The following is a 54,711-nucleotide window of genomic DNA, read 5'->3' on the forward strand; positions in this document are numbered from 1 at the left end:
ATCTGTCGCCGGAAATCTACGAGACGGACCTTGCCATCCCGAAGCTGCCAACCAAACGCGACGGCTATATCGCGTTCCATTTCCTGCCCGACAGCAAGATCGAAGCCCAATGGGTCGAATACCCGACCGGTCCGCGCAACCCGAATACCACGAGCAACGCGTCGTCCACGACGAACTGAATGACAGGAACATCGACATGCTGAATTTTCTTCGCCGTCTCATTCGCAACCCGATCGCGATCGCCATGATGCTGCTCGGTGGTGCGTGGTGGGTGCATGCGCAAACCACAGATTTCGGCCCGTACCGCGTCATCGGTTATAACTTCACCGATCGCAGTATCTACAGTTTCAAGATCGACGAATTTGGCGCAGGTAACGTGCGTGCGCACAAGCCAGGCGGTGGCGGTGGAACCGTATGCTGTATGGATGTACCTCGGGGCAAGAAAACCTGGCGCATCAAACTCAAGTACGAGCTGACTCAAGAACAATACAAAAACAACCTTCCCAGCGACATCTTCGAGACGGACATTGCTATTCCGCCGCTTCCTGACAAGCACGGCGGATACATCGAATTCTATTTCTTGCCGAAACAGAAAATTGAAGCGCGATGGGCCGAACTGCCGACTGACCCTCACAATCCGAACTTGCAGTAACCGGGAGGAAAGCATGCCTAACGACACAATCCCCGATCTGTCGCCGGAAATCTACGAGACGGACATTGCCGTCCCGAAGCTGCCAACCAAACGCGACGGCTATATCGCGTTCCATTTCCTGCCCGACCGCAAGATCGAAGCCCAATGGGTCGAATACCCGACCGGTCCGCGCAACCCGAATACCACGAGTAACGCGTCGTCCACGACGAACTGAATGACAGGAACATCGACATGCTGAATTTTCTTCGCCGTCTCATTCGCAACCCGATCGTCGTCGCGGTGCTCCTGCTCGGCGGGGCGTGGTGGGTGCATGCGCAGACAGGAGGATACGGACCGTATCGGGTCATTAGCTATAACCACACGGATCGAAGCATCTACAGCTTTCAGATCGACGATTTCGGCGCAGGGGGATCATATGCGCACGAATCCCAAGGAGGCGGTGGCATCGTATGCTGCATGGATGTCCCTCGAGGGAAAAAGACCTGGCATATAAAGATCATCTATGACTTGACCAAAGAGCAGGCTCAAAAGAATGTGCCGAATGAGGTTTACGAAACCGACATTCCCGTTCCCCCTCTGCCAAACAAGCATGGCGGGTATATCGCATTTCATTTTCTGCCCGATCGAAAGATTGAGGCGCAGTGGGTCGAACGTCGAATCAAGGCAAACATCCCGAACGCAAACTAAGATAGCGAGCGCAGCATGTCGAACGAAACCAGTCCTGCCCAAAGCGCCAACTCAAGCCAATCCGATTCCGCCTCCGGTGCCTCCCGTGCATCGCGCGCAGCGAGCGTCAGCGCGCAGCTTCCCCCCGAACCGCCAAGCCCTTGCTTTCGCTGCCATCAGGAAATCTACCAATCCTTCTTTTTTGATGGATTTGCGCAAGGGCTAAAGGATGTCGATCACCCGTCGAATATCCTTCGACTGTTCAATGCACACGAAGAAACAAACGATGAGCGCGGCATCTACAAGATGTACTACGACGGGATGGGCCGCGACCTTGCCAACCAGACGGTCGGCACCGGCAAGAAGGTGGCAAGCGACATCGCGTCCACCGCCGAGAAGATGGCGAGCGACAAGTTTCTGAAAGGGCCTGCCAAGGCCGTCGCCGACGATATCCGAAAACGGGCAATGAACGACGCCGGCGACAAAGGTCTACTGACCCGAGCCAGATCCGCGATTCTCGAAGGTACCGCTGGCGCTGGCACTACAGCGAAAAACAATATAAAAGACTCGTTTTCTCTGAAAAAACTGGGACCCGAACTGGTCTCGTCTGGTGTAAGCATCGCCGCGGACTCTTATCAGCCTGTCCGCGACAGCGAGTTCAGTGCCGGATATATGGGAACCGGCTTCGACATCCGTGTAAAGCAGGCGGTTGCTGACTTCAAGCAAAACGTACTGGATGCACGCGATTCCGATCCTCGTAAAATTCTGCGGATCCGCGTAGCGATCTTCGGCTACGATCGCGGTGGCACCATAGCCCGAAAATTTGCAAACGAACTGATCGGAAAGGTATGCAAGCAAGGGAACGGCCAGGTGACGTATGACGGGATTCCCGTGGAATTTGATTTCATGGGCCTCTTTGATTGCGTGTCGACGTCTTTCGCAGATTCGGTTTTTACCAAGGTAGTTTCCCCGGTGCTTGGCGTCATTCCAGGCGAAGGCAAAGCCGTCAGCTTCAGTATCAAGGGGCTTAGCATGTTCATTGGCTTGGCCAAACAGTCGCTCGGCGAGTACGACATACAGAAGGAATTCAAGTCGATCGTTCATCACGTCGCGGCGACAGAACTGCGCTTCTACAAGAATCTCGATTCGCCGAGAAAATCGTCCGATCACGCAAACCTGCTTGAAATCGTCTATCCCGGCAGTCAATCCGACGTTGGCGGAGGATTTCGCGAGGGAGAGGATAACAAGTCCGCCGAGTTGGCGCGTGTGTCGGCACGCAACATGCTCGATCGTGCGTGGGCGGCCGGCGTACCGTTTCTCCCGCTTTCACAGATGCGCGACAAACGCCCTACCGCGGCAAAGGAATTCGATTTCCAGAAAACCGTCAACGTCAACGGCAAGAATCTCACGGTTAATGACCTCTTCGCGGCCTACACCGCGATGCTGCCGAAATCGAGCGGCCCGCTCGAAACACATTTTCTCGAGCACCAGAAGCTGTTCGTGTCATGGGCACGTTACGTCCACGATCGCACCGCGCACGAAAGCACCGGCAACAGCCTGTTCATCAACACCGTGGACGCCGACGTCTACAACGCGGTCTTCCCGCACGGCGGCGGCTTGCCAAACTATGAGGGCCGGGACTGGTACTACAAGAGCCAGGATCCGAATTCCAAAGTCCCGCAGTTCACCTTCGGCGAACGCCGGACAGTCGACGACATCTCGGACAAGACCGTGCGCGCATTGGCCACCGCATGGGTGCACCCGCCAAAACTGTCACCGGAAGTCATCGCGTTCTTCGACAACTTCGTACACAACACGATCACGCCATTCAACAACGTGTCGCTCGGCGACGGGGTATTCATGCAACTGCGCGAAATCGAGGAGAAAGGCTGGGTCGCACGCCAGACCGACGCCGCGAAGGACTACGTGAAAAAAGTCCTCGGCAACGTATCGAAGAACATCAAGGATGCGCAGGACGAATACGTCAGGCAGGTCACGTCCGGCCAGATTCCGCACGGCGCGTCGATCGGCGACCTCTCCGGCGACTGAGCAGTACACACCACGCCAATCAGCAAGCCCGCCCGGCCGCACACGCGACCGGGTGCCAACCGCATCCGGCCCCGCGTCAGTTGTACCCGAGAATCGCCACCGCCGCGACGTCCGGCCGGTCGAGCGTATTCCCGACGAGCGACGTCATCGGCTCCTGCAGCACGGCCTGATACGAGGTCACGCGCGGCGCTTCCGGCGCGCCCGGCTCATCCGGTGCCGGTTCGTCGAACGCGGCATCGAAATCGCTGTAAAACCCCGGTTGCTTCTGCGAAAAAGTCATCTCCACTCCTTTACCTGTTTTATCTGTTTATGTTTTCGATGTTCTAACCAACTTGCTTCAATGCCGCCGCCTGCACCGGCATGCCGTCGTGCGCCGCCTCCGATCGCGCCAGCTGCGCGCGCGTGCGCCGCGTGATGTGAATCACCGCGAACACGACCGGCGCGATCAGCAGGCCTTCCGCCAGTTCGGGATCGACCGGCAGGTTCATCACATGCAGCGCCTTGAACGCCGCCGTCGCGAGCGACAGCACGTAGTACGAAATGGCCGCCACCGACAGCCCTTCGACCGCGTGCTGCAAGTGAAGCTGATTGCGCGCGGTGCGCTCCATGCCCGCCAGCAGGCGCGTCACGTCCTTTTCCTGAGCAAGATTCACGCGCGTGCGCAGCAGGTCGACCGCTCGCGCGATCCGCGCGGCGATCTGCTCGTGGCGCGCCCACACGCTGCGGCAGGTTTCCATCGCCGGCGCGAAGCGCCGCTCCATGAACTCGGCGATCGTCGGCATCCCTTCGATGCGCTCCTCGCGCAGCTCGTGAATGCGGGCCAGCACGAGCTTTTCGTACGCACGCGACGCGCTGAAACGTGCGCCCGATCCCGACAGCGATTCGACCCGCACCGCGAGATGCGTGAGCTTGACGAGCAGCGCCGTGTCGTCGCCGTCTGCGCCGCTCGCGTCCATCCGCTGCATCAATGCATGCAGCGCCGCGTGGATCTCGTCGAGCTCGCGGCTCATCCGCCGCGCGACCGGCAACGCGAGCAGCGCCATCATCCGGTACGTCTCGATTTCATACAGGCGCTGCAGCAGCCGGCCGCCCTGCTCCTCGCGAAAATCCTCGTCAACGACGAGAAAGCGCATGAAGCCGTCGTCACGCACATGCCAGTCGCAAAACACCTTGCCGCCGCCCAGCACGTTGCTGCCGACAAGCGCGGGCCCGTCGATCCAGCGGCGCATGTCACCGCACACGAGCCGCGCGGCGTCGCCCGTCAGCAGTTCCATGCGCACCGCGACGAAGCGGATGCCGGCGAGCCGCGCGAACCACGCGGCAGGAATCCCTTCGATCGCGAGATCGTCGAAATAGCCGGTGTCGCGACGCGGCGCGACGAACGTGAACGTCGAGAATTCGGTGTGCCGCTCCCACTTCAGATGCCAGCCGCACGGCGACTGCACCGCAAGGTGGGTCGCGCCGTCCTGCGGCACGGCAATGCCGGTGTCACGGCACAGTGCGTGCAGCAGCGTTTCGTGGATATCGGGCTGGCCGTCCGCGTAGATCGCGTAATGCGTGAGCGACACGGCTTCGGCGAGCCGCAGGAACGGCCGGGCATGCAATTCCGCGGCCAGCGCGGCGCGCAACGGATGATCCATCATTGGTACACCACTCTTCCTGTTCAACGCTGCGTGCCGGGCTCGCCGGCGTGTTGGCCGCACCGCATCGAACGATACGGCAGGCTCGATGCCACTATGGCAGACACATAGCAACAATAAAAACGCATAATGCTGATCGTTACGTTCAGTTTTCCTGATACCCATGAAGATGCTCGATCACGACGTGCTGGCCACCGTCGTCGCCGTCGCGGAAACCGGCAACATGACCCGCGCCGCCGAAGCGGTGAACCGCTCGCAGTCGGCCGTGAGCATGCAGATCAAGAGCCTGGAAGACGCGATCGGCCGGCCGCTGTTCGTGCGCAAGCCGCGCAGCATCGTGCTGACGCGCGAAGGCGAGGTGCTGCTGGGATTCGCCAGACGAATGCTGGCGCTGCGCGACGAGGCGTGGGCGGCCGTGGTGCGGCCGGAAGTGACCGGCAAGGTCGTGATCGGCGTGCCGGACGACTATGCGTCGTCGCTGCTGCCGTCGGTCCTGAAGAAATTCTCGGCGACCTACCCGAAGGTCGAGATCCAGGTGATGGGGCTGCCGAGCAGCGCGCTCGCGCCGCTGATCAAGGAAGGCACCGTCGATCTCGTGTGCGGCACGCGCATCAAGGGGCTGACCGGCGACTTCATCCGCCACGAGCCGATGGCATGGGCCGCGATGACGAACGGGCCGCGCGTGTGGGAAGAACGGCCGCTGCCGATCGCGGTGTTCATGCCGGGCAGCGTTGCGCGCGAGAACGCGATCCGCAGCCTCGAACGCGCGAAGGTGCCGTACCGCACCTCCTATGAAAGCCCGAGCCTGCTCGGGCTGCTCAGCATGGTCGAGGCGGGGCTCGCGGTCGCGCCGCTCGCGCGCTGCGCGATCCCCGCGCAGCTGTCGATGCTCGGCCGCTCACACGGGCTGCCCGATCTGCCGCCGCTCGAGCTGATCCTCGCGCGCAGCACGAATTCGAAGCGCCCGCCGTGCGACTTTCTCGCGGAGCAGTTGATGGAAGACCTTCAGCGGCAAACCGGCCAGACCGCCGACGCCTGAACCGCGGTCGGGCGCGCGCCGCCTGCGCCGTCACGAACCGCAGGGCCGTGGATGGCCGGCCGCGAGCAGCGCCGCGTTGACGATGCCCGCCACCGTGTCGACGAGCGCTTCCAGCGTGTCGCCATGCACATGCCGCCCGGCAGGCGGAATGCATTCGATACGCCGGCCGCCCCATTGCGACCCGGCCGTCACCGACAGCGTCGCCCCGAACCGGTTGCCGTGCCGCCGGCCGAAGATGCCGACGCGCTGCTCGCCCAGGTACGCCTGCTCCGGAAGAAACAGTCGAATGTCGACCGCAACCTGGTCGGGATCGCCGGCGCGCGTGTTCGCATCGGCCGACGGCGCGAACGTCTTCGCGATGCGCAGCGTCACGTGCGAATCCCAGGCGGCCAGCGGTCCGCCGGCCGCGTCGACACGTTCGAGGTCGACCGACCACTGATGGCGATCCGGCAGCCGGATCGCCTGACGCAGCAGCACCTCCGCCGCGCGCACGGTCACCCGCAGCTGCATGGCAAGCTGCGTGCCCGACGGCAACGCCGCCACGCGCACGCGGCCGCTTGCCGGACGCGTAGTCTGCACTTCTTCCATGAGGTGCATGGATCCTCCCTGTCGAGGGCCGGCGCCGCGTGCGACGCGGCGCACAAACGCTCGCCGCGACCGGCCCGCGGACAGCACGACGGACGGCGAATCGGCGGCAAACCGTAACGTACGAGCAATCAGCGTTCCCCGGCCTGACGATCCTGCGTCGCCACGCGCAGACGGCGGGCAACGGGACCGATCACGGCATCGACCTGCTGCGCGATCAGCATGTGCAGCGTGAAGTCGAGATCCTCCGGCGCGATGTCGAATTCCACATGGATCACGTCGCGCACGGTACGCGCGCTGACCACATACACGCCGAGCGGGGAATGCAGCAGCGCCGCGAGCCGGGCGTGCGCGAGCGCGCCGGTGTCGGCCGTCAGCGTGACGGGCAACCGCAGGCGCGGGCGCGGCGGCGGGAGCGGGACGACGGTAGTGCGCGCGCCGGCACGCGGCTGGCGGCTGACGATGTCGCACCCGGGTACGGGATGGATGAAGGTCATGGTGCGGACGGAGGGCGTCCTGGCTGTTGGACACATCCCGAGCTTAGAAGGCGCCGCATAAATACCGTGCAAAAAAACGGCTTTGCAGTGCAAAAAACGGCATGCCGGAAGAGCAGCTCATACCGGTCGGGTTGCGCGGCGTGCGCCCCGTCAACGCTGACAGGACAATCGCCAACGATCCACCGATACACTTGTGCCACCGTGACGTCCGGCGTCCTCGATGCCGGACGTCGCTTTAATTGCACGCACGCTCCACCGCTTCCGGTTGGCCAGCCTGCATCGCACATGTCGCCCCGATCCCGATCCGATGGAGTCCTGCTTGAACCCCTGGCGCCCCACGCTGCCCGACGCCCAATCCGACACCGTGCGGCATTCACGCGACACGTTCCCGGCCGCGCGGCCGGCTCGCGCGCAACCGGGCCGGCCGCAATGAGCGCCGGGCCGCGCAATGCCCGGATCGACGTGCTGCGCGGCGTGTCGATCCTGCTCGTCCTGCTGCATCACTTCAACATCCCGTATTCGCTGCGCGACACGTCCGTCGCGCGCATGTTCGGCTGGGACGCGGTGCACGCGGTGGTCCGCAACGGCAACTATGGCGTGACGATGTTCTTCGTGATCTCCGGCTACCTGATCACGTCGAATGCGCGCCGCCGCTGGGGCAGCCTCGGCGCGGTGGACGTGCGCGCGTTCTACGTGTCGCGCATCGCGCGCATCGTCCCGTGCCTGCTCCTGCTGCTCGCGCTTGTCAACGGGCTGGCGGCGACCGGCGTGCCGATCTTCGCGAACCACGCGCCGCAGGGTGTCGCCGTGTCGTTCTGGCTCGTCAATCTCGCATCGCTGACGTTCTGGATGAACGTGTTGATCGGCACGTATGGATGGGTCAATTACGCGCTCGGCGTGCTGTGGTCGCTGTCGGTCGAAGAGATGTTCTACCTGTCGTTTCCGCTGCTGTGCATCGCCCTGCGCCGCGACGCGCGACTGTTCGCGTTCTGGCTGGCGGTCGTCGCGATCGGGCCCGTGTACCGCTTCACGCATGCGAGCGACGAAGGCGGGTTTCTGTATGCGTATTTCGCGTGCTTCGACGGAATCGCGATCGGCTGCTGCACCGCGGTGCTGGCCGGACGCGCCGGCTGGCAGCGGCTCGCGGCCGCGCCCGTGCAATGGCTGACCGCGATCGCGATGACCGTGCTCTATCTCGCGTGGCCGATCGCCCAGAGCCATGTGATCGGCGTATCCGCGATGGCGCTCGGCACAGCCGTGCTGCTGATCGGCGCGCATGCCCGCGGCGAGCGAGCAACGGGCCGCGCGCTCGCGCCGCTGCGCTGGAGCGGCCGGCTCAGCTACGAGTTGTACCTGTTTCACCTGATCGCGCTCGGCGCGCTGCGCACGGTGTGGCCGCCCGCCACCATGCACGGCAACGGCAAGCTCGTGCTGCTCGTCGCGTATCTGGTGTTGTCGGCCGGATTGAGCGCGTCCGTCGCGCGCGGCTACGCGACGCCGCTCGACCGCATCATCCGGCGGGCCGCGTCGCGGCCTGCGGCGCGCGTGCCGGACGCCGCGACATGAGCCGCGACCGACGGCATCCGCAGGGTCGACGAAAGGAAGCGCGGCACGATGTGGGCATCACGCCGCCTGTCCGATCGCGGCCCGGCGCATCGTGACGATGCGCGCGGGCGGAATATTTGCCCACACGATCCGGCTGGCGTCGGCAACAAATGCCGGATCGCGCAGCGGGTGACGCTCGGGCACGCGCAAATCGTAGGTGAACTGGATCATCACGCCGTCGACTGACAGCACGCGCTCGCACTGCCCGACGATCGCCGTCACGTCCTGGCGCGGCAGCGTGCGCAGCGGCAAGCAGGACACGATCGCATCGACCGCCGCGTCGGACGGCAGCAGCCGCTCGAGCTGTCGCGCGTCGCCCGACACGATCGAGATACCGGGGAAGCGGCGTCGCAGGTGCTGCACGAACGCCGGCGACCGCTCGACCACCACGAGGCGCCGTGGCGCGACGCCGCGTTCGAGCAACGCGGCGGTGATCGCGCCGGTGCCACCGCCGAGCTCGACGACGAGCCCGTCGCCGTCCGGCACGGCATCGGCCATCTCGCGCGCCAGATGCCGCGAACTCGGGCACAACGCGCCCACCGCGGCCGGGCGGCCGACCCACTCGCGCACGAACAGTGCCGAGACACGCAACGCGTTCGGCCAGATCATCGGCCAACCTTGCGCGGTTGCGCTTTCAGCTTCGACGTGCCAATGACTGCATGCAACAGGGCTACGACGACACGGGGCTCTTTCACGTGCATCCTCCTGAACAAATCGGTCCGCCGCGCTCGCGCGGCGATCAATCGATTCTAGGAAATGCAAACTTAAGGCGACGTGAAGATTGTCCCTGATTGCGTCATCGATGCGGGCCGTGCAACCGACGGCTGCCCGATCAGCGGTCGACGCGCTGCTGAAGCTGCGCGGGATACCGCTCGCCGACGATCGTGATCTGGCGCAGCGCCGTCTCGATCGCCGACAGTTCGTCGGTCGTCAGCACCACCGCGGCCGCGCGCACGTTTTCGTCGAGCCGATGCAGCTTCGTCGTGCCCGGAATCGGCACGATCCACGGCTTGCGGGCCAGCAGCCACGCGAGCGCGATCTGCGCGCGCGTCACGCCCTTGTCGGCCGCGATCCGGCCGAGCAGGTCGACGAGGCCCGCGTTGGCCCTGCGGTTTTCTTCCGAGAAGCGCGGCACGATATTGCGGAAGTCGGTCACATCGAACGTCGTGCTCGCATCGATCGCCCCCGTCAGGAAACCCTTGCCGAGCGGGCTGAACGCCACGAAGCCGATGCCGAGCTCCTCGAGCGTCGGCAGGATGCGCTCCTCCGGCTCGCGCCACCACAGCGAATATTCGCTTTGCAGCGCCGCGACGGGCTGCACCGCGTGCGCGCGGCGAATCGTCTGCTCACCGGCTTCCGACAGCCCGAAGTGCGCGACCTTGCCTTCGCCGATCAGATCCTTGACGGTGCCCGCGACGTCCTCGATCGGCACGTTCGGATCGACGCGATGCTGATAGAACAGATCGATGCGGTCGACCTTCAGCCGCTTGAGCGCTGCGTCGGCCACCGCGCGGATCTGCGACGGCCGGCTGTCGACGCCCTTCATCGGCTCGCCATTCTCGAAACCGAACTTGGTGGCGATCACGACCTGATCGCGAAACGGCGCCACCGCCTCGCCCACCAGTTCCTCGTTGACGAACGGGCCGTACGCTTCGGCCGTATCGAAGAAGGTCACGCCACGTTCGAACGCCGCGCGAATCAGCGCGACGCCGCTCGCCTTGTCGGTGGCCGGACCGTAGCCGTAACTCAATCCCATGCAGCCGAGCCCGATTGCCGAGACTTCGAGGCCGCTCTTTCCAAGCATGCGCTTTTGCATGACTTTCTCCTGCTGAAAGGTGAAGACGATTGACGGGATGCCCGAGGAAGCGAGTGTAGGTTGATGGATACGTCTCAACAATCGGCGTACCATTTCATGCATTATTGAACGAATTTCATCAATGCTACGCACCGGCCTCGGCGAACTCACGACCTTCATCACGATCGCGGAACAGCGCAGCTTCAGCGGCGCGGCCCGCATCCTCGGCGTGTCGCCGTCGGCGCTGAGCCATGCGATCCGTCATCTCGAGGCGCGGCTCGGCGTGCGCCTGTTCAACCGCACGACCCGCTCCGTCGCGCTGACCGAAGCCGGCGAACAGTTGCTGCTGCGCGTGCGGCCCGCCGTCGCCGATCTCGAGGACGCGATGAACGACGCCGCGACCGCCCGCAACCGGCCGTCCGGCCAGATCCGGATCAGCGCGTCGGAATCCGCGTCGCGCCCGCTGATCCGGCATGTGCTGCCCGGCTTCGTCGCGCGCTATCCGGACATCCACGTGGAGTTCGTCGTCGATTCGCGGCTGATCGACATCGTCGAACACGGCTTCGACGCCGGCATCCGCGTGCGGGAGGACGTGCCGCGCGACATGATCGCCGTGCGGTTCGGCGACGCTGTCCGCTTCGTCGCGGTGGCGTCGCCCGACTACCTGGCGCGGCACCCCGCGCCGGACATGCCGCAGGACCTCACGCGCCACCGGTGCATCCGGTTCCGCTTCGAAAGCGGCGCGCTCTATCGATGGGACCTGATGCGCGACGGGAAGCGCGTGAGCGTCGACGTCGACGGGCCGATGACGCTCGGCAACCTGGGCCTGATGGTCGACGCGGCGCTCGCCGGCATCGGCATTGCATGGGTCACGCACGCGCGGGTCGCCGAGCATCTGGCCGACGGCCGGCTCGTGCGCGTGTTGCCCGAATGGGCGCAGACGTTCGACAGCCTGTGCCTCTACTATCCGGCGAACCGGCATCCGCCGGCCGCCCTGCGGCTGTTCGTCGAAGCCGTGCGCGAATGGACGGCTGCCGGAGGTAACGCGTCGGACAACTGACGGTTCGCCCCGCTCCGCCACTTCACCGCAGGTTGGTCCTCGCCAGCTCGACGATCTCGTCGCCGCGCCCGCTCAGGATCGCGCGCAGCATGAACAGGCTGAAGCCCTTCGCATGCGCGAGCTCGATCTTCGGCGGCATCGCGAGTTCGTATTTCGACGTGACGACGTCGACGACCGCCGGCCCGTCATGCGCGAACGCCGTGCGCAATGCCTGCTCGACGTTCTCCGAATGTTCGACGCGCACGCTGAAGATGCCCGCGCCCTTCGCGATCGCCGCGAAGTCGGTCGGGCTCAGGTCGACGTTGGTGTCGAGATAGCCGGCCGCCTTCAGCTCCATCGACACGAAGCCGAGCAGGCTGTTGTTGTAGACGACGATCTTGATCGGCAGGTTGAGCTGGCGCGCGGTCAGCAGATCGCCGAGCAGCATCGACAGCCCGCCGTCGCCCGACAGCGACACGACCTGCCGCCCCGGATGCGCGCCCTGCGCGCCGAGCGCCTGCGGCATCGCGTTCGCCATCGAGCCGTGGTTGAAGGAGCCGTGCAGCTGGCGCTTGCCGTTCATCGTCAGGTAGCGCGCGGCCCACAGCGTCGGCGTGCCGACGTCGGCCGTGAAGATCGCGTCGTCGGCCGCGACGTCGTCGACGATCTTCGTCAGGTATTGCGGATGAATCGCGCGGCCCGGCGGCTCGGCCACCGCGAGATCGTCGAGCCCCTTGCGCGCGGCCGCGTAGTGCTTCAGCGCGTTCTCGAGGAAGCGCCGCTGCGTCTTGCGCGTGAGGCGCGGCAGCAGCGCAGCGATCGTTTCCTTCACCGTGCCGACGAGCCCCAACGCAAGCGGCGCGCGATGCCCGAGCTGCGAGCCTTTGCAGTCGATCTGCGCGATCTTCGCGTTGGTCGGGTAGAACGGCCGGTAAGGGAAGTCCGTGCCGAGCATCAGCAGCGTGTCGCACGATTCCATCGCGTGATAGCCCGAGCTGAAGCCGATCAACCCCGTCATCCCGACGTCGAACGGGTTGTCCCATTCGACGAACTGCTTGCCGCGCAGCGCATGCACGACCGGCGCGCCGAGCGTGTCGGCCAGCGCGACCACTTCGTCGTGCGCGCCCTGCGTGCCGCTGCCGCACAGCAGCGTGACCGCGTCCGACGCGTCGAGCAGCGCCGCGAGCCGGTCGAGATCGGCGTCGGCCGGCAGGATCGACGGCGGCGCCGAGCCGCTCCACGCGGGCGCCTCTTCCGGGCCGTCGCCGAGCGCGATGTCGCCCGGCAGCACGATCACCGCGACGCCGCGCTCCTCGATCGCGGTGCGCATCGCGCGCGCGAGCACGCGCGGGAACTGCGATGCGTTGGTCACGAGCTCCGCGAAATGACTGCACTCGCGGAACAGCTCCTGCGGATGGGTTTCCTGGAAGTAGCCGAGGCCGATCTCGGTCGACGGGATGTGCGCGGCGATCGCCAGCACCGGCTGGTGATTGCGATGGCAGTCGTAGAGACCGTTGATCAGGTGCAGGTTGCCGGGGCCGCAGCTGCCCGCGCACACCGCCAGCCGGCCGGTCGACGCGGCATCGGCGCCGGCCGCGAACGCGGCGCTTTCCTCGTGCCGCGTATGCATCCAGCGGATCGAGCCGATCTGGCTCAGGCTGAACGACAGCCCGTTCAGGCTGTCGCCCGTCACACCCCAGATGCGCTCGACGCCCGCTGCCGCCAGCGTCTTCGCCAGGTATTCCGCCATCGTCTGTCTAGCCATCATGCCCTCGCTCATTGATCGGTCGTTACACGATTGATCCGGCTACGGCAGCCGCCGTCGCCGCTGACGGGACGAGCATACGCGATCGTGCCGCGCGGCGTCGTGACGATGCGAGCGTCACGCGCGGCAACGCGGCGACGCGGCGGCGGACGGGCGCGGCGACGCGGCAACGCGGCACCGTGGCAACGCAGAGCGCGGCACGCCAGTCGTTTTCTCGACGGAGCTGCCCTGCGGGGCGGCGCGCTCCCCGGCCCGCATGCCGTCAACGCAGCCTGCGCGGCTGACCCCATCGCGATGCGCTACACCGGCAGCGCATGCGTGGACAGAATCTCCTTGAGCACCATGAACGATCGCACCTGCCGCACGCCGGGCAGGTACAGCAGTTGTTCCGCGTGCAAGCGGTTGAAGCTCTCGTTGTCGCGCGTGCGGACCAGCATGAAGTAGTCGAATTCGCCGGTTACCACGTGACATTCGACACACCCCGACACCTTCTGCGCGGCCTTCTCGAATTCGGCGAACGCCTCGGGCGTCGAACGATCGAGTACGAAGCCGATCACGACCAGCATCCCGGCACCCAGCGGCTTCGGGTCGAGCAGCGCGACGATACCGCGAATCAGCCCCATCTCCTTCAACCGTTCGACGCGCCGCAGGCACGCCGGTGCGCTCAGCTTCACCTTCGCGGCAAGGCTCACGTTCGAGATCGACGCGTCCTGCTGCAACTGCCGCAGGATCGCGCGGTCGATGCGGTCGAGCACCGGCGCGGCGGCGGCCGGCAAGGCATTGCCGTGATCTAATTTCATTGCGTTTCCTGTACTTTTTACGAACGAAAATTATCCATCTGATCCGCATCTCATCGACAACGTAGGCCCTCGTTATTAATTTCGCAAGCTCATTTCGCGCCGTCCTGCCTATCATTTTTCCATTGGGACACGGCGTGCCGGCCGCCCCCGTCCGATGCGAATTCCCGCCCACAGCCTTTCGGAGCTTGTCGATGAACCTGCAACGTTTCCCCCGCTATCCGCTCACGTTCGGCCCGACGCCGATCCAGCCGCTCAGGCGTCTGAGCGCGCACCTCGGCGGCAAGGTCGAGCTGTATGCGAAGCGCGAGGACTGCAACAGCGGCCTCGCTTTCGGCGGCAACAAGACGCGCAAGCTCGAATACCTCGTCCCCGACGCGCTCGCGCAAGGCGCCGACACGCTCGTGTCGATCGGCGGCATTCAATCGAACCAGACACGCCAGGTCGCGGCCGTCGCCGCGCATCTCGGGATGAAGTGCGTGCTCGTGCAGGAGCACTGGGTCAACTACGAGGATCCGGTGTACGACCGCGTCGGAAACATCCAGCTGTCACGAATGATGGGCGCCGACGTGCGGCTCGTTGCCGACGGTTTCGACATCGGCATTCGCCGCAGCTGGGAAGAAGCGATGGAGAGCGTGCGGCAGGCGGGCGGCAAGCCGTATCCGATTCCGGCCGGGTGTTCCGAGCACCCGCTCGGCGGACTCGGGTTCGTCGGCTTCGCGGAAGAAGTGCGCGAGCAGGAAGCACAACTTGGCTTCAAGTTCGATTACATCGTGGTCTGCTCGGTCACGGGCAGCACGCAGGCGGGGATGGTCGTCGGCTTCGCGGCCGACGGACGCGCGGACCGCGTGATCGGCATCGACGCGTCGGCAACGCCCGAGCGCACGCATGAACAGATCACGCGCATCGCTCGGCACACGGCCGAGCTGGTCGGGCTGGGGCGCGATATCGAGGAGAAGGACGTGGTGCTCGATACGCGCTATGCCGGGCCGGAATACGGACTGCCGAACGATGGCACGCTGGAGGCGATTCGTCTGTGTGCGCGGCTGGAAGGCATGCTGACCGATCCCGTCTATGAAGGGAAATCGATGCACGGGATGATCGACCACGTGCGGCGCGGGGAATTCGAGCCGGGGTCGAAGGTGCTGTATGCGCACCTTGGCGGGGTGCCGGCGTTGAGTGCATATAGCGGGATTTTTCGGGAAGGTTGATCGCGCGATGCGGCACGCCGACGTCGCGCATGCCTCGCCGGTCTGCCGCCTCTTGCCGATTCCCGGTGGACGGCCGCTTCGATCCGATCAGGCCGTCGTTCTCACGCGCGTGCCGCATAGACTGGCACGCACGCCGCGATGCACCGGATGCACCCAGTTCGACTAGTGCTGCACGTCAGGACATGCAGCGCCGGCCCGGAACGTCAGTTGACCTGCAATTGACCACCGCGGCCAAGGCCGCCCTTGACGTCCTGCGCCTTGTAGCTGCGCAGCGCGACGACCATCTTGTTCCACGCGTCGATAAACGCGACGACCGTCGCCTTGCCTTCCGGCGTCGTCGAGAAGCCGGCGAGACCGCCGCCCACGCCACCGCCCAGGCCGCCCAGCGCCGCGCCGTAGTTGGTCGCCGTCGAGCTGCCTTCCGACGCCGCGATCTGCACGGCCGAGCGCACGTCGAACAGCGTCAGCGTCACGACCGACGCCTTCGTCTGCAGATGCCCGGCCACCGCCGCGACCGCGCTGTTGCCGATCAGCCCGCCGATCATGCTGCCGATGCCGCCGATCGGCGAATCGTTGATCACGATCTGCGGCTCCATATAGTAGTCGGCCGCGACGCGCTGGCCCTTCTGCTGCTTCGAACCCGCACGGTATTCGCCCGAGTTGCGCTGCAGCTGCGTGATGCGCGACAGGCGCGCATCGCTCTTCTGGTTGCCGATCGACGTGATCACGAAGCAGTTCGACTGCTGGACGGCCAGGCGCAACAGCGGGTCGATGCTCGTCACCTTGGTCGCGCTGCCGAACGGGCCCCACCAGTCGGCATTGCGGCCGTCGTCGACCGCGATCGTACCGAGCGGCGACGCGCAGCGCTGCAGTTGCGAATCCGCACCGGCGCTCGCGCCGCCCGCGGCAGCGCCCGTGACGCCGGCGTTCTGGCCGCCGGGCGTCACCATGCCGCCGCAGCCGGCGACGGACGCGCAAAGCGCTGCAACCAGCGCACCTTGAGTGAGACGTTGGGAAAGGATGGTCTTCATGTCGTTGTCGATCGATAGAGTCGTTGTTCGGCTTATGTGTTCGTGCGAACTTTGATAAGCCCCCCGGCGTGGCGCGCGATGGTGGTCTCCCCGCAGCCGCCTCCGTTGCTTTCGGCCCGGTCAGTAGTACCAGTACGTCTGATGCCAGACGCCGTAGTACGGATAGCCCGAGTACCAGTAGCCGTAATAGACGTCACGCCATTGCGTGCGCCATTTCCAGTCGTCCTCGTCTTCTTTCTTCGCCTTGCGGGCGAGCTCGAGCAGCTTTTTCGACTCCTTGTCGCCGCGGCCCGCGGCGATCGACAGCCACTTGTCCGCTTCGCGCGGATCGGAGCCCATCTCCTCGAGGCCGAACAGGTAGAAACTGCCGAGCGCCTTCTGCGCGTTCAGGTCGCCGCGCTCGGCGGCATCGCGCATCCACTTGAGTGCCTGGTAGCTGTCCTGGCGCACGCCATCGCCGCGGAAATAACGCAGGCCGAGGTCATAGGCGGCCTTCGGCTGCGTCTTCGCGGCCTGCTTCAACGAAACGATGCGCGGATCCTCGCGATCGTCGGAATCGTCCCTTTTTTGATAGGAGACCTGATCTTTTGGGCGATCGGAACACCCGGTGTCATCGCAGATCCGCACCGTGTTGCTGGTGGCGGACGGATCCTGCGCGCACGCGGCCAACAACAACAGCAGCCCCGGTGCCAGAAAACGGCGAACCATTTTTACTTTTCCCTCGATTTATTTGCGCCGCACTGCTTCGCGCTATTTCACCCCCGCGAGCGCGTACCCGGCTCGCGCGCGGCGGGGCGAATACAATTCACCCACGCCGACACGCGGTCCAAGGCTCTCTCAGGCTCTCTTCGTATCGTTCAGTCACGCGCTGGCTGCCGCTTTTCGCTGGGCCGACCGTTGTCGACACCGGCGCCTCAACCTGACGCGGCAAACAATAGTGACGTGGTGAGCAATAATAATGGAGAAAAATGGCATGTCAAGGTGATTCGTGATTTCAAAGTTTGCGTATCGCGTCACTTTTGAATATGCTCTTCGTCGCTAAAACCAGGAGACCCCGTCGAGATGTCCAATAGCGAGCAGGCCAATGCCGATCTCATTACCGCAACCAAGGTACGCGATCTGCTGACGCGCAACGGAATTCCGCCGCGCAGTCACAACACGACGATCGCGAACGTGCTGGGCCTCAGTTTCTCGGTCGTCACGCGCAAGATGAAAGGCCTGATCCCGTGGAACCTGTCGCAGTTGCAGGACATCGCGACGCACTTCGGCGTGCCGCCCGCGATCCTGCTCGACGACAAGGGCACACAGCCGGCCGCCGCCGAGATGATCGACGCGACGCTCGTGATCGAGTCGCGCCGTTTCCGCTGCCGCGCGGCGATCTCGGCGAAGGCCAGCAGCCAGGCCGAAACGGATTTCGTCGCGTTGCAGTGGCAGGGCGAATGGATCGTCACCGAACGCCAGCACGCGCGCGAAGGCCGCCTCTATCCGGTCGACGTCATCGAACTGCGCTCGAGCCAGCCGACCGTGTACGCGGCGCGGATCGCGGTGGTCGACGATTCGCGGGACGTCGCCGAGACCGTGTGCGAATACTTCATCGAAAAAGGCGTGAACGCGATTCCGTACCATGACGGCGCGTCGTTCCGCAAGGCGCTGGAAGTCGAGGATTTCGACGGCTACATCCTCGACTGGATGCTCGGCGACCAGACGGCCGCCGAACTCGTGCGCGGCATCCGCTCGAGCGAGAACGGCGGCGCGCCGATCTTCCTGCTGACCGGCAAGATCTCCACCGGCGAAGCGAGCGAGGACGAGATCGCGCACATCGTGTCGCACTACAACGCGCGCTGCGAGGAAAAGCCGGTGCGCCTGCCGATCCTGTTCGCCGAAGTCGCGCGCGAACTGAAGATCACGCAGCCGGTGGCCACGGCCGCCGCCGCGAGCTGAGACCACGACGAGAACCGGCCACCACACGAACACGAAAAAGGGAAACACATGCGAATTTCGACCCTCTGGATCAAGACCCTGATCACGGCCGGCCTGCTCGGCATGGCCGCCGCGAGCTGGGCCGCGTCGTTCACGTTCACCGTCGACGGCAAGATCGGCCGCAGCAACCAGCCCGGCAAGACGACGTTCGTCTTTACCGAGCAGGCGCTGATGGCACTGCCGCAGCACACGATCGTCACGTCGACGAGCTGGACACCGAAAGCGACCTTCACCGGCCCGCGCCTGTCCGACGTGCTGAAGACCGTCGACGCGCACGGCACGCAGATCGAGTTCCGCTGCATCGACGAATACACGTTCACGATCCCCGTGTCGGACGCCGACAAGTACGGCGTGATCCTCGCACGCACGATGAACGGCAAGGTGCTCGGCAACGACAACTACGGCCCGCTGTGGATCATGTATCCGCGCGACCAGTATCCCGACGAGCTGAAGACGCCGCTCGGCGAAGCCAAGTTCGCATGGCAGATCATCGGCCTGACCGTGAAGTAAACGCGCGACATGATGCGCGGGCGGTGGAAGAACAGAAAGATCATCCTCATCCTGGGATCGTTGTGGATCCTGGGATTCGCCGCATGGGCATTCCTGCTGTGGGACCTGCTCGCGACCTCGGTCAACGAGGGCGTGCTGGAAGGACCGCGCGAAGGCGTGTTCTGGACGGCCGCGCAATACCGGAACGCCTACACGCGCTTCGACCGCCAGCTGATCCTCTACTCGACGCACGTGGACAACGACTTCGACCACGTGCAGATGCAGCTCGACAGCCTGTCGGTGTCGTTCGGGTTCCTGCAGCGGCCGTCTGAAGTGTCCGAATACTGGCTGCGCATCCCGCGCGCGCGCGCGGAAATCGCGGTGCTCGGCGCATTCATGGCGCGCCTGAAGCACGACGTGCCGCTGCTGCGCGACGCACCGAACGATGCGCCGCACGTGATCGACGACGTCAACGCGTACTGGCCGAAGGTCAACGGCCTTGCGAACTACTTCCGCGCGATCGAGATGGCGCAGCGCGATTTCACGTTCCATCAGCTGAAGGAAAAGCAGCGGGCGATCGTGTCGCTCGGCATCATCCTCGGCGTGATCCTGTGCGCGCTGTTCCTGCTGCTGTTCTATACGATGCGCACGCGCGACGACCTGCTCGAACGACAGGACGCCGCGCTCGATGCGGAGCGCAAGGCATCCGATCGCGCGTTCGAGATGATCGAGGCGAAGAACGCGTTCCTCGGAATGGTCAGCCATGAACTGCGCACGCCGCTGCAGGCGATCTGCGGTTCGATCGAGATCCTGCTCGCGCGGCCGCAGTCCGACGCCAACCTGAAGACGATCCGGCGGCTGCAGAATTCCGCGTCGTCGCTCGAAGCGCTGGTCAAGGACCTCACCGATTACATCAAGCTGCGCTCGACCAAGCGCCTCGCCGAAACCGAAACGGTCGGCATGGCATCGCTGCTCGCCGAGGTGCTCGATCCGCTGCGCGCGAAGATCGCGACCAAGCGGATCGCCGTCGCGCAGCGCGTCGAGCCGCACGACCTCGCGATCCGCTCCGATCGCAAGCTGTTGCGTCAGGTGCTGTCGAACCTGATCGAGAATTCGGTGAAATACACCGTCGACGGATCGATCGACGTATCGATCATGCTCGTCGACGCGCCGGCCGGCCGGCAACTGAAACTCGCCGTGCGGGACACGGGCGCCGGTATCGCGAAGCAGCATCTGTCGAAGATCTTCGAGCCGTTCTACCGCGCGAACGACGCGGTCGGCCTGCATGTGGACGGAATCGGGATGGGGCTCGCGGTCGTGCGCGAGATCGTGACGACGCTGCGCGGCCACGTGGACGTGTGCAGCGTCGTCGGCGAAGGCAGCGAGTTCGTCGTGACGCTGCCGGCCGAGGTGCCGGATGCCGGCGAAACGACCGGCGACGCACCCGCGTGGCCGGCCGCCGCCGCGCATCGCAACCGCCGCGCGCTCGTGGTCGACGACAACGACAACGCGCGCGAAACGCTCGGCGCGATGCTCTCGGCGCTCGGCCTCGACGTCGACCTGTGCGGCACCGGGCAGGAAGGCATCGCCCGTTTCGGCGATATGCATTACGACCTCGTCGTGCTCGATCTCGAACTGCCGGACGTGAGTGGCTTCGAAGTCGCGCGCCGCATCCGGATGGCCGCGCAACCGGACGACGACGGAAAGTTTCCGTCCATTCTCGGTGTCAGCGCATACGAATCGGCCGCGCTGCGCGAGAACCAGCAGGTGTTCGACGCATTCCTGCCGAAGCCCGTTCACCTGCGCGAACTTGGCGCACTCCTCGAGAAGCTGCTCGGCTGAGCGTGGCCGCGGTGCGTGACGGGCAGGCCTTCCAGCCGCCCGTTGCGCGTTTCCCGCTTACTCGCCGATCAAATGCAGCACGATGTCACGCCGATGCGCGGCGCGACGATGCTCGAACAGATAGATGCCCTGCCACGTGCCGAGCACCATGCGTCCGTGCTCGACCGGGATCGACAGCTGCACTTGCGTAAGCGCCGTGCGCAGATGGGCGGGCATGTCGTCGGGGCCTTCCGTGTCGTGCTCGTAGCGCGTGTCGTCTTCGGGTGCGAGCGTCGCGAAGTAACGTTCGAGATCGCGCTGCACGGACGGATCCGCATTCTCCTGGATCAGCAGCGACGCGGACGTATGGCGGCAGAACACGGTCAGCAGCCCGGTGCGGATGGCCTGCTGATCGACGAATGCGCGCACTTGCGGCGTGAACTCGACGAGGCCGCTGCCGCGCGCGTCGACACCGATATGCGTGATGGCCTGTTGCATGACGACGACCTCAGGCGAGCGCGGCGAAGCCGTCGGCCTCGATCTGCCTGGCATCGGCGGGGCGCACGACGCGCGCGACTTCGACCCCGTCGCGCAGGAATACCAGCGTCGGCCACAGCTTCACGCCGAACGAACGGCCGAGCGGCCGACCCGGACCATCCTCGATCTTCAGGTGCCGCACGGCCGGATGCGCGGAAAACGACGCGACGATCGCAGGCTGCGCGCCCGCGCAGATTCCGCACCAGTTCGTGCCGAATTCGATGACGGTCGCACCGGCCAGTGCGTCGACTTCCGCGCGCGTCGGCGCGTTGGCGGTGTAGCGTTGCTCGATGTCCATCGGGCCCTCGTGTGCAATTGCGGAACGTGGCCGCGGCGTGCCGGCGTGGGCGGCACATGCGACCTTCGATTTCCTACTCTAGCGGAAAAGCACGCGCGATGCCGAGGGCGCCCGCGCCGTGCGAATGACATGACAAGAATCGGAGCGCCGCGCGGCGGCGACGCGATCAGCATGCGAACTGATCCCGTCAACGAAGGACCGACCATGAACGCTGCGCATCGCATCACTGAACCGAACATCCTCTATTTCGGCACGCCAGTCGTGCTGATCAGCACGCTGAATCCGGACGGCACGGCCAATCTTGCGCCGATGTCGTCCGCGTTCTGGCTCGGCTGGCGCTGCATGCTCGGGCTCGCCGCCAGCTCGCAGACCACGCACAACCTGATGCGCACCGGCGAATGCGTGCTGAACCTGCCGTCGGCGGCGCAGGCGCAGGCCGTCGACCGCATCGCGCGCACGACGGGCACGCATCCGGTGCCCGAGTCGAAGCAGGCACGCGGCTACGTGTACGAACCGGACAAGTTCGGCACCGCCGGGCTCACCGAAACGGCCTCGCAGACCATCGCACCGCCGCGCGCGCTCGAATGTCCGGTGCATCTGGAAGCGGTGGTCGCCGCCACGCACGGCATCGGCGATGAAGCGCCCGACCTGCGCGGCCGCATCCGCGTGTTCGAGGTGCGCATCCAGCGCGTGCACGTCCATCCCGACCTGCTGATGGACGGTCATCCGGACCGCATCGATCCGGACAAATGGTCGCCGCTGATCATGAGTTTTCAGAAGTTCTATGGCCTCGCGCCGCATCAGGTGCATGCGTCACGGCTCGCCGAGATTCCGGAGCGCGCCTATCGCAGCCCCGACATCGACCGCGCGCGCGAAGCGGGCATGTCGATCGGATAAGATACTGGCCGATTGACCCATGACCGAACCGACGGAGTGTTTCAGTGATTCAACCGACCCAAGTATTCAAGGACAACCTCGCGCAACTGCCGGCCATCGAAGGTGTCGCGCGCATCGATCTCGTCGGCGCGAACGGCGACGTGGTCGCCAGCATCGAGAATCAGCCGGGCAAGCAGGGCTCGCTCGCGGTGTACAACTACCTGAAGCAGGCATTCGGCACGCTCGACGCGAAGGCCGCCGAGCACGGCCTCGCCGTGTTCGCGGAGCACACCGCCGACGCGCGTAACCGCCCGGGCGCACATCCGAACGTCGATCGTCTGCTGGCGATCGTCGACGGCGGCGAGGCGCTGCGGATCGACGTGGTCGCGAAGGCTTGAATGCCCGGCGACGGGCACGCACGCAAACGGTCGATGCCCGTTCTTTCCCGAAGACCCTCCACATGCGTCGCATGACTGTCCAGCCGATTGCCCGTCGCGTCGCATCGATCGCCGCCCTCGCGTGTGTCGCGCTCGGCGGCGCGGCGTCCGCCGAGACGCTGCGCACGGCTTCCGATATCGCCGGCGCGTCGCTGGTTCCGCTCGGCGCGCTGCCGCACTCGCCGGAGAACGGCACGCTCGACGCGTTCTGTGCGCAATATCGTGCGAAGACCGCAACCGCGGCCGGCCGCGACGTAGCGAAGCTCGGCTGGATCGTGACGTCGGAAGCGCCGCTCGGCCGCTACACGGTCGTCACGTTCGCGAGCGGTTTCAAGCCGGGCACGAGCGCGATCTGTTACGCGCGCAACGCAAACGTCGGCGTCTTCGACGGCACGACGCTCGTCGCGCTCGGCTATACGGCTCGCTCGGCCGGCTGGCAGCTCGGCTCGGTCGAGTTGCTGGAAAGCGGCGCGCTGCTCGTCTGGGGTGGCGATGGCCCGTCGGCGCCCGTCGGCGAGTTGCGCGAAGCGCATGGCGGCTTGCGGCTGACCGCGGTCGCCGCCGAACGCACGTACTGCCACGGCCGTGCAGCCGTGCCCAACGTGTACGGCAAGCCACTCGACGCGGCCCGCAAAATCCTGATCTCGCGTGGCTGGCAGCCGCTGCGTCCGCGCGAGAAGCCGGACCCGCTGGACGGCGCGGCCACGCTCGCGAAGCACGGGATCATCGAAGCCGAAGCGTGCTCGGGCACCGGCATGGGGTATTGCGCGCTGCGGTATCGGAGCGCGGCCGGCGTGCTCGGTGTGACGACGGCCGGCGGCGAGCCGGACACGCCGTCGGCGAATACCGTGATCGATTATCAGGTGGCTTGCAGGAAACAGTGATCGGCGCGGTGGCGTTCGCTTGATTCATCGCTCCCGGCCGCCCGTCGCTCGGGCGGCCCGCGCGTCACCACCGTTGTTCAAAACCCGGACGATGCCGCGTCGGCAATCGTCAGCGATTCGCGCCGAGCGCCACGCGCAGCCGCTCCATCAGCCGCGTGTAGTGCCGCACCACATCGGCCTTGTCCGTCACGTTCGCGGTCGAGAACCGCTCGGACCATGCGGCCTTCCACTCATACGTGCCGTGCACGCTGCGGTCGCCGTCCGGCGACTGGATCAGCGAGCGAATCCGCGCGTCGCGCCCCGGCCCCGTATGCATCTCGAACAACGCGTGGATGAACGTGTGATACGCGTCGTACACGTCGTCGTCGAACAGGTAGCGGTAGATGTGAAACGTGCGGTCGAGTTCGCGCTTCGCGCGGATCACGTCGTCCGGCGAGATGTCTTTCCAGTAGCCGATCCACGTATAGAAGCACAGCAGCGCATTGAGCTGCGGCGCGACCGTGTCGTACAGCGTGAGCCGCTTCTCGATCAGCCGCTGGTTGGTCCACTGCACGAGCTCGAGCCGCTTCAGCCGGCGCGCGACGAGCCAGCCGAGACACGCGACCGACAACGGCGTCAGCACGCCGAGCACGAGCTTGACGATTTCCAGCGAATTCCACGGATTGTTGAATGGCTGCATGAATGGCCCGACAAGAAGGACGCACCGCCCGGCGGATCGCATCGCGCTGCGCGCGTATTCGTCGATCCCTTCGCGGTTGACCGTTAGTTGCTTGCGCATCGAAGTCGCACCTTGATGCAGCCGGCGCGCGGCGAGGCGGCTCGTCCCCCAGTGTATCGGCCAAATGTCACCGGCCGGTGACGATTCGCCGAATCGTCGTCAAGCGCCCGTGCCGCGTCACGTCGGCAGCGCCGACGTGAGCTTGACCTTCTGCATCGGAATGTCGGTCTTCACGCTCAGCACGCCCGGGATGCGCGTCAGGTATTCCATCTGGAAGCGCCGGTAGTCGTCGATGTCGGCCGCCACCACGCGCAGCAGGAAATCGCAGTCGCCGGCCATCAGGTGGCATTCGACCACTTCCGGCATCTGCTGGACGGCCTCCGCGAAGCGGTTCACGGATTCGGCGTCCTGTCCCTTCAGCCACACGCGCGTGAAGATCGTCAGCCCCTTGCCGACCTTCGCCGGGTTCAGCACGGCCACGTATTTCTCGATCACGCCCGCTTCCTCGAGCAGCCGCACGCGCCGCAGGCACGGCGACGGCGACAGCCCGACCTCGTGCGCGAGTTCCACGTTCTGCATGCGGCCGTCGCGTTGCAGCGCGCTCAGGATCCGCCGGTCGATAGCGTCAAGCTTCATTGGCATCAAATTCCAAAAAAATCGCAAATCACTCGCTCAATGCCAAATTCTCAAGAATATCGATCCGCAACGCAACCCGATTCGAGTCAAAAAAGCAGACAATCCTCCTCCCCGTAGGAGGAGTAATGAGCAGTAGCGTTTCAACGTCGTCCGGGCTTCGCGACAAGCCCGCCTATGTCGCCGAGATGGGCCGCGGATTGCGCGCGGCGTTGCCCGTCATGCTGGGTTTCGTGCCGTTCGCGCTGGTGCTCGGCGCGCAGGCCGCGCAAAAAGGGCTGAGCCTGTTCGAGGTCCCGATGATGACGGGCCTGAATTTCGGCGGCGGCTCCGAATTCGCGGCGATCCATCTGTGGACGTCGCCGCCGCACATTGCGCTGATCGTCGCGATGTCGTTCCTCGTGAATTCGCGCCACATCCTGATGGGCGCGGCGTTCGCGCCGTACATCCGGCGCCTGCCGCGCCGCCGCGCGTTCGCCGCGCTGTTCTTCATGTGCGACGAAAGCTGGGCGATGTCGCTCGCCGACGCGCGTTCGCGCTCCGCCACGCACATCAGCGTTCCCTATTACGCGGGCGTGTGCGCCGGGCTGTACCTGACGTGGATCTCGATGACGACGCTCGGCGCGGCGGTCGGCCCGACGATCGGCAACGTCGAGCAGTACGGCTTCGACATGGCGTTCACGGCCGTGTTTCTGGTGCTGCTGCGCGGGATGTGGAAAGGCATGCGCGCGAGCCGTCCGTGGTTCGTGAGCCTCGTCGTCGCGGCCGCCACGCACCTGGCCGTGCCCGGCGCATGGTACGTCCCGGCCGGCGCGTGCGCAGGGCTGATCGCCGCGCTGCTGTGGGAGCCGCGCGATGCTGCCTGATTTCGCGACGGTCGCGACCATCGTGCTGATGGCGTCGACGACCTACCTGTCGCGCGTGCTCGGCTACGTGCTGCTGCGCAACCGCACGCTGAGCCCGAGGATGGCGTCGGTGATGGAGAACGTGCCCGGTTGCGTGCTGATCTCGGTGATCGCGCCGGCCTTCGTGTCGACGCGCCCGGCCGATCTGCTCGCACTCGCCGTCACGCTGATCGCGGCGACCCGCCTGTCGATCCTGCCGACCGTCATCATCGGGGTCGTATCGGCCGGCCTGCTGCGGCATCTGCTCGGGTAATCGGCCAACGCGGTTCCGAGCGCCGCGCGGGCGGCACCTCGAACCGGAAAACGGGCGCGCCATGCGCCCGTTTTCGCATCCGCGCGCCGGCCACGGCGCTGCCTGACACGGCACGCGTCACGACGGGATGCTAGCCTTGCGGCTGTACCCGCGATGCCTTCCCCCTCATTGCCTGCCTGCGAGGATCATCCCGATGCAAGAAACCCGCCCGCTGTTCGACCGCGTCCTGCTCACCAACGACGACGGAATCGACGCCCCCGGCCTTGAAGTGCTCGAACAGGTCGCCACGCAACTGGCACGCGAAGTCTGGATCGTCGCCCCGGCGGAAGACCAGAGCGGCACGTCGCATTCGTTGAGCCTGCACGAACCGCTGCGCGTGCATCGCAAGGGCGAGCGCCGCTTCGCCGTGCGCGGCACGCCGGGCGATTGCGTCGCGATCGCGGTCAGCCACCTGATGAAGGACGCGCGGCCCGACGTCGTGCTGTCCGGCGTGAATCGCGGCGCGAACCTCGGCACCGAAACGGTGTTCTCGGGCACCGTCGGCGCCGCGATGACGAGCATGCTGGTCGGCGTGCCGGCGATCGCGCTGAGCCAGGCCTTCCGCGACCGCAACGCGGTGCCGTGGCATACGGCGCTCACGCATGCGCCGGACGTGATTCGCCGGCTGGTCGCGGCCGGCTGGGACAGCGACGCGTGCCTCAACGTGAATTTCCCGGCGCGGCCGGCCGATGACGTGCGCGGCTTGAAGGTGACGAATCAGGGCACCGGCACGCTGCAGGGCGTCGAAATCGTATCGGGGCGCGATCCGCGCGACATCGAATACCACTGGCTGAAACTGGCGCGCGCACCGCGCGACGACGATGCGGATTCGGAAACGGTCGCGCTCGACGAAGGCTATATCGCGGTCACGCCGCTGAAATTCGAACGCACGCACGACCAGGCGCTCGCGCGGCTGCGGTCGAGCCTCGGCTGACCTCGGCGGTGATACCGGCTGGCGGCTTCGCCGCCGGCGCGCAGCACCCCGGCACAAAGCCGCCCCCGCCGCCTCACCGCACCGACCGCATCACCGATCTCCGGGTCACGTCAGGTTCAATCCCCCGTCGAGCATCACGATCTCGCCCGTCACGTAATCGGACGCGACGAGCATCGCGACCGTCTGCGCGACATCGTCCGGCGTGGCCGCGCGGCGCATCGGCGCGTGCTCGCGCCAGAGCTGCTGCGCGGCGGTCCAGTCGGCGGTCAGCGGCGTATCGACGAGCCCCGGCGCCACCGCATTGACGCGAATCGCCGGCGCGAGCGTGCGCGCCAGCAAGCGCGTCGTGTGATTGAGCGCGGCCTTCGCCGCCGCGTACGGAATCGACGCGCCCTTCGGCCGCACGCCCGCATGCGAGCTGACGTTGATCACGCACCCGGCGCGCCCGCTCGACGCCGCTTCGAGCAGCGCGGGCTGCGCTTCGGCGACGAGCCGGAACGGCGCAATCACGTTGATTTCGTGCATCTCGTGCCACACGTCGGGCGTCGCGGCGGCGAGATCGTCGTGCGGAATCACGCGGCTGACGCCCGCGTTGTTGACCAGCACGTCGAGGCGGCCGTGCACCGCCACCGCGTCGCGGATCAGCCGCACGCGCTGCGCATCGTCGGCGAGATCCGCCTGCACGTAGGCCGCGCCGAGTTCGCGCGCCATCGCGCGACCGGTTGCAGCGGAATTGCGCGAATGCAGGATCACCGCATAACCGTCCGCCGCCAGCCGTCGCGCGATGGCCGCGCCGATCCCCGACGTCGATCCGGTGACGAGCGCGACGGGCCGCTGCACGCGCGACCCGCGCGGCTCGGTGACGGTTTCGGTTTCAGGTTCCGTTTCGGAGATGGGGGCATTCATCGGCGGATGCGGCGCGTCCATGGCGTGGAATCCTGTCAGTGGCGTTTCCGCATCATAAGCATGACGACGGCCGATGCGGATGCGTGGTGTCTACGGCCGTTTCGGCAGCTCGACGAAATCCTCGAGCTCGCCGGCGATGTACAGCCGCTTGCCGAGTCTCGGGTATTCGCAGACGTCGTGTTCGAGGCGCTGGCCGAGGATGAACAGTTCCAGCGGCACGTCACCGGTGTTCTGCAACGCGTGTGCATCGCCGCCGCGCGGAAAGCCGAGAAAGTCGCCCGGCCCGATTTCGCACGTGCGTTCGCCGATCGTGACCGTGCCGGTGCCGGACAGCACGTACACGCATTCCTCCTCGTACAGGTGGCGGTGATACTCGGCCGATTCGTGGCCGGGCATCAGCGTGAGCAGGTGCGCGCCGATTTGCGTGAGGCCGGTCAGGTCGCTGAGCTGTCGTTTGAGGCGAACGGCGTTGGGATTGAGCGAATGCACCGCGCGGGTCGGTTCCATTTTCGCGATGTCGGCGGCTTTCAGCAGTTCCCGGGGAGGTGTCGTGGACATGGGGATCTCGTCAGCGTCAATGCAGCGGTTGAACGCGCCGCCCGGGCGGGCGCGGCGTGCATGCCGCGCTATTGTCCGACATTTTTACGCGGACGAGATCACCGGCATGCGCGTCGTCTACCGCGACCCGGCGACGTCGATCAGCCCGCGTGCACGCCGCGCAGCTTCGTCAGCAACGCGATGAGGCGATCGATGTGTTCGTCCTCCGTGCGCCACGACGACACGCTGATCCGGAACGCCGGCCGCCCCTGCCACACCGTCTGCCCGAACCATACGTCGCCCGAATCCTGCGCGGCCTGCAGGATCGCGATCGTCTCGTCGTCGGTGCCGGCGCGCACGAGCACCTGATTCAGCACGACGCGGTTCAGCACGTCGTAGCCGGCCGCGCGCAGACCGTCGGCGACGCGCTGCGCTTGCGCGCAATGCCGTTCGACCAGCGTCGCCACGCCGGCGCGGCCGAGCGCGCGCAGCGCGGCCCACACCGGAATGCCGCGCGCCCGCCGCGAGAACTCGAGGTTGAGGTTCTTCTGCGCGTCCTGCGCGCCGCTCAGATAAACGGCATCGCTGTTCATCGCGGTCGCGAGCGCGGCCGCGTCGCGGCAGATGACCATCGCGCCGTCGTACGGCGTGTTGAGCCACTTGTGGCCGTCGGTGGTCCAGCTGTCCGCGCCGTCGATGCCGTTGGTCAGCGCGCGCTTCGACGACGCGCGCGCCCACAGCCCGAACGCACCATCCACGTGCACCCACGCGCCGGCGGCCTTCGCACGCGGAATCAGCGCCGCAAACGGATCGAACTCGCCGGTGTTCACTTCGCCGGCCTGCACGCAGAGGATCGTCATGTCGTCGAGCGGCGGCAATTGCGCGGGATCGATGCGGCCGTGCGGGTCGACCGGCGCGACGATCAGGCGCTTCATCCCGAAGCCGAGCACCCGCAGCGCCTTCTTCACCGTGATGTGCGCAAGCTCGGAGAGCACGACCTTCACCTCGGGCGCGCCGATCAGGCCTTCTTCGTCGACGTCCCAGCCCTTGCGCGCGAGCAGCGCACGCCGCGCGGCAACCAGCGCGACCAGCGTGCAGGCCGTCGCGCTCGTGCCGAAGCCGACCGCGCTGTCTTCGGGCAGCCCGAGCACGTCGACGACCCAGCGCGCGGCCTGCCGCTCGATCGTCGCGGCCACCGGCGAATTCGCGAACGACGACGCGCACTGGTCCCACGCAAGCATCAGTCGCTCGGCCGCCGCCGCGGCCGGCAGCGTCGCGCCGATCACGAAGCCGAAGTAGTTCGGGCCGTTCGATGCGACGGTCGCAGGCGTGCCGCGCTCGTCGAGCAGGCGCAGCACGTCGTCGGCCGGGTAGCCCGTATCGGGCAGCGGTTCGTCGAAGGCCGCAAGTCCGGCGAGCGCGGCCGCATCGGGATAGGCGCGCCGTTCGCCGGTCGCGGCGAGATACGCGTGCGCGCGCCGGTCGGCGTCGGCCAGCAGGGCGGGTTCATCCATGTCGTTTGCCTCTGTGAAGATCAGAGTTGCAGGAGATCGCGGCCCAACTGATGCAGCGCATCGTCGATCCGCTTGTAGTACGTGAACTTGCCGACGCGCGTCGCCCGCACGAGCCCGGCATCCGCGAGGATGCGCATGTGGCGCGTGGTCGTCGCCGGCGCGATGCCGAGCTTCTCGGTGATGTACGTGCAGCACACGCCGAGCTCGTCGAAGTCGCCATGCGGCTGCGGCGGGAAATGCTTGCGCGGCTGCTTGAGCCAGCGCATCACGGCCAGACGGCTTTCGTTGGCCAGTGCGCTGATGCGGGTGACGTCGTCCATGGTTCGGCCTCGTTTAACGTTTCGAATATTAGCTAAATGACGAAACGTGGGCAACTGCTTCCGGGATTTCCGCGTTCGCTGTCGCGCTCGAAGCCGGGTCGCCCGCTACCGCGCCGCATCCGACGTCACCGCCCGGCAAGCGCGCGGTCGATCATCTCGCCGATCCGCCGCGCGAGCGCGTCCATCCGCTCGGCCGGCACGCCGCCGTAGCCGAGCACGAGCCCGTTGTAGCCGTGCGCCGTGCCCGGCAGGCAGAACGACGACAGCGGCCGCAGGATCAGCCCGTGCGCCTGCGCGACGCGGCTGAGCGCCGTGTCCGCCACCGGCACGTCGAGCCGCGCCGACAGATGCATGCCGCCCGCGCCGCCCGACACCGTCAGCCGCGTGCTCAATCGCCGCGCCAGCGCGTCGTGCAGCGCGTCGCGCCGCTCAGCATACACGCGGCGCATGCGCCGCAGATGCCGCGTGAAATGCCCGGCCTCGATGAAATCCGCGAGCGCGCGCTGCTCGACCGCGCGGCCCTGCAACATCAGCGCGCCCGCCGCGTCGCGCAGCGGCTGCGCAAGCACGGGCGGCACGACCATGAAGCCGAGCCGCAACGCGGGAAACATCACCTTGCTGAACGTGCCGAGGTAGATCACCGGCGCATCGTCCGCGAGCCCCTGCACGGCCGCGTGCGGCGTGCCGTGGTGGCGAAACTCGCTGTCGTAGTCGTCCTCGACGATCCATGCGCCGGCCGCGCGCGCCTGCGCGACGAGCGCGAGCCGTCGTTCGAGGCTCATCACCGCGCCGAGCGGATACTGGTGCGACGGCGTGATGTAGACGAGCTTCGGCGGACGATCGCGCCAGTCGTCCGGATGCGGCGCCAGCCCCTGCGCATCGACGCCGATCGGCTCGACGCGCAGGTCGGCCGCGAGAAACGCGTTGCGCGCACCGTGGTAGCCGGGGTTCTCGATCCATGCGACGTCGCCCGCGTCCGCCAGCGCGCGGGCGCACAGGTCGAGCGCGCCCTGCGTGCCGTCGGTGACGATCACCTGCGCGGCGTCGCAACGCACGCCGCGCGATGCGCGCAAATAGCCGGCGATCGCGTCGCGCAGCACCGCGTCGCCTTCCACGGACTGATAGCCGAGCTGCGCCAGCCCCGCCGTGCGCCATGCGCGTTCGACGCAGCGCCGCCACTGCGCGAGCGGGAATTCGTCGACGGCCGGCACGCCCGGCATGAACGGCAGCGATTCGTCGAGGCCGCTCGTCGCGCGCTCGGCCTGCGCGACGCGCCGCGACAGCATCGCCGCATCGCCGGCGGGCGCCGCAGCGGCGATCCGCGACCCGCACAAACCCATCCGGGCGACTACCGTGCCCTGCCGCGTGCCGGTCACGAACCCTTCCGACGCGAGCCGCTCGTACGCGTACAGCACCGAGTTGCGCGCGATGCCGAGTTCGTCGGCCAGCGTGCGCGAGGCGGCAAGCCGCGCGCCTTCGGCGATCCGGCCGCTCAGGATCGCGTCGCGCAGACACGCGTACAGCCGCTGCTGCTGCGACATCCGCGCGGCAGCGTGCGGCCCCGCCTCGCGCTCGAAGGTCGACAGCAGCACCGCGTAATCCATCGTGGCTCCAGAATGTGGGAATGTCATGGGTCTACACATGGTGCCACGAACTTTCTATCGTGGATGTCCGTTCTCGTTTCCGGCCGCGCCGGCAACGCTTCATTTCATCCATCCTCGAAAGGTTCGCGACCATGAACGCTACCAACACCGGCCTGACCGTCCGCCCCGTGCGCGAAGACGATCTCGACAACTGGCTGCCGCTGTGGGACGGCTACAACCGCTTCTACGGCCGCTTCGGCGACACCGCGCTGCCTCGCGAGATCACGCAGCTCACGTGGTCGCGCTTCTTCGACGGCTACGAGCCCGTGCATGCGCGTGTCGCGGAACGCGACGGCCGGCTCGTCGGGCTCGTGCATTTCCTGTATCACCGGAGCACGACGCTGATCGGGCCAACCTGCTATCTGCAGGATCTTTTCACGCTCGAGAGCGAACGCGGCAAGGGCGTGGGCCGCGCGTTGATCGAAGCCGTGTACGACGCCGCGCAGGCGCAACGCGCCGAACGCGTGTACTGGCAAACGCACGAGACGAATCACACCGCGATGCGGCTCTACGACACCGTCGCGGAAAAAACCGGATTCGTGATCTACCGGAAGGTCTTGCCACGTTGATCATGCCGCACGCGGCGGCGGCTTCACGCCAGCGGCCGCGCCTTGATCCACAGGAACAGCGGCACGCGCGACCACTGCTTCAGCGTGTCCGTGTCGACGCGGTCAGGCGGCGGCAGCGATCAGCCCGCGAAATGCTTCGACAACCCGTCGCGCGCCGCAGCCGATTTCCAGAGCGTGGCCGCCGCCGCGTCCGGTTTCCGTTTCCGGCGGCGGCGTTCTACAGTTACGAGAGACGACACGCGGCGCCGCCCACTTTCTCGTTCGGTTCGCGTGCGCCGATACGCACCCGATTCCGAGGAATGTCCATGCCGAGTATCGTCGCCGGTCCCGCCCATCTTCCGCCGAGCCCCGTCGCCGCTGAAACGCGCATGGTGCACGACGTCGCCACGCTGCAGCCGTCGGACTATCGTTCGGCCGACGGTGCATCGTGGGTCATCGCCACCCTCACGCCGGCCCCGGACAGCGGCGAAAACGTGACCGGCACGACCTACTTCGATACCGCGAAACAGCAAACCGTCGCGGTGCCCGACGCGCGCCGGCGTTATGCGAACCGCGGCACCTGGCAGGTCGTCGCGAGTTCGAGCTCGTCGGTGCCCGCCACCGGCCGCTACGACTGGCTGACGCTCGCATGGCTGCCGATCAACCGGCGGCCGCTGCCGCAAACGCCCGAGCATCTGTATTCGCCGTTCATTCACGGCGGCACGATCGTCTACCGGTGGAATCCGGCCGCGCAAGGCGGCGAGCAATTCGGCAATGTGCGGATGATCTTTCCGGAGTGGCAGGAGCAGGTGGCGGACGTGCTGCGCGGCGCGCCCGGCGCCGTCGCACAAACAGCGGCCGCCGCATCCGCATCGGCGCTCGATCGCGTGAAGCAGGACGGCAACCCGATGGCCGCCGTGCTCGACTTCGGCGCCGCGCTGCATGAGGAACCGGCCGACCGGATCGCCGCACGCCTGCCGGCATTGCTGCGCGCGAACGACCTGCACGAAGTGTCGGCGATCGTGTTCCAGTGCATCGCCGCATCGCGCGAAGCGGACCGGCTGCGCTTCGTCGAAGCGATCAGCGGGTCGATCTTCTCGATCGACGACAGCGCGCGCCTACTCGCGATCGCCTACGGCGCGTTCGCGGCCGGCAGGGCGAAGCCGCGTCCGTTCAGCGATGCCGCGCAGGCCGCGCGTATCAACGACGTGTTCGCGGCGCTGAAGCAGCGGACGTCGACACTCGGCGTGCCGGTCGGTCAGGGTTCGCCGTGGTACGAGTTCTTCACCGCGTACCGGCTCGGCGGCGCGTCGCCTGGCTCCGGCGGAAACAGGCAGTAATTGCCGGTGCCGCGCGATCGTCAGTCGACCTGATGCTTCGAGACGCTTCGACGAAAGCAACGTCATCCTGAATGCTGGTACTCGGCATGCAATTCGCGGGCGCAGGGCGATGCATGTCGCGAGTGCTAACGGGAACCCGCGTGCGTCGCACAGGGTCGAAACGCCACATGACCGGCAACGGTGTCACCCTCACCGGTCGATCCACGATCCCCGCACCCCTTTTCTTCCCATGTTGAGCATCGGTCCCTTCTCGATCCGCGTCGTCGCGGTAGCCGCCGCCGCGCTGCTGGCGTGGCTCGTCGCCCGCTTCATCCAGCGCCGCCCGCCCGACGGCCAGCACAAGACCGCGTCGAGCCTGATCCTCGACGTGCTGCTGCTCGGGCTGGTCGCCGCACGCATCGGCTACGTCGTGCAATGGTGGCGCGAATACGCAGCGACGCCACGGTCCATCATCGCGCTCGGCGACGGCGGCTTCGACTGGCGCATCGGCGTCGCCGCCGCGCTCGTGTTCGCCGTGTGGCGGCTGCGTCGCCTGCCCGCCCTGCGCCGCCCGGTGGCAGCCGGCATCGTCGCGGGTCTCGCCGCATGGGGTATCGCGCAAGGCACGCTCGCGACGCTGCAGCGCACCGCGCCGCCGTTCGCCGCGATGCAGCTCGAAGCGCTCGATTCGACGCCCGTGCTGCCGCAACGCTTTGCCGGCAAGCCGGTCGTCGTGAACCTGTGGGCAACGTGGTGCGCGCCTTGCCGGCGCGAGATGCCGATCCTCGAACAAGCGCAGCGCGAGCATCCCGGCATCACGGTGCTGATGCTCAACCAGGGGGAAAACGCGCAGGCGGTGCGCGCGTTCCTCGAACAGCAGGGGCTACGCTTCGACAACGTGCTGCTCGATCCGCCGTTGCGTGCGATGCATGCGTACGGGTCGCACGGGCTGCCCACGACGCTGTTCTTCGATGCGAAGGGCGAACTCGTCGAATCGCACATGGGTGAGATCACCGCCGCGCGGTTGAAGGACGCCGTGGCGCAACGCTTCGGTCAGTGATCCCGTCGGCAGCCTGCGCGAGGCCATGATCGATCGTCGATGGCAGCGCGCGTTCCCGCTGCCGCGGCTGACCCGCCCCACGACAGGTCGATACACCGACAGCCGCCCGCCATGCTTACGGCCTCGACAACACCATCACGCGCCCCGACACGCGCTGAAGCTTCAACCAGCCCGTATCGGCCGTGAACCGAAGCTGCTGCAACGGAAAATCGAATCCCGCCCTCTGCGCGGCGCTGACCACCGCGTCGGCGATCCAGCGGATCAGTTCCTTTCCTTCGTCGGTCGTCTGGTGACCGTTCTGGACGCCGTAGAAATAGCGATTCCCTGCGTTGACTTCGTTCTGCAGTTGCATCCAGTGCCCCGGAAGGCCCGGCAGGGTTCTGAACAGGTCCGCCACGCGCTGCGTCGTCAGGCCGCGCGCCCACAACGCCCCATTCACCGCGGGCCGCGCCAGGTTATGACGGTCTGCGTCCTGAGCCTGCCCCTTGATCTCGCCCTTCAGAATATCGGGTTTCGTCATCGCACTGTCCTCTTAAGGGCCCGGCAAGCGGGCCAATTGAATAAAAGCCGCCGAATATCGAGCGCGCGCGCTCCGTGCACGATACCTCTAATCTCGAAATTAATCGCCTGTCAGGTGTATCAGGCGAGCGCATCGCAACATCGAAGGAATAAATTAGCCCGCCCAGACGGGTACCGAAGCCCGATCCTCCGGCCATTCCCGCCCGCGCACCCATTCATTGTTCAAATAAGCGTGACGCGCGGCGATATCATTTCGCGGATATTCAGAATCGTATTCGATTAAATGATCATCATTAAATCAAACTGTTTCGATCTCCGATTTTCTGGACAATTTCCATTCCCGGCCGAATATTTTTTTATTTATTTTTCGCCATGCTGGCCGCGTCGCGTTTGAAACGGCAAACGTTTGCGCGACGCACAAAACGCCTTATCCACCGACCTTCAGGAGGCAAGCATGGCCGACTCTCAAACGTCATCGAATCGCGCCGGCGAGTTTTCGATTCCGCCGAACACCGACTTCCGCGCGATTTTCTTCGCGAATGCCGCCGAGCAGCAGCACATCAAGCTGTTCATCGGTGACAGCAAGGAACCCGCCGCCTATCACAAGCTGACCACGCGCGACGGCCCGCGCGAAGCCACGCTGAATTCCGGCAACGGCAAGCTCCGCTTCGAAGTGACGGTGAACGGCAAGCCGTCGGCCACCGACGCCCGCCTCGCGCCGATCAACGGCAAGAAATCGGACGGCTCGCCGTTCACGGTCAACTTCGGAATCGTCGTGTCGGAAGACGGTCACGACAGCGACTACAACGACGGCATCGTCGTGCTGCAATGGCCGATCGGCTGACGGACCAACGCTGACGAAGATTCGCGGCGCGGCATGTCCGGCGCGCCGCTTTCCGGATCGCAACGACGACGGAGCAAACCGCGCATTGCGATCCGTGCGGGCCGCCATCGGTTGCCCGCGCGCTGCGCCACGCGCGACACGGCGAAATCCGATCGCCGGCCGCGTCACGCAAGACAATCCATCAAAACGAGGACGACATGACACAACCCTTTACCCACGACGACCTGTATGCGCTTCTGCAGCTCGCCGGCAACGACGCAACCGCCGTACAGGCGAACGGCGACCAGGCGGTGCTCGACCGGATGCGTCAGTTCATGACCGCGCAGCTCGTGGAAAAATTGCCGCAATACGACGTGTTCGTCGACATCGCGACCATCCCGTACAGCTTCGACGTCGGCAGCTGGCAGAACAAGGTGAAGGCCGACGCGGCGGGCCAGGTGATCGCGTGCACGGTGACGTGGGCCGGCGCGCCCGGTGTACTGCCCGGCGCGGCGGCGAAATTCGGCGTCGGCGCGGTCGTCAATTACTTCTCGAAGGCGACGCCGCAACCCGCGCAGCCGGAACCCACAACGACCGGCGGCGGCGAGCGCGACGGCATCTTCAACCTGCCGCCGAACATCGCGTTCGGCGTGACGGCGCTGGTCAATTCGGCCGCGCAGCAGACGATCGAAGTCTATGTCGACGACAACCCGAAGCCGGCCGCGACGTTCCAGGGCGCCGGCACGCAGGACGCGAACCTGAACACGCAGATCGTGAACTCGGGCAAGGGGAAGGTGCGCGTGGTCGTGACGGCGAACGGCAAGCCGTCGAAGATCGGCTCGCGCCAGGTCGACATCTTCAAGAAAACCTACTTCGGGCTGGTCGGCTCGGAAGACGGCACGGACGGCGACTACAACGACGGCATCGCGATCCTGAACTGGCCGCTGGGCTAAGCAGCGCGATCCTGTCGATCTTCGCCACGCCGTCCGGCGTGGCGACCGCATCGACGCTGCCCGACGGCGCGGGCAGCACGGCCGCATTCGCCGCCTGCGGCCGGCATCGCGAACCGTGCGTCTGCGAGCGGCGCGCGGTCGAGGTCGAGGTCGAGGTCGTAGCACGGGCATCCCACGAGCCCGTTTCCGCGGGAAACCACACCGCCGCAACGCGCTGGCCGCGAAACCGGAGATCGCGTGCCGTCACCCATGCGTTCGCGCGAAAACCCGCATGGCGTGTACAGTCGAGGGCTGCCAACGCGCGAGCGCATGCCCGTCCGACCATGACGGACGCCGGCACCCGTCGCGCGCTTGCCCGCTCAACCCGGAATCCCGTCATGTTTCTCGATCATCTTCATCCCGAACGCTGGACGTTCCTGTGGAACGCGTTGTCCACACTCTCGGTCAGGCTCTGCGCCGCCCTCGCGCTGCTCGTCGCGGGCTGGTGGCTGTCGAAACGCATCGGCCGCTGGCTGAACCGGCTGCTCGCGAACAAGGAGCGCGTCGACGACACGCTGCGGCCGATCCTCTGCGACGTCGCCGTGTGGGGCATCCGCATCGTCGCGATCGTCGGCGCGCTGTCGCAGCTCGGCATCGAAACCGCGAGCGTCGTCGCGGTGCTCGGCGCGGCCGGGCTCGCGATCGGGCTCGCGTTGCAGGGCACGATGCAGAACATCGCGGCCGGCATCATGCTGTTGCTGCTGCGGCCATTCAAGGTGGGCGACTTCATCGACGGCGGCTCGAGCGTCGCCGGGACGGTGGACGAGGTCGGGCTCTTCATGACGCGGCTGACGAAGCCGGACGGCATCTGCGAATACGTGCCGAACAGCGCGCTGTGGGGCAGCGCGATCCGCAACTACACGCGCAATCCGACGCGCCGTCTCGATCTCGAAGTGGAAGTGTCCGTGCACGACGACATCGATCGCGCACTCGACGCGCTGCGTGCGCTGGCCGAGGCCGACCCCGACGTCCTGCAGGATCCCGCACCGGACGTGATGGTGATGCGTTTCGACGATAGCACGGCGATCGCGAACATGCGCGTGTGGACGCACACCGACATGTTCTGGGCGCTGCGCTGGCGCCTCGCGCGCCAGGTGCGCAAGACGCTTGCCGATGCGGACTGCGTACTGCCCATCCGCACGCGCGAGCTGCACATCGTGCACGACGCCGAACAGCAGCGCCGGGCCGACCCGCGCCGCGTGCAGGCATCGTGACGCGCGTCGCGACGCAACCGGGCGCACGACGGCGCAAGCCGCGCCGTGCGCCCCGCCTGCGTCACATCCGGACGATATCGAGCAGCGCCTTCTTGCCGCTCTTGTACGTGAACACCGAGATCGCGCCATGCTTCAAATCGCCTTGCGGCGTGAAGCTCGTTTCGCCGATCACGCCACGATAATCGGTCGCCGGCATGGCGGCGAGCACCTTCGCAGCATCCGTCGAGTTCGCGCGCTTCATCGCGTCGACGATGATGTACACCGCGTCGTACGAGAACGGCGCATACACCTGCATCGACTGGTGATAGCGCGCGTCGTAACGCTTCACGAACGCCGCGCCGCCCGGCATCTTCTCGAGCGCGATGCCGGCTTCCGAGCACACGACGTTGTCCGATGCCGGGCCCGCGAGCTTCGGCAGGTCGGTCGAGCACACGCCATCGCCGGCGAGGATCCTGGCGCGAATGCCGAGCTGGCGCGCCTGCTTCGCGAGCGGGCCGCCGGTTGCGTCCATCCCGCCGTACATGATCGCGTCGGGGTTCTCGCCCTTGATCTTCGTGAGGATCGCGCGGAAGTCGATCGCCTTGTCGTTGGTCGCGTCGCGCGAGATGACCTTGATCCCGGCCGATTTCGCCGCCTTCTCGAACTCGGTCGCCAGGCCCTGCCCGTACGCGGTCGAATCGTCGACCACGGCCACCGTCCTGATGCCCATGTTCTTCGCCGCATACATCGCCAGCGCGGGCCCCTGCTGCGCATCGGTCGCGACCACGCGATAGGTCGTCTTGAAGCCCTGCTGCGTGTACGTCGGGTTGGTCGCGGCCTGCGAGATCTGCACGACGCCGCCATCGCGATAGACGCGCGACGCCGGGATCGACGTGCCCGAGTTGTGATGGCCGACGACGCCGACCACCTTGTCGTCGACGAGCCGCTGCGCGACCTGCGTCGCGGTGCGCGGGTCGCCTGCGTCGTCCTGCGCGTCGAGCTGCAGCGTGACCTTCCTGCCGCCGATCACGAGCCCCTTCGCGTTGATCTCCTCGACGGCGAGCCGCGCACCGTTCTCGCTGTCCTTGCCGAGGTGCGCGATCGCGCCGGTCAGCGGCGCGACGTGCCCGATGCGCACGACGTCGTCCGCGTGCGCGGACAACGCAGGCAATGCGCACGCCAGCGCGGCCGCGGTCGCGCATGCCGTTTTCTTCCGATGTCGATTCATGTTCGTCTCCTTCCTTGTCGCTCTTGGTTCGTGATCAGGACCGTCGTTGATTGCAGGCGAAGCGATGCGGTCACGCGCGCCCTTCGAAGCCGAGCAGCACGTTCACCGCGTTGATACCGATTTCCTCGACCATGTAGCCGCCCTCCATCACGAACAGCGTCGGCAGGTTCAGGCGCGCGAGCGCTTCGCCGATCCGCAGGTAGTCGGGCGAGCGCAGCTTGAAATGGCTGATCGGATCGTGCTCGAACGTATCGACGCCGAGCGACACGACGAGCAGGTCGGGTGCGTGCTTCGCGATTGCGGCGGCGGCCTGGCCGAGCGCCGTCGCATAGGTGTCCCACTGCGTGCCCTTCGACAGCGGCAGGTTCAGGTTGAAGCCTTCGCCCGCGCCCGCGCCGCGCTCGCCCGCGTAGCCGGAGAAGTACGGGTACGACACGGCCGGCTCGCCGTGCAGCGACGCGAACAGCACGTCCGAACGCTCGTAGAAGATGTCCTGCGTGCCGTTGCCGTGGTGGAAGTCGACGTCGAGCACGGCGACGCGCGCGGCACCGCTCGCGATGCCGTGCTGCGCGGCGATCGCCGCGTTGTTCAGGTAGCAGTAGCCGCCCATGTACTCGCGGCCCGCATGGTGGCCGGGCGGGCGGCACAGCGCGAACGCCGCGCGCGCACCGCCGTTCGACAGCAGGTCGGTGCCGGTGAGCGCCGAGTTCGCGCTCGCGCTCACCGCGTCCCACGTGCCGGCGTTGATCGGTGCCCCGGCATCCATCGCGAAGAAGCCGAGCTTGCCGTCGATGAAGTCGGGCAGCGTCGCGGCCGACGGCATCGCGCGCACCGGCCATACGAGCGGCAGCGCCTGGCAGGTGCGGCCGGTCGCGGTCCATTCGTCCCATGCGCCGGCGAGGAAGTCGACATAGCGCTTGCTGTGCGCGCCGGCATAGCACGCGCGGTCGAACGCGCGCGGCGCGATCACGTCACCGAGACCGGACGCGCGGACCTGCGCGAGCACCGTCTCGGCGCGAAGGGGGTTCTCGAACGAATCGGTGATCGCGCCGTCCTTCAGTTCGACGCCGCGATGCAGATGGTGATCGCTGCTGTAGACCGTGAGCATGGTTGACCGTTGCATTGAACGCTTCAAGGGGATGGCAACAGTCTATTGACGCCGGCCGGCAATAACTTTGCTTTTCGCCTCCCCGTTTCATACAATTTTGAGAAAACCGCCTACGGAGACCCTGGAATGAGCAAAAATCGCGCTTCGGTGGAACTGGACGGCGTCGATCGCGCGATGCTCCGCCTGCTGCAGGAAGACGGCGCGCTCTCCAACGCGACGCTCGGCGAACGGCTGTCGCTGAGCGTCACGCCTTGCTGGCGGCGGCGCAAGCGGCTCGAGGACGAAGGCGTGATCACCGGCTACCAGGCGAACCTGGACCGCCGCGCGCTCGGGATGAACGTGTTCGCGTTCGTGCAGGTCACGTTCAACATGCATTCGGACCAGGATTCGGACCACTTCGAGGACGTGATGCGGCGTCACGACGAAGTGACGTCGTGCCACAAGATCACCGGCGCGGCCGACTACATCCTGCAGGTCGTCGCCGCCGATCTGGACGCGTATGCGGAATTCGTCGAACGCGTGCTGAGGAAGCAGGCCGGCGTGTCGTCGATCCAGTCGAGCCTCGCGCTGCGCGAGGTCAAGTTCTCGTCGCGCGTGCCGGTGCCGGATGCGTGATCGAATCGTTCAAGCGCCCGTTCGCGGGCATCCACCGTCGAACCTCATCCCATGGAGCGCTACCGTATGAAGCATTTCATTTCTTCCGCGTCGATCGCCGCGATGATCGCCTGCGCGTTTGCATTGGCCGCGTGCGCGAATGAGCCGGTTTATCCTCTCCCGCCCGATGTCGCCGGCCACGACACACAGGCCTCGCAGACGGCGCAAACCGCCCAGGCCGCGCCGCCGGTCGTCGGCGGCGATCGCGACGCGCACGGCTGCATCGGCTCGGCCGGCTACGCATGGTGCGAGCGAACGCAGCAATGCGAGCGTCCGTGGGAACTCGCGAAGGCGCAAGGCTTCGCGAATTCGGCGCTGGGGTACGACCAGTTCTGCCGGAGCGGTTCGTCCAAGTGATGAAGTGATCGGAACCGGATCGCGGTGCAACGCCGCGGTCCGGATGCAGTATCGATATCGCGCGCGTCGCGCCCCGTCCGTCCCCGCCATTTTTCCGGTTCCGCGCACCGTCATTCCGGAAACCCGGACACGCAAGAAACCCCACGAAAACAAGGATATTCCGCGCGTGCGACACGGGAATCGAGTTCGGTTATATTACGCGCCCCTTGCCATCCCGCCCCCGCGGAACGCATGGTGCGCGGCCTCTTTCGACGCAGCCTGAAGCGCCGTCCGGCGAGGCCTGCAGCACGGGCTTGCGCACGCGTGGCGCGAACGTGAAGCATGCGATTGCGCGAGCGCATGAAGCCGATCCGAAGGTGTCCTTCGCAACGGCTTCGCGTGCGCAAATGCAACGGCGAACGCGGCCGGTCCGGAGTTCCGGATTCGCGGTCCGGATATCCGGATGCGCGGGCCGAACGCGAATCCGCATCGGCCGGGCGGCATGGCAAACCGATGCATTCAAGTTGAAGAAGGGATCTGCTGTGATCAAAACGTTACGGGTAATACTGTCGGCGCTCGCGCTGTGCGTCGCCGCGTCGTCCGCGCACGCGGCCGATACGAAGAAGGTCGACGTCCTGCTGGTGGGCGGCGGCATCATGAGCTCGACGCTCGGCGTGTGGCTGCACGAGCTTCAGCCCGACTGGTCGATGACGATGGTCGAACGCCTCGACGGCGTCGCGCTGGAAAGCTCGAACGGCTGGAACAACGCGGGCACCGGCCACTCGGCGCTTGCGGAGCTGAACTACACGCCGGAGAAGGCGGACGGCAAGATCGACATCTCCAAGGCCATCGAGATCAACGAGTCGTTCCAGATCTCGCGCCAGTTCTGGGCGTGGCAGGTCAAGCAGGGCGTGCTGAAGAATCCGCACTCGTTCATCAACTCGACGCCGCACATGAGCTTCGTGTGGGGCGACGACAACGTCCGCTTCCTGAAGAAGCGCTACGACGCGCTGCAGGCGAGCCCGCTGTTCCGCGGCATGCAGTATTCGGAAGACTACGACCAGATCAAGCAGTGGGTGCCGCTGATGATGGAAGGCCGCGACCGCAAGCAGAAGGTCGCCGCGACGTGGACGCCGATCGGCACCGACGTGAACTTCGGCGAGATCACGCGCCAGTTCGTCGGCTACCTGAAAACGCAGCCGAACTTCACGCTGTCGCTGTCGAGCGAAGTGCGCGAGATCACGCGCAACGCCGACGGCACGTGGCACGTGTCGTGGGTGAAGCTGCATTCGGATGAACCGCCGCAGGCCGTCGACGCGAAGTTCGTGTTCATCGGCGCGGGCGGCGGTGCGCTGCACCTGCTGCAGGCGTCGGGCATCCCCGAGGCGAAGGACTACGGCGCGTTCCCGGTCGGCGGCTCGTTCCTCGTGACCGACAACCCCGAGGTCGTGAAGCGCCACCTCGCGAAGGCGTACGGCAAGGCGTCGGTCGGCTCGCCGCCGATGTCGGTGCCGCACCTCGACACGCGCATCATCGACGGCAAGAAGATCATCCTGTTCGGGCCGTTCGCGACGTTCTCGACCAAGTTCCTGAAGAACGGCTCGTACTTCGACCTCGCGAAGAGCACCAACCTGCACAACGTCGCACCGATGATGCGCGTGGGCGTCGACGAATTCCCGCTCGTCCAGTATCTCGCGGGCCAGCTGATGCTGTCCGACGACGACCGCTTCAACGCGCTGAAGGAATATTTCCCGGACGCGAAGAAGGAAGACTGGCGCCTGTGGCAGGCCGGCCAGCGCGTGCAGATCATCAAGCGCGACCCGAAGAAGGGCGGCGTGCTGAAGCTCGGCACCGAGATCGTCAGCTCGCAGGACGGCAGCATCGCGGGCCTGCTCGGCGCATCGCCGGGCGCGTCGACGGCCGCGCCGATCATGCTGAACCTGATGCAGAAGGTGTTCAAGGACAAGGTCGCGACGCCCGAATGGCAACAGAAGATCCGCCAGATCGTGCCGAGCTATGGCACGAAGCTGAACGACAGCCCGGCGAAGGTTGTCGAGGAATGGACCTACACGAGCGACGTGCTGCAGCTCTCGCCGCCGCCGAAGATCGACCTGACGGTGCCGTCGCAGGCGACGGGCGCCGCCCCGGCGCGCCCGGCAAAGGCTGCGGCCGACATGGCGCTGTAACGCGTCCGGGTGCCGCGCGGCACCGCGAGGCACCGTTGCGCCGCACGACACGGCCGCCCTCCGGGGCGGCCGTTTTTCGTCATGGCGGCGATCGGGGCCTGTTTCCGGAAACAACGGGCGCTGAATGCGCACTGTCCTTGCAGGCATCGCCCGCAGCCGGTCGCCCGCAACCGGTCGCCCGCAACCGGTCGTCCGCAACCGGCCCCTCGCAGCCGATCGTCCGCATTCGCCTCCTCGCTTCCGCTAGAATTGCGGCACGCGCGACCCCGTCGCCGCCCGATCCATCATCCGCATCGACGCAATCTAAGCGACGCCCGATGCGGCCCGCGCCCGAGCCGCGCGAGCGCCGCCCGCCGTTGCCGCGCCCGCCCGGGCGCCACATCAACCGAATTCAGTTGGAGAAAGACCTTGTTTACCTGCCGAAACCAGAGCTGCGGCACGCAGTGGGAACAGTCCGACGTCGTCATCAAGGACGAAGGCCAGGGGCTGCTGTTCCGCTGCCCGCTGTGCGGCGCGCGCAACTACCTCGAACGTTTCGAAGATGACGAAGGCAACGTCGTCTACGAACAGATGGAAGGCCGCCCCTACCTCGGAGACGTGGAATGAGCCAGCCGACCGCCACGCCGTTCAGCGCACTGCCGCTGACGCCCGCCTCGCTCGCGAACCTCGCGCAGCTCGGCTATGTCGACATGACGCCGATCCAGGCCGCGAGCCTGCCGATCGCGCTGGCCGGCCAGGACCTCATCGCGCAGGCGAAGACGGGCAGCGGCAAGACCGCCGCGTTCTCGCTCGCGCTGCTGGCGCGCCTCGACGCGCGCCGCTTCGACGTGCAGGCGATGATCCTGTGCCCGACGCGCGAGCTCGCCGACCAGGTCGCGCAGGAAGTGCGCCGCCTCGCGCGCGCCGAAGAAAACGTGAAGGTGCTGACGCTGTGCGGCGGCACGCCGATGCGGCCGCAGGCGCAGAGCCTCGAGCATGGCGCGCATATCGTCGTCGGCACGCCGGGCCGCATCATGGATCACCTCGACCGCGGCAACCTGAAGCTCGACGCGCTGAACACGCTCGTGCTCGACGAAGCCGACCGGATGCTCGACATGGGCTTCTTCGACGACATCGCGAAGGTCGCGCGGATGTGCCCGACGACGCGCCAGACGCTGCTGTTCTCGGCGACCTATCCGGACGGCATCGCGAAGCTGAGCCAGCAGTTCCTGCGCAATCCGAAGGAAGTGAAGCTCGAGGAGCGCCACGACGACAGCAAGATCCGCCAGCGCTTCTATGAAGTGACCGAGAACGAGCGGCTGCACGCGGTCGGCCAGTTGCTGAACCACTACCGGCCGGTGAGCACGATCGCGTTCTGCAACACCAAGCAGCAATGCCGCGACCTGCTCGACGTGCTGCACGCACAGGGCTTCCACGCGCTCGCGCTGCACGGCGAGCTCGAACAGCGCGAACGCGACCAGGTGCTGATCCAGTTCGCGAACCGCAGCTGCTCGGTGCTGGTCGCGACCGACGTCGCCGCGCGCGGGCTCGACATCGCGCAGCTCGAGGCGGTGATCAACGTCGACGTGACGCCCGACCCCGAAGTGCACGTGCACCGCATCGGCCGCACCGGCCGCGCGGACCAGGCAGGCTGGGCGCTGAGCCTCGCCAGCATGGACGAGATGGGGCGCGTCGGCGCGATCGAGCAGGCGCAGAAGCGCGAAGTCGAATGGCATCCGCTCGCGGAACTGAAGCCGACCGGCAACGATACGCTGCTGCCGCCGATGGAAACGCTGCAGATCCTCGGCGGCCGCAAGGACAAGATCCGGCCGGGCGACGTGCTCGGCGCGCTGACCGGCGACGCGGGGTTCGACGGCAAGCAGATCGGCAAGATCAACGTGACCGAGTTCTCGACCTACGTCGCGATCGAGCGTGGCGTCGCGCACGACGCGCTGCGCAAGCTCAATGCGGGGAAGATCAAGGGCAAGCGGGTCAAGGTCCGGTTGATGGACGAGGAATGACGGCGTGATGCCGGCGCGGGCCGCAACGCTTACGCGGCGCGCCCGCCCAGCATCGCCAGATACTGCTGTACCGCTCCCCATTCCCCGCCGATCCGGCAGAGCACGACGAGTTCGGTGCCCGGCACGTTGCCCGCGAGTTTCCGGTATACGATGTTCGGCGCCGCGATCCGGCTGAGCGGCGCCGGCACCAGCGCCACGCCGAGGCCGGCCCCCGCCAGCGCCAGCACGGACAGCGTGCTGCTCACCTTGTGCACGATGCGCGGCGCCCGGCCGAGCACCCGCCGCAGGATCGCCAGCTGCCCTTCGTCGTCACCGTCGGCCGCATAAAAAATGAACGGTTCGTCCGCCAACGCCGCGACGCTCATCGAGCGCCGCTTCGCGAGCGGCTGCCGGTCGCGCCTCCTTCCCAGCTCGGTTGCATGCCGTCCGCCGCGCCAGCTTCGTACCGAAAACAGCCACGCCGGGCCGTGAAGCGAGCGCGCATCGCCGACTGTCGACGCACGAATATCGAGATTTTTATCAAAAGATCAGCAGGGTTCGTCGCGCGCAGGCCGGACTCGCTTGACCAAATCATCAAATCGGCCTGATTCCAGGTTGCTTGTGCGTCGCACCATACCAAATATCTGCCGCGCCCTTCATACCGTCAAACCAGGAATGTCGGGATTTTTGCAGCGCACACATTCCCGTTGCAGCCCGTTCCTGGCACTGCCCTTGCTCAGTCATTCACACCGGCCCCTTGCGCGACACCCTCCGTGCGCAGACAACCGGTTCGAACGATCCCAATCAAGGAGACATGACCATGGCGTTACTGGAACGGTCGGCGTGGTACGACATTGCCCGCTCGACGAACTGGACCCCCCGATATGTTACGGAGTCCGACCTTTTCCCCGAGATCATGACTGGCGCGCAAGGCATTCCGATGGAAACGTGGGAAGCCTACGACGAGCCGTACAAGACTTCCTATTCCGAATACGTCCGCATTCAGCGCGAAAAGGACGCCGGCGCCTATTCCGTGAAGGCCGCGCTGGAGCGCAGCCGCATGTTCGAGGAGGCCGATCCCGGCTGGCTGTCGATCCTGAAGTCGCACTACGGCGCCATCGCGCTCGGCGAATACGCCGCCATGAGCGCGGAAGCGCGCATGGCCCGCTTCGGCCGCGCCCCCGGCATGCGCAACATGGCGACGTTCGGCATGCTGGACGAAAACCGCCACGGGCAACTGCAGCTGTATTTCCCGCACGATTACTGCCACAAGGACCGTCAGTTCGACTGGGCCCACAAGGCCTACCACACGAACGAGTGGGGTGCGATCGCCGCGCGCAGCACGTTCGACGACCTGTTCATGTCGCGCAGCGCGCTCGAGATCGCCGTGATGCTGACGTTCGCGTTCGAAACCGGCTTCACCAACATGCAGTTCCTGGGCCTCGCCGCGGACGCCGCCGAAGCCGGCGATTTCACGTTCGCGAGCCTGATCTCGAGCATCCAGACCGACGAATCGCGCCATGCGCAGATCGGCGGCCCCGCGCTGCAGATCCTGATCGCGAACGGCCGCAAGGAAGAGGCGCAGAAGCTCGTCGACGTCGCCATCGCCCGCGCATGGCGTCTCTTCTGCCTGCTGACCGGCACCTCGATGGACTACGCGACGCCGCTGCATCACCGCAAGCAATCGTTCAAGGAGTTCATGCGCGAGTGGATCGTCGGCCAGTTCGAACGCACGCTGATCGATCTCGGCCTCGACCTGCCGTGGTACTGGGATCAGATGATCAACGAGTTCGACTACCAGCATCACGCGTACCAGATGGGCATCTGGTTCTGGCGGCCGACCATCTGGTGGAACCCCGCCGCCGGCATGACGCCGGATTGCCGCGACTGGCTCGAAGAGAAGTATCCCGGCTGGAACGACACGTTCGGCAAGGCCTGGGACGTCATCATCGACAACCTGGTCGCGGGCCGGACGCACCTGACGATGCCGGAAACCCTGCCGGTCGTCTGCAACATGAGCCAGTTGCCGATCTGCGCGATTCCCGGCAACGGCTGGAACGTGAAGGACTACCCGCTCGACTACAACGGCCGCACCTATCACTTCAACTCCGAAATCGACCGCTGGGTCTTCCAGCAGGATCCGCTGCGCTATCGCGATCACATGACGCTCGTCGATCGCTTCCTCGCCGGGCATATCCAGCCGCCCGACCTAATGGGCGCGCTCAAGTACATGAGCCTCGCCCCCGGCGAGAGCGGCGACGACGCACATCGATACGCGTGGGTCGAGGCCTACCGCAATCGCGGCAATCAACAGAAAGCCGCGTAAGACGGCCGATCAATGGAGGACGACATGGCACTTTTTCCCGTGATTTCCAATTTCCAGTACGACTTCCTGCTGCAACTCGTGGCGGTCGATACCGACAACACCATGGACGAGGTCGCGGCCGCGGCCGCGCATCACTCGGTCGGCCGGCGCGTCGCGCCGCGGCCGGACAAGGTCGTGAGGGTGCGGCGCCAGGGCAGCGAGACGTTCTTCCCGCGCGACGCGCGGCTCGGCGAGACGGACATCCGGCCGATGGAAGCGCTCGAGTTCATTTTCTGCGACGCGTGAGGCCGACATGACATTTCACAAAGCATGCACGCTCGACGAGCTGTGGGAAGGCGACATGACCGAAGTCGAGGTCGAAGGCCACGTGATCGTGCTGGTCCGCCCCGAAGGGGGCGAGCCGCGCGCGTTCCAGGGCATCTGTCCGCACCAGGACATTCCGCTCGCGGAAGGCAAGTTCGACGGCCGCGTGCTGATGTGCCGCGCACATCAATGGACCTTCGATGCGAATACGGGCAAGGGCATCAATCCCGGCGACTGCCGGCTCGCGGAATATGCCGTGAAACTCGACGGGGACGACATCCTCGTTGCCGTGGAGGGCGTCGAACCGCTCTTCGCCCATTCCTGACCTGACGTAGGACACACCATGAGTCACGACAACACGGCGGACGCCTATCGCAACAACCGCGTCGGCCCCATCCTGCGCGCGAGCAGCATCACGGCCGGCGTCATCGAAGCCGCCCAGGAAGACAACCCGGACAAGGAGATCCGCATCGACGACAAGCTCGCCTACGTGCGCATCGACACCGACGGCGAACTGGTCCTGCGCCGCGCGACCCTGGAGGCCGCGCTCGGCCGGCCATTCAAGATGTCGGAACTGGAAATCAACCTCAGCTCGTTCGCGGGCCGCATCGAGACGACGGACGACTACGTCCGCTTCTATTACGAAAAGACGCTCTGACCGGAGACCAGCATGACGCAACCCGAAATCCTGAAGCCGCTCAAGACGTGGAGCCATCTGGCCGCGCGGCGGCGCAAGCCGAGCGAATACGAGATCGTCTCGACCAACCTCCATTACACGACCGACAACCCCGACGCGCCGTTCGAACTGGACCCCAACTTCGGGATGGCGCAGTGGTTCAAGCGATACCGCAACGCGTCGCCGCTGCAACACGCCGACTGGAACGCGTTCCGCGATCCCGACGAGCTGGTCTATCGCACCTACAACATGCTGCAGGACGGCCAGGAGACATACGTCTTCGGTCTGCTCGACCAGTTCTCGTCGCGCGGCCATGACACGATGCTCGGGCGCGACTGGGCGGAACACCTCACGCATCTGTATACCCCCGCGCGCTACCTGTTCCACGCGCTGCAGATGGGCTCCGCCTATCTGACGCAGCTCGCGCCCGCGTCGACGATCTCCAACTGCGCCGCCTACCAGACGGCCGACTCCCTGCGCTGGCTCACGCATACCGCGTATCGGACCAGGGAGCTGTCGCAGGCCTTTCCCGATCTCGGCTTCGCGAGCGACGAACGTCGCATCTGGGAACAGAGCCCCGCATGGCAGGGCTGGCGGCGGCTCGTCGAGGAAGCGCTCGTCGCATGGGACTGGGCCGAGAGCTTCGTCGCGCTGAACCTGGTCGCACGGCCCGCCATCGACGAGACCGTGCTGCGCACGCTCGGCCAGACGGCCCGCCACAACGGCGATACGCTGCTCGGCCTGCTGACCGATGCACAACTGGCCGACGCGCAACGGCATCGCCGCTGGGCAGGCGAGCTCGTGCGCATGGCGCTGGAACAGGACGGCAACCGCGCGGTGCTCGCTGCCTGGATCGACAAGTGGGCGCCGCTCGCGGATGCCGCCATCGACGCGTATTGCGATGCACTGCCCGACGCGCAGGATGCGGCAGCGCGTGCGCGCGCGGCGGTCGGCGAATTCCGGCGCGGCATCGGCCTGTGACCGCTGGATGAACCCGGGGCCGGCCCGTGCCGGCCCCCGTAACGCGGAACCTGAAGATGGAACATCAGATCACGATTGAAGGCGGCGCGACATTCGCCGTCGACGCGTCGGAAGACGCGCTGCTGCGCGGCGCATTGCGTGCCGGCGTGGGACTGCCGCACGAATGCAGCGTGGGCGGCTGTGGCGCCTGCCGCTTCGAGCTCGTGTCCGGCGCGATGGACACGCTGTGGCAGGACGCACCGGGCCTCTCCGAACGCGATCGCAAGCGCGGCAAACGGCTCGCATGCCAGTCGCGCCCGACCGGCGACTGCACGATCCGCGTGCGCTGCGACGACAGCTACCTGCCCGTCGTCACCCCGTCGCGCCGGGAGGCGGAACTGGTCGCGCGTCGCAGCGTGACGCCGGACATGAGCGAATTCACGTTCCGCGCCCCGGGCGAGGCGGCGTTCCGCGCCGGCCAGTATGCACTCCTCTATCCGCCTTCGGCACAAGGCGCACGCGCCTATTCGATGTCGAATCTGCCGAACGGCGACGGCCTCTGGCAGTTCGTCATCCGGCGCCTGCCCGGTGGCGCGGGCAGCAACGCGCTGTTCGACCGTATCGCCATCGGCGAGCGCGTGCTGCTCGACGGGCCTTACGGGCACGCCTACCTGCGCGACGACGACGCCCGCGACATCGTCTGCATCGCCGGCGGCTCGGGGCTCGCACCGATGCTGTCGATCGCACGCGGCGCGCTGGCGCAACCGGGATCTCCGCGTATCCACTTCTTCTACGGCGCGCGCTCGCAGGCGGATCTCGGCGCCGCGGCGGAACTCGATGCGCTGGCGCACGAACGACTGTCGGTTTCTGTCGTGCTTTCCGCCCCGGATGCGTCGCAGCCATGGCACGGTGCGACGGGCTTCGTCCACGACGAGGCCGAGCGCGGGCTCGCGCAACCACTCGACCGCTACCGCTTCTACTTCGCGGGCCCGCCACCCATGATCGAGGCCGTGCAGGACCTGCTGATGCTCCGGCACAAGGTCCCCTTCGCGCAGCTCCACTTCGATCGATTCGTCTGACCCCGTTGCACGTGGCCCGCCCGGGCGGGCCGCGTGCATTCCTCTGCGAATTTCCCGCGCGTAGTTTCACCAATCGCCACGACGACACGCACCCGCTAAGCTGACCCGGGCGATTCGGTCGCAATGCGTGCCGGCATGCATGTTCCCGTGCGCCACATGCATCACCAGCACAGGGGAGCACCGGCCGAACCGGCCGCAAGCGAGGCAAGCATGTCAAGGAGCGAAATGCACGACGGCAAACCGGGTTCCGCGCCCCGGCATCGCGCGGGACATTCTCCGCGCGATGCCGGGCATCCGGAGATTCGCGTACCCGCCATCCACGACCTCGCAAAGCGTCTGCGATTCGCGCCCCAGCAAGGCAGGATCTGGCTCGACGACCAGCGCATGATGCTGATGCACATCAGTTCGTTCGGCGCGCTGCGCCAGGAGCTGATCGAGAGCCTCGGCAAGGAAACCGCACGCGGCCTCATCACCCGCATCGGCTACCAGGCCGGCACGCACGATGCCGCCATGGCGCGCAAGGTGCGAGCCGGCTTCAACACCTACGACGACTTCCTGGCCGGCCCGCAGCTCGTCTCGCTCGAAGGGATCGTCCACTGCGAACCGATCGCGCTCGACATCGATGTCGAGCGCGGCCACTATTTCGGCGACTTCTATCTGATCGACTCGTCGGAGGCGGAGGCGCACATCGCGAGTTACGGAATCGGCAACGACGCCGTCTGCTGGATGCTGATCGGCTATGCGTGCGGCTATACCAGCTCGTTCATGGGCCGGCCGATCCTGTGGCGGGAAATCGAATGCCGCGGGATGGGGCATGCAAAATGCCGCGTCGTCGGCAAGCCGGTCGAGGAATGGGACGATCCGCAGGACGATCTGCGCTTCCTGCAGATCGGCGATTTCGTCAAATGGTCGCTCGAGCCGCAGACCATGCCGCCGGCCACCAGCCGGATCGCCGAGCGGATCGCGCGCGCGCCCGAAAACAGTTTCGGCGTCGTCGGCATCTCGGCCGGCTTCAACACCGTGTGCCACATGGTCAACAAGGTGGCACCCACGGAGGCCACCGTGCTGTTTCTCGGTGAAAGCGGGGTCGGCAAGGAGGTGTTCGCGAACAACCTGCATCGGCTCAGCAAGCGGGCCGAGAAGCCGTTCGTGGCCGTCAACTGCGCGTCGATTCCGGAACACCTGATGGAATCCGAATTGTTCGGCGTCGAACGCGGCGGCTATACCGGCGCGACCTCGTCGCGGCCCGGCCGGTTCGAGCGGGCCGATGGCGGCACGCTCTTTCTCGATGAAATCGGCACGCTCAGCTTCACCGCGCAGGGCAAGCTGTTGCGCGCGCTTCAGCAGGGCGAGCTGGAGCGCGTCGGCGACACACGGACGCGCAAGATCGACGTGCGCGTGATCGCCGCAACGAACGTCAACCTGCGGGAAGCCGTCAAGGCCGGGCAATTCCGCGAGGATCTCTTTTTCCGCCTCAACGTGTTTCCGATCCAGGTGCCGCCGCTACGCGAACGGCGCGACGACATCCCGCTGATGATGAACTGGTTCCTTCAGCGGCTCGCCAAGAAGCACGACAAGCACATCACCGGCTTTCGCGAGCGCGCGGTCGACGCGATGTTCAACTACGACTGGCCCGGCAACGTGCGCGAACTGGAGAACATGATCGAACGCGCGGTGATTCTCGCCGAGGACGGCGGTGCGCTCGACCTCTGCCACCTGTTCACGACCGGCGAGGAAATCGACGTGTCGTCGTTCATTCTGAAACGCAGTGGCAACATCGCCTTGATGGACGAGCCGGTCGAGACGGCCCTGGCCCCGGCCTCGACCGGCCCCGGCGCGCGCCCCGGGCTCGCCGAAACCGAGGTGGCGATGCTGCGCGCCGCGATCGCCGAGGCGAACGGCAACCTCTCGCTGGCAGCGCGTGTGCTCGGCATCAGCCGGCCGACACTGGCCTACCGGTTGCGCAAGTACGGCATCGCCGCCGAATGACCCGACAAGCGCCGGGCGACGCGGCATCGATGCGCGTCGCCCGGCGTCCGGTCAGAAGCGCTTCTGATATCCGACGACCGCGTTGATTTGCGAGTGCGTTGCGACGATGGGCACCGCGGTGTTCGGCTGGCTGCCGTTCGACAACGTCTTTTGCAGGCCGACCGATAGTGCGAAGCTGACGAGATCGTCCTTGTCGAACGCGTAGGACGCGCCCGCGCTCAGGTGCGTCGTCGGAATCGCCGGAACGACGGCCAGCAACGTGTCGTTCGGTACGGCCTCCTGCGCGTACTGGAACCCCGCACGCAGCGTCAGCTTCGCGTTGTAGCGATATTCCGCGCCGACCGCGAAGACGTTGATGTCGCGATAATTCTGCGGGATCGACAGGTTCAGGTTCGCGCCGGTTCCGGCCTGCGTGAAGCTCATGTTCAGGTCCTTCATCACGCTCGACCAGAACACGCGCTGGTAGTCGGCCGAGACCGACCACTGGTCGTTGAAGCGGTGGCTGATACCTATCGTGAACTGGGCCGGCATCTGGAAATCCTTCACGACGATGTCGCCGCTCAGCGGAATATTGCCCGCGACCGAACTGACGGCAGTCAGATTCGCATGTCCGGCGCGCAGATCGCCCACGGCGGTCTTGAAGCTGTATGCCATGCCGACCCGTGTGTCGGGCGTCAGCAGATACGTGAGGCCCAGCTTGCCGCCGACACCCCAGGCGTCGGCTCCGCCGCCGACGATGCCGCTGTGCGAAAACCCGACGTAGCCGCCCGACAGGCCGGGCACGCTCAGCAGCGCCGGCACCAGCGACCCGGACACGCGGCGCTGCGCGGCCAGCGTGCCGATCTGGGACACGTCGAGCAGCGATCCCAGGTTGAGCGAGGTCCAGACGACGTCCAGCGACGCCCCGACCGTCAACCGGTCGTTCACGTTGTACGCCGCGGACAGCGGGACGCGCAGCACCAGCAGCCGCGAAAACTGGTCGAGCCCGGTATCGACGTTGTTGGTCGCCGTCCGCGACAGGAAACTGCTGGCGCCGAATTGCGTACCGAGCCCGCCTTCGGCGAACGCGCCGATGCCGAACGCATAGTTCGCGCGGCGATAGACGACGGCCAGCTGCGGCGCGAAATACGGCCCGTTGTTGTTGCCGTGATTGCCCGACGTGGCGCCCTCGCCGGTCGACGCGTTCTTCACGTGAATGTTGGTCGTGACCACGTCGAGCCCGAGGTCCACATAGCGCCCCTCGGTCATCAGGCCGAGCGTGGCCGGGTTCAGCATCATCGCCGCCCCGCCGACGTCGTAGGCCACGCCCGTCCCGCCCATCGCGCGCGAGACCGGACC

The 54,711-nt window shown here is 66.3% G+C and carries 59 protein-coding genes and 1 pseudogene (1 of these 60 only partly in view); 35 read left to right on the plus strand and 25 right to left on the minus strand.

Going from position 1 to position 54,711, the window contains the following annotated elements; genetic code table 11:
* Positions 1-196 precede the first annotated feature (196 nt).
* Genes DIE08_RS19840 through DIE08_RS19855 form a run of 4 tightly spaced genes read left to right on the plus strand, consistent with a single transcriptional unit; the run spans position 197 to position 3,367 of the window.
* Positions 197-652 carry a DUF3304 domain-containing protein gene (locus DIE08_RS19840; protein ID WP_124903159.1) on the plus strand — a complete coding sequence of 152 codons (456 nt, stop codon included), beginning with the start codon at positions 197-199 and terminating at the stop codon, positions 650-652.
* A 13-nt stretch (positions 653-665) separates the two neighbouring features.
* Entirely contained in the window at positions 666-866 is a 201-nt protein-coding gene (locus tag DIE08_RS19845; protein WP_124903161.1) for a hypothetical protein, read from the plus strand.
* A 17-nt stretch (positions 867-883) separates the two neighbouring features.
* Entirely contained in the window at positions 884-1,339 is a 456-nt protein-coding gene (locus tag DIE08_RS19850) for a DUF3304 domain-containing protein (RefSeq protein WP_124903163.1), read from the plus strand.
* A gap of 15 nt (positions 1,340-1,354) precedes the next feature.
* Positions 1,355-3,367, plus strand: a complete 2,013-nt coding sequence (locus DIE08_RS19855; protein ID WP_124903165.1) for a phospholipase effector Tle1 domain-containing protein — start codon at positions 1,355-1,357, stop codon at positions 3,365-3,367.
* A gap of 76 nt (positions 3,368-3,443) precedes the next feature.
* Here DIE08_RS19855 and DIE08_RS19860 read toward each other — a convergent pair whose 3' ends face one another.
* Both DIE08_RS19860 and DIE08_RS19865 read right to left on the minus strand, forming a co-directional pair.
* Positions 3,444-3,647 carry a hypothetical protein gene (locus tag DIE08_RS19860; protein ID WP_124903167.1) on the minus strand — a complete coding sequence of 68 codons (204 nt, stop codon included), beginning with the start codon at positions 3,645-3,647 and terminating at the stop codon, positions 3,444-3,446.
* A 43-nt stretch (positions 3,648-3,690) separates the two neighbouring features.
* Positions 3,691-5,010: a DUF3422 family protein gene (locus tag DIE08_RS19865; RefSeq protein WP_124903169.1), complete on the minus strand. Its 1,320-nt coding sequence runs from the start codon at positions 5,008-5,010 to the stop codon at positions 3,691-3,693.
* A gap of 160 nt (positions 5,011-5,170) precedes the next feature.
* Between DIE08_RS19865 and DIE08_RS19870 the strand changes: the two genes are divergently transcribed.
* Positions 5,171-6,046, plus strand: coding sequence for a LysR family transcriptional regulator (locus DIE08_RS19870; protein ID WP_124903171.1), 876 nt, complete (start codon positions 5,171-5,173; stop codon positions 6,044-6,046).
* Between the two features lie 30 nt (positions 6,047-6,076).
* Here DIE08_RS19870 and DIE08_RS19875 read toward each other — a convergent pair whose 3' ends face one another.
* Both DIE08_RS19875 and DIE08_RS19880 read right to left on the minus strand, forming a co-directional pair.
* Positions 6,077-6,643 carry a hypothetical protein gene (locus DIE08_RS19875; RefSeq protein WP_124903173.1) on the minus strand — a complete coding sequence of 189 codons (567 nt, stop codon included), beginning with the start codon at positions 6,641-6,643 and terminating at the stop codon, positions 6,077-6,079.
* A gap of 119 nt (positions 6,644-6,762) precedes the next feature.
* The gene (locus DIE08_RS19880; RefSeq protein WP_124903175.1) at positions 6,763-7,128 is read right to left on the minus strand and encodes a hypothetical protein; all 366 of its coding nucleotides are present in this window, start codon (positions 7,126-7,128) and stop codon (positions 6,763-6,765) included.
* A 429-nt stretch (positions 7,129-7,557) separates the two neighbouring features.
* Here DIE08_RS19880 and DIE08_RS19885 point away from each other — a divergent pair, with 429 nt between their 5' ends.
* Positions 7,558-8,694, plus strand: coding sequence for an acyltransferase (locus DIE08_RS19885; protein WP_124903177.1), 1,137 nt, complete (start codon positions 7,558-7,560; stop codon positions 8,692-8,694).
* A 57-nt stretch (positions 8,695-8,751) separates the two neighbouring features.
* Here the strand turns inward: DIE08_RS19885 and DIE08_RS19890 are convergent, their stop codons facing one another.
* Positions 8,752-9,342, minus strand: coding sequence for a class I SAM-dependent methyltransferase (locus DIE08_RS19890; protein WP_059605078.1), 591 nt, complete (start codon positions 9,340-9,342; stop codon positions 8,752-8,754).
* 223 nt (positions 9,343-9,565) lie between these two features.
* On the minus strand, positions 9,566-10,549 hold the full coding sequence (locus DIE08_RS19895) for an aldo/keto reductase (RefSeq protein ID WP_124903179.1): 984 nt from the start codon (positions 10,547-10,549) through the stop codon (positions 9,566-9,568).
* Between the two features lie 121 nt (positions 10,550-10,670).
* Between DIE08_RS19895 and DIE08_RS19900 the strand changes: the two genes are divergently transcribed.
* Complete coding sequence (locus DIE08_RS19900) at positions 10,671-11,588, plus strand: LysR family transcriptional regulator (RefSeq protein WP_124903181.1); 918 nt, start codon at positions 10,671-10,673, stop codon at positions 11,586-11,588.
* A gap of 22 nt (positions 11,589-11,610) precedes the next feature.
* Here DIE08_RS19900 and poxB read toward each other — a convergent pair whose 3' ends face one another.
* Both poxB and DIE08_RS19910 read right to left on the minus strand, forming a co-directional pair.
* Positions 11,611-13,332, minus strand: coding sequence for a ubiquinone-dependent pyruvate dehydrogenase (gene poxB, locus DIE08_RS19905; protein ID WP_124903311.1), 1,722 nt, complete (start codon positions 13,330-13,332; stop codon positions 11,611-11,613).
* Between the two features lie 299 nt (positions 13,333-13,631).
* On the minus strand, positions 13,632-14,132 hold the full coding sequence (locus tag DIE08_RS19910) for an Lrp/AsnC family transcriptional regulator (protein WP_124903183.1): 501 nt from the start codon (positions 14,130-14,132) through the stop codon (positions 13,632-13,634).
* A 191-nt stretch (positions 14,133-14,323) separates the two neighbouring features.
* Between DIE08_RS19910 and DIE08_RS19915 the strand changes: the two genes are divergently transcribed.
* A complete protein-coding gene (locus DIE08_RS19915; RefSeq protein ID WP_124903185.1) occupies positions 14,324-15,340 on the plus strand; it encodes a 1-aminocyclopropane-1-carboxylate deaminase in 1,017 nt (338 codons plus the stop codon).
* Positions 15,341-15,543: 203 nt separating this feature from the next.
* On the opposite strand, the gene DIE08_RS19920 is transcribed toward DIE08_RS19915, so the two are convergent.
* Together DIE08_RS19920 and DIE08_RS19925 are read right to left on the minus strand one after the other, a co-directional pair.
* Complete coding sequence (locus tag DIE08_RS19920) at positions 15,544-16,371, minus strand: hypothetical protein (protein WP_124627658.1); 828 nt, start codon at positions 16,369-16,371, stop codon at positions 15,544-15,546.
* Positions 16,372-16,491: 120 nt separating this feature from the next.
* Positions 16,492-17,079: a tetratricopeptide repeat protein gene (locus DIE08_RS19925; RefSeq protein ID WP_124627660.1), complete on the minus strand. Its 588-nt coding sequence runs from the start codon at positions 17,077-17,079 to the stop codon at positions 16,492-16,494.
* Positions 17,080-17,433: 354 nt separating this feature from the next.
* Between DIE08_RS19925 and DIE08_RS19930 the strand changes: the two genes are divergently transcribed.
* Genes DIE08_RS19930 through atsR form a run of 3 tightly spaced genes read left to right on the plus strand, consistent with a single transcriptional unit; the run spans position 17,434 to position 20,682 of the window.
* Complete coding sequence (locus tag DIE08_RS19930) at positions 17,434-18,312, plus strand: helix-turn-helix domain-containing protein (protein ID WP_124627662.1); 879 nt, start codon at positions 17,434-17,436, stop codon at positions 18,310-18,312.
* Positions 18,313-18,360: 48 nt separating this feature from the next.
* The gene (locus DIE08_RS19935; RefSeq protein WP_059605050.1) at positions 18,361-18,861 is read left to right on the plus strand and encodes a molybdopterin-dependent oxidoreductase; all 501 of its coding nucleotides are present in this window, start codon (positions 18,361-18,363) and stop codon (positions 18,859-18,861) included.
* A gap of 9 nt (positions 18,862-18,870) precedes the next feature.
* On the plus strand, positions 18,871-20,682 hold the full coding sequence (gene atsR / locus DIE08_RS19940; protein WP_124903187.1) for a hybrid sensor histidine kinase/response regulator AtsR: 1,812 nt from the start codon (positions 18,871-18,873) through the stop codon (positions 20,680-20,682).
* Between the two features lie 57 nt (positions 20,683-20,739).
* Here the strand turns inward: atsR and DIE08_RS19945 are convergent, their stop codons facing one another.
* Both DIE08_RS19945 and DIE08_RS19950 read right to left on the minus strand, forming a co-directional pair.
* A complete protein-coding gene (locus tag DIE08_RS19945) occupies positions 20,740-21,159 on the minus strand; it encodes a secondary thiamine-phosphate synthase enzyme YjbQ (protein WP_059605044.1) in 420 nt (139 codons plus the stop codon).
* 10 nt (positions 21,160-21,169) lie between these two features.
* Positions 21,170-21,496, minus strand: a complete 327-nt coding sequence (locus DIE08_RS19950; RefSeq protein ID WP_124903189.1) for a thioredoxin family protein — start codon at positions 21,494-21,496, stop codon at positions 21,170-21,172.
* 204 nt (positions 21,497-21,700) lie between these two features.
* Here DIE08_RS19950 and DIE08_RS19955 point away from each other — a divergent pair, with 204 nt between their 5' ends.
* From DIE08_RS19955 to DIE08_RS19965, 3 genes are all read left to right on the plus strand, one after another.
* Complete coding sequence (locus DIE08_RS19955; RefSeq protein WP_124903191.1) at positions 21,701-22,393, plus strand: flavin reductase family protein; 693 nt, start codon at positions 21,701-21,703, stop codon at positions 22,391-22,393.
* Between the two features lie 44 nt (positions 22,394-22,437).
* On the plus strand, positions 22,438-22,770 hold the full coding sequence (locus DIE08_RS19960; RefSeq protein WP_059605037.1) for a DUF2322 family protein: 333 nt from the start codon (positions 22,438-22,440) through the stop codon (positions 22,768-22,770).
* 62 nt (positions 22,771-22,832) lie between these two features.
* Positions 22,833-23,693, plus strand: a complete 861-nt coding sequence (locus DIE08_RS19965) for a hypothetical protein (protein ID WP_124903193.1) — start codon at positions 22,833-22,835, stop codon at positions 23,691-23,693.
* A gap of 109 nt (positions 23,694-23,802) precedes the next feature.
* Here DIE08_RS19965 and DIE08_RS19970 read toward each other — a convergent pair whose 3' ends face one another.
* Together DIE08_RS19970 and DIE08_RS19975 are read right to left on the minus strand one after the other, a co-directional pair.
* Positions 23,803-24,372 (minus strand): hypothetical protein, encoded by a 570-nt coding sequence (locus DIE08_RS19970; protein WP_059685249.1) that lies wholly within the window; start codon positions 24,370-24,372, stop codon positions 23,803-23,805.
* A 216-nt stretch (positions 24,373-24,588) separates the two neighbouring features.
* Positions 24,589-25,047: an Lrp/AsnC family transcriptional regulator gene (locus DIE08_RS19975; RefSeq protein ID WP_006486309.1), complete on the minus strand. Its 459-nt coding sequence runs from the start codon at positions 25,045-25,047 to the stop codon at positions 24,589-24,591.
* Between the two features lie 125 nt (positions 25,048-25,172).
* Here DIE08_RS19975 and DIE08_RS19980 point away from each other — a divergent pair, with 125 nt between their 5' ends.
* The 3 genes from DIE08_RS19980 (at position 25,173) to surE (ending at position 27,175) form a co-directional block, all read left to right on the plus strand.
* Complete coding sequence (locus DIE08_RS19980) at positions 25,173-25,910, plus strand: AzlC family ABC transporter permease (protein ID WP_059605028.1); 738 nt, start codon at positions 25,173-25,175, stop codon at positions 25,908-25,910.
* Positions 25,900-26,202, plus strand: a complete 303-nt coding sequence (locus DIE08_RS19985) for an AzlD family protein (RefSeq protein WP_409360400.1) — start codon at positions 25,900-25,902, stop codon at positions 26,200-26,202. The genes DIE08_RS19980 and DIE08_RS19985 overlap by 11 nt, the downstream gene beginning before the upstream one ends.
* A gap of 193 nt (positions 26,203-26,395) precedes the next feature.
* A complete protein-coding gene (surE, locus tag DIE08_RS19990; protein WP_124903195.1) occupies positions 26,396-27,175 on the plus strand; it encodes a 5'/3'-nucleotidase SurE in 780 nt (259 codons plus the stop codon).
* A 105-nt stretch (positions 27,176-27,280) separates the two neighbouring features.
* Here surE and DIE08_RS19995 read toward each other — a convergent pair whose 3' ends face one another.
* From DIE08_RS19995 to DIE08_RS20015, 5 genes are all read right to left on the minus strand, one after another.
* Positions 27,281-28,102: an SDR family NAD(P)-dependent oxidoreductase gene (locus DIE08_RS19995; RefSeq protein ID WP_124903197.1), complete on the minus strand. Its 822-nt coding sequence runs from the start codon at positions 28,100-28,102 to the stop codon at positions 27,281-27,283.
* Between the two features lie 69 nt (positions 28,103-28,171).
* Positions 28,172-28,639: a cupin domain-containing protein gene (locus tag DIE08_RS20000; protein WP_124903199.1), complete on the minus strand. Its 468-nt coding sequence runs from the start codon at positions 28,637-28,639 to the stop codon at positions 28,172-28,174.
* Between the two features lie 140 nt (positions 28,640-28,779).
* Positions 28,780-30,132 carry a pyridoxal-dependent decarboxylase gene (locus DIE08_RS20005; protein WP_124903201.1) on the minus strand — a complete coding sequence of 451 codons (1,353 nt, stop codon included), beginning with the start codon at positions 30,130-30,132 and terminating at the stop codon, positions 28,780-28,782.
* 20 nt (positions 30,133-30,152) lie between these two features.
* Entirely contained in the window at positions 30,153-30,452 is a 300-nt protein-coding gene (locus DIE08_RS20010) for a helix-turn-helix transcriptional regulator (protein ID WP_059605012.1), read from the minus strand.
* Positions 30,453-30,577: 125 nt separating this feature from the next.
* Positions 30,578-32,056 (minus strand): PLP-dependent aminotransferase family protein, encoded by a 1,479-nt coding sequence (locus DIE08_RS20015; protein WP_124903203.1) that lies wholly within the window; start codon positions 32,054-32,056, stop codon positions 30,578-30,580.
* Between the two features lie 131 nt (positions 32,057-32,187).
* On the opposite strand from DIE08_RS20015, the gene DIE08_RS20020 reads away from it, so the two are divergent.
* Positions 32,188-32,664: a GNAT family N-acetyltransferase gene (locus tag DIE08_RS20020; RefSeq protein WP_059605006.1), complete on the plus strand. Its 477-nt coding sequence runs from the start codon at positions 32,188-32,190 to the stop codon at positions 32,662-32,664.
* 23 nt (positions 32,665-32,687) lie between these two features.
* Here DIE08_RS20020 and DIE08_RS36260 read toward each other — a convergent pair.
* Positions 32,688-32,816 (minus strand): annotated as a pseudogene (locus DIE08_RS36260) (class I SAM-dependent methyltransferase); the annotation flags it as partial.
* Positions 32,817-32,969: 153 nt separating this feature from the next.
* On the opposite strand from DIE08_RS36260, the gene DIE08_RS20030 reads away from it, so the two are divergent.
* Both DIE08_RS20030 and DIE08_RS20035 read left to right on the plus strand, forming a co-directional pair.
* Positions 32,970-33,983: a hypothetical protein gene (locus tag DIE08_RS20030; RefSeq protein WP_124903205.1), complete on the plus strand. Its 1,014-nt coding sequence runs from the start codon at positions 32,970-32,972 to the stop codon at positions 33,981-33,983.
* A gap of 229 nt (positions 33,984-34,212) precedes the next feature.
* Positions 34,213-35,022: a TlpA disulfide reductase family protein gene (locus DIE08_RS20035; RefSeq protein WP_124627690.1), complete on the plus strand. Its 810-nt coding sequence runs from the start codon at positions 34,213-34,215 to the stop codon at positions 35,020-35,022.
* A 115-nt stretch (positions 35,023-35,137) separates the two neighbouring features.
* Here DIE08_RS20035 and DIE08_RS20040 read toward each other — a convergent pair whose 3' ends face one another.
* Positions 35,138-35,542, minus strand: coding sequence for a hypothetical protein (locus tag DIE08_RS20040; protein WP_059605000.1), 405 nt, complete (start codon positions 35,540-35,542; stop codon positions 35,138-35,140).
* A gap of 453 nt (positions 35,543-35,995) precedes the next feature.
* Here DIE08_RS20040 and DIE08_RS20045 point away from each other — a divergent pair, with 453 nt between their 5' ends.
* From DIE08_RS20045 to DIE08_RS20060, 3 genes are all read left to right on the plus strand, one after another.
* Complete coding sequence (locus tag DIE08_RS20045) at positions 35,996-36,385, plus strand: fucose-binding lectin II (RefSeq protein WP_059604998.1); 390 nt, start codon at positions 35,996-35,998, stop codon at positions 36,383-36,385.
* Between the two features lie 197 nt (positions 36,386-36,582).
* Positions 36,583-37,317: a fucose-binding lectin II gene (locus tag DIE08_RS20050; RefSeq protein WP_124903207.1), complete on the plus strand. Its 735-nt coding sequence runs from the start codon at positions 36,583-36,585 to the stop codon at positions 37,315-37,317.
* 377 nt (positions 37,318-37,694) lie between these two features.
* Positions 37,695-38,570, plus strand: a complete 876-nt coding sequence (locus tag DIE08_RS20060) for a mechanosensitive ion channel family protein (RefSeq protein ID WP_124903209.1) — start codon at positions 37,695-37,697, stop codon at positions 38,568-38,570.
* A gap of 61 nt (positions 38,571-38,631) precedes the next feature.
* Here the strand turns inward: DIE08_RS20060 and DIE08_RS20065 are convergent, their stop codons facing one another.
* Together DIE08_RS20065 and DIE08_RS20070 are read right to left on the minus strand one after the other, a co-directional pair.
* On the minus strand, positions 38,632-39,777 hold the full coding sequence (locus DIE08_RS20065; RefSeq protein ID WP_124903211.1) for a branched-chain amino acid ABC transporter substrate-binding protein: 1,146 nt from the start codon (positions 39,775-39,777) through the stop codon (positions 38,632-38,634).
* Positions 39,778-39,847: 70 nt separating this feature from the next.
* Positions 39,848-40,885, minus strand: a complete 1,038-nt coding sequence (locus DIE08_RS20070; RefSeq protein ID WP_124903313.1) for a histone deacetylase family protein — start codon at positions 40,883-40,885, stop codon at positions 39,848-39,850.
* A 126-nt stretch (positions 40,886-41,011) separates the two neighbouring features.
* Here DIE08_RS20070 and DIE08_RS20075 point away from each other — a divergent pair, with 126 nt between their 5' ends.
* The 5 genes from DIE08_RS20075 (at position 41,012) to dbpA (ending at position 46,061) form a co-directional block, all read left to right on the plus strand.
* Positions 41,012-41,500: an Lrp/AsnC family transcriptional regulator gene (locus DIE08_RS20075; RefSeq protein ID WP_124627701.1), complete on the plus strand. Its 489-nt coding sequence runs from the start codon at positions 41,012-41,014 to the stop codon at positions 41,498-41,500.
* A gap of 66 nt (positions 41,501-41,566) precedes the next feature.
* On the plus strand, positions 41,567-41,896 hold the full coding sequence (locus tag DIE08_RS20080) for a hypothetical protein (protein WP_124627703.1): 330 nt from the start codon (positions 41,567-41,569) through the stop codon (positions 41,894-41,896).
* A gap of 503 nt (positions 41,897-42,399) precedes the next feature.
* The gene (gene mqo, locus DIE08_RS20085) at positions 42,400-44,061 is read left to right on the plus strand and encodes a malate dehydrogenase (quinone) (RefSeq protein WP_185715876.1); all 1,662 of its coding nucleotides are present in this window, start codon (positions 42,400-42,402) and stop codon (positions 44,059-44,061) included.
* Between the two features lie 408 nt (positions 44,062-44,469).
* Positions 44,470-44,667: a hypothetical protein gene (locus DIE08_RS20090; protein WP_059604979.1), complete on the plus strand. Its 198-nt coding sequence runs from the start codon at positions 44,470-44,472 to the stop codon at positions 44,665-44,667.
* Positions 44,664-46,061, plus strand: coding sequence for an ATP-dependent RNA helicase DbpA (dbpA, locus tag DIE08_RS20095; RefSeq protein ID WP_124903215.1), 1,398 nt, complete (start codon positions 44,664-44,666; stop codon positions 46,059-46,061). The genes DIE08_RS20090 and dbpA overlap by 4 nt, the downstream gene beginning before the upstream one ends.
* Positions 46,062-46,090: 29 nt before the next feature.
* Here dbpA and DIE08_RS20100 read toward each other — a convergent pair whose 3' ends face one another.
* On the minus strand, positions 46,091-46,567 hold the full coding sequence (locus DIE08_RS20100) for a LysR substrate-binding domain-containing protein (protein ID WP_311768948.1): 477 nt from the start codon (positions 46,565-46,567) through the stop codon (positions 46,091-46,093).
* 293 nt (positions 46,568-46,860) lie between these two features.
* Here DIE08_RS20100 and DIE08_RS20105 point away from each other — a divergent pair, with 293 nt between their 5' ends.
* The 7 genes from DIE08_RS20105 to DIE08_RS20135 all read left to right on the plus strand — a co-directional run bounded on the left by DIE08_RS20105 (position 46,861) and on the right by DIE08_RS20135 (position 53,373).
* Positions 46,861-48,366: a toluene monooxygenase gene (locus DIE08_RS20105; RefSeq protein ID WP_124903217.1), complete on the plus strand. Its 1,506-nt coding sequence runs from the start codon at positions 46,861-46,863 to the stop codon at positions 48,364-48,366.
* Positions 48,367-48,390: 24 nt separating this feature from the next.
* The gene (locus DIE08_RS20110; protein WP_059605196.1) at positions 48,391-48,651 is read left to right on the plus strand and encodes a toluene-4-monooxygenase system B family protein; all 261 of its coding nucleotides are present in this window, start codon (positions 48,391-48,393) and stop codon (positions 48,649-48,651) included.
* Between the two features lie 7 nt (positions 48,652-48,658).
* A complete protein-coding gene (locus DIE08_RS20115; protein ID WP_059604970.1) occupies positions 48,659-48,994 on the plus strand; it encodes a Rieske 2Fe-2S domain-containing protein in 336 nt (111 codons plus the stop codon).
* 18 nt (positions 48,995-49,012) lie between these two features.
* The gene (locus tag DIE08_RS20120; RefSeq protein WP_059604967.1) at positions 49,013-49,327 is read left to right on the plus strand and encodes an MmoB/DmpM family protein; all 315 of its coding nucleotides are present in this window, start codon (positions 49,013-49,015) and stop codon (positions 49,325-49,327) included.
* A gap of 12 nt (positions 49,328-49,339) precedes the next feature.
* Positions 49,340-50,326: an aromatic/alkene monooxygenase hydroxylase subunit beta gene (locus tag DIE08_RS20125; protein ID WP_124903219.1), complete on the plus strand. Its 987-nt coding sequence runs from the start codon at positions 49,340-49,342 to the stop codon at positions 50,324-50,326.
* Positions 50,327-50,382: 56 nt separating this feature from the next.
* The gene (locus tag DIE08_RS20130) at positions 50,383-51,384 is read left to right on the plus strand and encodes a 2Fe-2S iron-sulfur cluster-binding protein (protein WP_124903221.1); all 1,002 of its coding nucleotides are present in this window, start codon (positions 50,383-50,385) and stop codon (positions 51,382-51,384) included.
* 210 nt (positions 51,385-51,594) lie between these two features.
* Positions 51,595-53,373, plus strand: coding sequence for a sigma-54-dependent Fis family transcriptional regulator (locus DIE08_RS20135; protein ID WP_226115330.1), 1,779 nt, complete (start codon positions 51,595-51,597; stop codon positions 53,371-53,373).
* Between the two features lie 51 nt (positions 53,374-53,424).
* On the opposite strand, the gene DIE08_RS20140 is transcribed toward DIE08_RS20135, so the two are convergent.
* On the minus strand, positions 53,425-54,711 hold the 3' portion of the coding sequence (locus DIE08_RS20140; protein ID WP_124903223.1) for an OmpP1/FadL family transporter. Its footprint extends 96 nt past the window's final position; the window shows 1,287 of its 1,383 coding nt (coding positions 97-1,383); the start codon falls outside the window, past its right edge — the gene reads right to left on this strand; it ends in the stop codon at positions 53,425-53,427.

Origin of the sequence: Burkholderia sp. Bp9004 (genome assembly GCF_003858025.1) — a bacterium.
Classification (GTDB): domain Bacteria; phylum Pseudomonadota; class Gammaproteobacteria; order Burkholderiales; family Burkholderiaceae; genus Burkholderia; species Burkholderia diffusa.

Bases quoted from the DNA above. Each gene is read 5' to 3' on its own strand.
- DIE08_RS19840 (WP_124903159.1), top strand. From the start codon at position 197: ATGCTGAATTTTCTTCGCCGTCTCATTCGCAACCCGATCGCGATCGCC.
- DIE08_RS19845 (WP_124903161.1), top strand. From the start codon at position 666: ATGCCTAACGACACAATCCCCGATCTGTCGCCGGAAATCTACGAGACG.
- DIE08_RS19850 (WP_124903163.1), top strand. From the start codon at position 884: ATGCTGAATTTTCTTCGCCGTCTCATTCGCAACCCGATCGTCGTCGCG.
- DIE08_RS19855 (WP_124903165.1), top strand. From the start codon at position 1,355: ATGTCGAACGAAACCAGTCCTGCCCAAAGCGCCAACTCAAGCCAATCC.
- DIE08_RS19860 (WP_124903167.1), bottom strand. From the start codon at position 3,647: ATGACTTTTTCGCAGAAGCAACCGGGGTTTTACAGCGATTTCGATGCC.
- DIE08_RS19865 (WP_124903169.1), bottom strand. From the start codon at position 5,010: ATGATGGATCATCCGTTGCGCGCCGCGCTGGCCGCGGAATTGCATGCC.
- DIE08_RS19870 (WP_124903171.1), top strand. From the start codon at position 5,171: ATGAAGATGCTCGATCACGACGTGCTGGCCACCGTCGTCGCCGTCGCG.
- DIE08_RS19875 (WP_124903173.1), bottom strand. From the start codon at position 6,643: ATGCACCTCATGGAAGAAGTGCAGACTACGCGTCCGGCAAGCGGCCGC.
- DIE08_RS19880 (WP_124903175.1), bottom strand. From the start codon at position 7,128: ATGACCTTCATCCATCCCGTACCCGGGTGCGACATCGTCAGCCGCCAG.
- DIE08_RS19885 (WP_124903177.1), top strand. From the start codon at position 7,558: ATGAGCGCCGGGCCGCGCAATGCCCGGATCGACGTGCTGCGCGGCGTG.
- DIE08_RS19890 (WP_059605078.1), bottom strand. From the start codon at position 9,342: ATGATCTGGCCGAACGCGTTGCGTGTCTCGGCACTGTTCGTGCGCGAG.
- DIE08_RS19895 (WP_124903179.1), bottom strand. From the start codon at position 10,549: ATGCAAAAGCGCATGCTTGGAAAGAGCGGCCTCGAAGTCTCGGCAATC.
- DIE08_RS19900 (WP_124903181.1), top strand. From the start codon at position 10,671: ATGCTACGCACCGGCCTCGGCGAACTCACGACCTTCATCACGATCGCG.
- poxB (WP_124903311.1), bottom strand. From the start codon at position 13,332: ATGGCTAGACAGACGATGGCGGAATACCTGGCGAAGACGCTGGCGGCA.
- DIE08_RS19910 (WP_124903183.1), bottom strand. From the start codon at position 14,132: ATGAAATTAGATCACGGCAATGCCTTGCCGGCCGCCGCCGCGCCGGTG.
- DIE08_RS19915 (WP_124903185.1), top strand. From the start codon at position 14,324: ATGAACCTGCAACGTTTCCCCCGCTATCCGCTCACGTTCGGCCCGACG.
- DIE08_RS19920 (WP_124627658.1), bottom strand. From the start codon at position 16,371: ATGAAGACCATCCTTTCCCAACGTCTCACTCAAGGTGCGCTGGTTGCA.
- DIE08_RS19925 (WP_124627660.1), bottom strand. From the start codon at position 17,079: ATGGTTCGCCGTTTTCTGGCACCGGGGCTGCTGTTGTTGTTGGCCGCG.
- DIE08_RS19930 (WP_124627662.1), top strand. From the start codon at position 17,434: ATGTCCAATAGCGAGCAGGCCAATGCCGATCTCATTACCGCAACCAAG.
- DIE08_RS19935 (WP_059605050.1), top strand. From the start codon at position 18,361: ATGCGAATTTCGACCCTCTGGATCAAGACCCTGATCACGGCCGGCCTG.
- atsR (WP_124903187.1), top strand. From the start codon at position 18,871: ATGATGCGCGGGCGGTGGAAGAACAGAAAGATCATCCTCATCCTGGGA.
- DIE08_RS19945 (WP_059605044.1), bottom strand. From the start codon at position 21,159: ATGCAACAGGCCATCACGCATATCGGTGTCGACGCGCGCGGCAGCGGC.
- DIE08_RS19950 (WP_124903189.1), bottom strand. From the start codon at position 21,496: ATGGACATCGAGCAACGCTACACCGCCAACGCGCCGACGCGCGCGGAA.
- DIE08_RS19955 (WP_124903191.1), top strand. From the start codon at position 21,701: ATGAACGCTGCGCATCGCATCACTGAACCGAACATCCTCTATTTCGGC.
- DIE08_RS19965 (WP_124903193.1), top strand. From the start codon at position 22,833: ATGCGTCGCATGACTGTCCAGCCGATTGCCCGTCGCGTCGCATCGATC.
- DIE08_RS19970 (WP_059685249.1), bottom strand. From the start codon at position 24,372: ATGCAGCCATTCAACAATCCGTGGAATTCGCTGGAAATCGTCAAGCTC.
- DIE08_RS19975 (WP_006486309.1), bottom strand. From the start codon at position 25,047: ATGAAGCTTGACGCTATCGACCGGCGGATCCTGAGCGCGCTGCAACGC.
- DIE08_RS19980 (WP_059605028.1), top strand. From the start codon at position 25,173: ATGAGCAGTAGCGTTTCAACGTCGTCCGGGCTTCGCGACAAGCCCGCC.
- DIE08_RS19985 (WP_409360400.1), top strand. From the start codon at position 25,900: ATGCTGCCTGATTTCGCGACGGTCGCGACCATCGTGCTGATGGCGTCG.
- surE (WP_124903195.1), top strand. From the start codon at position 26,396: ATGCAAGAAACCCGCCCGCTGTTCGACCGCGTCCTGCTCACCAACGAC.
- DIE08_RS19995 (WP_124903197.1), bottom strand. From the start codon at position 28,102: ATGGACGCGCCGCATCCGCCGATGAATGCCCCCATCTCCGAAACGGAA.
- DIE08_RS20000 (WP_124903199.1), bottom strand. From the start codon at position 28,639: ATGTCCACGACACCTCCCCGGGAACTGCTGAAAGCCGCCGACATCGCG.
- DIE08_RS20005 (WP_124903201.1), bottom strand. From the start codon at position 30,132: ATGGATGAACCCGCCCTGCTGGCCGACGCCGACCGGCGCGCGCACGCG.
- DIE08_RS20010 (WP_059605012.1), bottom strand. From the start codon at position 30,452: ATGGACGACGTCACCCGCATCAGCGCACTGGCCAACGAAAGCCGTCTG.
- DIE08_RS20015 (WP_124903203.1), bottom strand. From the start codon at position 32,056: ATGGATTACGCGGTGCTGCTGTCGACCTTCGAGCGCGAGGCGGGGCCG.
- DIE08_RS20020 (WP_059605006.1), top strand. From the start codon at position 32,188: ATGAACGCTACCAACACCGGCCTGACCGTCCGCCCCGTGCGCGAAGAC.
- DIE08_RS20030 (WP_124903205.1), top strand. From the start codon at position 32,970: ATGCCGAGTATCGTCGCCGGTCCCGCCCATCTTCCGCCGAGCCCCGTC.
- DIE08_RS20035 (WP_124627690.1), top strand. From the start codon at position 34,213: ATGTTGAGCATCGGTCCCTTCTCGATCCGCGTCGTCGCGGTAGCCGCC.
- DIE08_RS20040 (WP_059605000.1), bottom strand. From the start codon at position 35,542: ATGACGAAACCCGATATTCTGAAGGGCGAGATCAAGGGGCAGGCTCAG.
- DIE08_RS20045 (WP_059604998.1), top strand. From the start codon at position 35,996: ATGGCCGACTCTCAAACGTCATCGAATCGCGCCGGCGAGTTTTCGATT.
- DIE08_RS20050 (WP_124903207.1), top strand. From the start codon at position 36,583: ATGACACAACCCTTTACCCACGACGACCTGTATGCGCTTCTGCAGCTC.
- DIE08_RS20060 (WP_124903209.1), top strand. From the start codon at position 37,695: ATGTTTCTCGATCATCTTCATCCCGAACGCTGGACGTTCCTGTGGAAC.
- DIE08_RS20065 (WP_124903211.1), bottom strand. From the start codon at position 39,777: ATGAATCGACATCGGAAGAAAACGGCATGCGCGACCGCGGCCGCGCTG.
- DIE08_RS20070 (WP_124903313.1), bottom strand. From the start codon at position 40,885: ATGCTCACGGTCTACAGCAGCGATCACCATCTGCATCGCGGCGTCGAA.
- DIE08_RS20075 (WP_124627701.1), top strand. From the start codon at position 41,012: ATGAGCAAAAATCGCGCTTCGGTGGAACTGGACGGCGTCGATCGCGCG.
- DIE08_RS20080 (WP_124627703.1), top strand. From the start codon at position 41,567: ATGAAGCATTTCATTTCTTCCGCGTCGATCGCCGCGATGATCGCCTGC.
- dbpA (WP_124903215.1), top strand. From the start codon at position 44,664: ATGAGCCAGCCGACCGCCACGCCGTTCAGCGCACTGCCGCTGACGCCC.
- DIE08_RS20105 (WP_124903217.1), top strand. From the start codon at position 46,861: ATGGCGTTACTGGAACGGTCGGCGTGGTACGACATTGCCCGCTCGACG.
- DIE08_RS20110 (WP_059605196.1), top strand. From the start codon at position 48,391: ATGGCACTTTTTCCCGTGATTTCCAATTTCCAGTACGACTTCCTGCTG.
- DIE08_RS20115 (WP_059604970.1), top strand. From the start codon at position 48,659: ATGACATTTCACAAAGCATGCACGCTCGACGAGCTGTGGGAAGGCGAC.
- DIE08_RS20120 (WP_059604967.1), top strand. From the start codon at position 49,013: ATGAGTCACGACAACACGGCGGACGCCTATCGCAACAACCGCGTCGGC.
- DIE08_RS20125 (WP_124903219.1), top strand. From the start codon at position 49,340: ATGACGCAACCCGAAATCCTGAAGCCGCTCAAGACGTGGAGCCATCTG.
- DIE08_RS20130 (WP_124903221.1), top strand. From the start codon at position 50,383: ATGGAACATCAGATCACGATTGAAGGCGGCGCGACATTCGCCGTCGAC.
- DIE08_RS20135 (WP_226115330.1), top strand. From the start codon at position 51,595: ATGTCAAGGAGCGAAATGCACGACGGCAAACCGGGTTCCGCGCCCCGG.